Genomic DNA, 57671 nt, shown 5'->3' with positions numbered 1-57671 from the left:
GTGCACCTTCGCGTTCTGCTGGGTGACGACCTTCGCGCCGCGCTTGGCCAGACCGTTGACGACCGCGAACACGGAGTTCTCGTTGCCGGGGATCAGCGACGACGCGAGGACGACGAGGTCGTCGGCCCGGATGTTGATCTGCCGGTGCTCGCCGCGCGCCATCCGGGACAGCGCCGAGAGCGGTTCGCCCTGCGAACCGGTGGAGACCAGCACGACCCGGCCGTCGGGCAGGCTCGCGGCGGTGTCGATGTCGACCTCGAGGCCGTCGGGCACGTTGAGATAGCCCAGATCCTGCGCGATCTGCATGTTGCGGACCATCGACCGGCCGACGAACGCCACGCGCCGGTTGTAGCGCTCCGCGACGTCGACGATCTGCTGGATGCGGTGCACGTGGCTCGCGAAGGACGCGACGATCACCCGGTTGGTGGCCTTGCCGATGACGGTGTCGAGCACCCCGCCGATCTCGCGCTCGGGCGTGACGAAGCCGGGGACCTCGGCGTTCGTCGAGTCGACGAGGAACAGGTCGACACCCTCGTCGCCGAGGCGGGAGAAGCCCGCGAGGTCGGTGAGGCGGTTGTCGAGCGGCAGCTGGTCGAGCTTGATGTCGCCGGTGTGCAGCACGACCCCCGCGGCGGTGCGGATCGCGACGGCGATCGCGTCGGGGATGGAATGGTTGACCGCGAAGTACTCGCACTCGAACGGACCGTGCGAGGTGCTCTGCCCCTCGACGACCTCGACGAGCTTGGGACGCTGACGGTGCTCGCGGCACTTGGCCGCGACCAGCGCCAGGGTGAACTTGGACCCGACGACCGGGATGTCGGGGCGCAGACGCAGCAGGAACGGCACGGCACCGATGTGGTCCTCGTGGCCGTGGGTGAGGACGATCGCCTCGACGTCGTCCATCCGGTCCTCGATGTACCGGAAGTCGGGCAGGATCAGATCGACGCCGGGCTGCTGGTCCTCGGGGAAGAGAACACCGCAGTCGACGATCAGGAGCCGTCCCTGGTGTTCGAAGACCGTCATGTTGCGGCCGATCTCGCCGATACCGCCGAGCGCGACGACGCGCAGACCGTCGCGAGGAGCCTTGGGCGGCGTACCCAACCGTTCAGTGGGGTCGACGACGCGCGCGTCGGGTCGCTGGGCGGCCGCGGAGTTCTGCGGCACCCGGCGCGGGGCGCGGGAGGGCGGACCGGCGTTGCGGGTGGCGCGGCCACGGCCACGATCGGGGCGGCTCATCACAGCACCCCCGCAGCCTGGAGATCCGCCGCGAGAGCGTCGATCTGCGCTGTCACCGGGGCGACCTGCGGCAGACGGGGCTCTCCGACGTCGATACCGAGCAGTCGCAGCCCTGCTTTCGAGGCGCTCACACCTCCCAGTCGCGCGACGGCCCGGTAGATGGGCACCATCGACAGATTGATGCGACGGGCGAGTTCGAGATCGCCGGCCTCGAAGGCGGTGTGCAGCTCGCGGAGGCGACCGGGCACGAGATGGCCGATCACGCTGACGAATCCGACGGCGCCGACGGACAGCCACGGCAGGTTCAGCGGGTCGTCGCCCGAGTAGAACTTCAGGTCGGTGGTGCCGATCAGCTCGGCGCCCGCGTTCAGATCACCCTTGGCGTCCTTCACCGCGACGATCCGCGGGTGCTCGGCGAGCAGACGCAGCGTGTCGGTCTCGATCGGCACGACGGATCGAGGTGGGATGTCGTAGAGCATGACCGGCAGATCGGTCGCATCGGCCACCGCGACGAAGTGGGCGTAGAGACCCGCCTGCGGGGGCCGCGAGTAGTACGGGGTCACCACGAGCAGGCCGTGCGCACCGGCTCGCGCGGCGTCGCGGGCGAGCTCGACGCTGTGGGCGGTGTCGTTGCTGCCGGCACCGGCGATGATCTTGGCGCGGTCGCCGACGGATGCGAGCACGGCCCGCATCAGCTCCATCTTCTCGTTCTCGGTCGTCGTGGGCGATTCGCCGGTCGTACCGGCGAGAACCAGTGCGTCACAGCCACCCTCGACGAGGTAGTTCGCCAGACGCACGCCCGCATCCACGTCGAGCTTGCCATCGGCAGTGAACGGGGTCACCATCGCTGTGGCGACGGTGCCGAACGGAAGCTCGACAGCAGTTGCGGAATCACCGTTGGTCATGGTCAGAAGGCTACCGCGTGGCAGGGCCGCCTCGACACACGCCCGCCCCCCGAAGACGGATCACAGATCGGTGTAGCAGTCGATCGGAGATCGGTGTAGCAGTCGATCGGAGATCGGGGTACAGGTCGATCAGAGATCGGTCGCGAGCGTGGGAGCTGCGATCTCGCTGCCGTCGGCCAGCTTCGTGATCGCGAAGTCCGAGAACGCGTTCGGTGCGGCATCCGCGAGCTGACGCACACATTCGACGGCGAGACGCCGGATCTCGACGTCGGCATGTTCGGTCGCGCGCATGGCGACGAAGTGACGCCACGATCGGTAGTTGCCGGTGACGACGATGCGGGTCTCCGTGGCGTTGGGGAGCACCGCCCGGGCGGCCTCCCGGACCTGCTTGGCGCGCAACGGACCGGCGGGAAGATGCGAGAGCTTCTCGTCGAGCGCCGCCAACAGCGCCACATAGGCCTCGCGGCTGCGCTCCGCGGCCGCGAAGAACAACTCCTCGAGTTCGGCATCGCCCGCGATCGCGGGCGGAACCACCACGGGCACCTCACCGTCGGCGACGAAACGCTGGGACAGCTGGGAGAACGAGAAGTGCCGGTGCCGGATCAGCTCGTGCGTGCACGAACGGGAGATGCCGGTGATGTAGAAGGTCGCCGTGGCGTGTTCGAGAACGGACAGGTGCCCCACGGTGAGCAGGTGACGGAGATATCCGGCGTTCGTCGCGGTGCGCGGGTTCGGTTTGGACCAGCTCTGGTAGCAGGCGCGACCGGCGAACTCGACGAGCGCTTCCCCGCCCTCGGCGTCGGTGTCCCAGTCGACGTCGTCGGGGACGTGGAACTCCGTCGTGGCGATGAGCCGGACCTTCGGAACGGCGGCTTCGGGCGCCATCGTCTCCTCCTCGCCTGGGTCGTCGCGCATCCTCCGGACGCGCCGTCTCTTCCGTCCGAACACTAACGCGCCTCGGCCTGCGACGATCGATGACATCATGATGACACTTGCGTGACATCACTCGTGACGCCACACTGGCGTCATGGACATCGACAAGTACACGTCCGCCATCACGGACTCCGTGATCTCCGCGGCCGAACTCGGCGACGAGCAGACCCGACGCACCGCCGCCGCCCTCGCGACCGCCATCGCCGCACCCGTCCGACTCGCGGTCCTGGCAGCACTGTCCGACATGGCCAACGAGATCAGCGACGAACTCGGCGACCGCACCGTCACGGTGCGCCTCGACGGCACCGATGCCGTCCTCGCCGTCCACAGCGAACCCGCTCCCCCGCACGAGGTTCCGACGCCGTCCTTCGAAGAGATGACCGGCGACATCAGCCGGGTGACCCTGCGCCTCGTCGAACAGATCAAGACCAAGGCCGAGGAAGCGGCGCAGCAGAGCGGGCTGTCGCTCAATTCCTGGATGGCGCAGGCCGTGCAGGGCGCCCTGCGGGAGCAGATGCGCTATCAGCGCCGTGCCGACGAATGGCGCCGTCAGGGTGGCTGGGCGAAGCCCACCTCGCCCGAACCCACCGAGCAACCGCCGTCCGACCCGACCGACGCCGCAGGCCCGGACGACACTGCCGGCCGCAACGACGCTGCAGGTCCCGACGACACGAACCCGCGCAGCGACGCGTGAGGCACCTCACCGCACGATAGAGTGCCGACGCACACAATCGGGCGACGCGGAGGGCGCATGGCGGTCAGCAGCACCAGGAGTTTCGACATCGACGCAACCCCGGAGCAGGTGATGGCCGCGCTCGCCGCGGTCGAACGCCTGCCCGAGTGGTCGTCGACCCACAAGTCCGTCACCGTCGAGTCCACCCACCCCGACGGACGACCGCACCGCGTGCGGATGACCGTCTCCATCGTCGGCATCACCGACGAACAGGTCGTCGAGTACTCCTGGAACGGCGACGAGTCCATGTCGTGGACCCTGGTGGAGAGCAGCCAGCAACGCCAGCAGGACGGCGCCTACACCCTCACCGCCAAGGGATCCGGCACGACGGCCGAGTTCTCGCTGACCATCGATCCGAAGATCCCCGTCCCCGGATTCCTCGTGCGGCGCGCCGAGAAGATGGCCCTCGAAACCGCCGGCAAAGGCCTCACGTCGTTCACGGAGAAACACTTCCGCTGAAGTCAGATCTCGCCGGCCGCGGTCGCCGCGACGATGGCGCCGAGCTCGTAACACTGCTCGCGTACCTTCGCGTCGACCGGTCCGGTGATCTCGAGATCGGTAGCAGCCTGCACGAGACCCAACCCGGTGGTCAGGCGCCGAACCGAGGCCACAGCGCCGGCGGTGTCGTTGTTCCCGTGCACCCACAGACCGTAGGGACGACCGGCGACGGCATCGAGACACGGGTAGTAGACCGTGTCGAAGAAGTGCTTGAGCGCACCCGACATGTAGCCGAAATTGGCTGTCGTGCCGAACAGGAAGCCGTCGGCGGCCAGCACATCGGGAACCGTGGCGCCCAGCGCGGGGACCACCCGAACGGTGACACCCGTGATCTCCGGGTCCCGAGCTCCCGCCAGGACGGCTTCGAGGATCTCGCGGGTCGGCGGCGACGGGGTGTGGTGCACCACCAGCACCGTGCGGGATCCGTCCCCGCGCCCCGCCTCGTCCACCCCAGCCCGGTCTTCCACAGCCTCGTCCGTCACATCAGCAGGCTGCTGCACCACGTCGAGGTTGTCAAAGCCGCTCGCCGGTTCAGGAACCGGCGAGGCCGTCCCGTTCGAGCTTCTCGAGCGCGACCGCCCGGCGCATCGTCTCCCGCGCGCGACTGCGGTCGCCCGCGTAGTCGTAGGCGCGTGCCAGCCGGTAGGAGTTGCGCCAGTTGTCGGGGTCGGCTTCCCATTCCTGCTTCACGGTCGCGAACAGTTCGTCGGCGGCGTCCCGGTCGATCCGCCCAGACGGCATGCGGGGCAGGTCGTCGACGTCGAGTTCGAGGCCTTCGTCGTGGATCCGCCGCGCGAGGTGCTGATGCTGCAGCCCTGCGCGGAGGGTCGCGTAGACGATCCAGGCTCCCACGACCGGGAGGATGAGGATGCCGATCCCGAGACCGATCGCCGCGACCTCACCGGACCGGACCAGTTCCAGGCCGGTGGAGCCGAGCAGAACGAAGTAGAACCCCAGCGCCACCACGATGAACGCGATGGGCACGAGGACTTTGAGCGAGCCGGTTCTCACAGGTCGAGGAGGGGATCGATTCCGACGGTCAGACCCGGTCGCTTACCGATCTCCCGCACACCGAGCAGCACCCCGGGAGCGAAGGAGGAGCGGTCGATCGAGTCGTGCCGGATGGTGAGGGTCTCGCCCTGGGTGCCGAGCAGCACCTCCTGGTGGGCGACGAGTCCGGCGAGACGCACGGAGTGCACGCGGACACCGTCGACGTCGCCGCCGCGAGCACCGTCGAGTTCGGTGGTGGTGGCGTCCGGGCTCGGAGCCACACCGGCCTCGGCGCGGGCCTGCGCGATCAGACGGGCAGTGCGGTAGGCGGTGCCGGACGGGGCGTCGGCCTTGTTCGGGTGGTGCAGCTCGATCACCTCGACGGAGTCGAAGAACCGGGCGGCGGCCTGAGCGAAGCGCATCGACAGCACGGCACCGATCGCGAAGTTCGGCGCGATGAGCACGCCCACCTCGGGACGATCCGCGAGCCAGCTCCGCACCCGGTCGAGGCGCTCGTCGTCGAAGCCGGTGGTTCCGACCACGGCGTGGATGCCGTTCTCGACGAGGAAGTGCAGGTTGTCCATGACGACGTCGGGGTGGGTGAAGTCGACGACCACCTGGGTCTGCGAGTTCACGAAGGCGTCGAGGCTGTCGCCCTTGTCGACGGTGGCGACGAGCTCGAGATCGGACGCGGCGTCGACGGCGGCGCAGATCGCCTGGCCGACCTTGCCGGCAGCACCGAGTACACCCACCCGAACTTTTGTTGCATCCACTTGCGTCGTCACGCCCTTTCGTTGCCGTCTCCCCCGGAAATCCTACGCAACCACCCGTGGACGTCCCGAGCGGGTCGAACGCCACCTACTGCTGTGCGCAGAGCGCGTCGAGCCACCGACCGACGGTCGAGCTGATCTCGTCGACCCATGCCGTGTCCGAATCCGAGGACGTGTGGGCGCGAGCGCCGTGGGTGCGGTCGAACAGAACTCCTTCGAGCAGGGTCACCAGATCGCGCCCCGCCGTGTCGGGTTCCGGCGCACCGAGTTCCCGCACGAGATCGGTGGCCGCGGAGATCGAGAACATGCAGGCCGCGAGCGCCTCGGCAGACTCTCGTTCGAGGCGCGCGTCGGTCGCGAGCGCGTACCGGGCCAGCACATCGGTGCGACGCACAGTGAGCAGGCGTTCGAGATAGCGCGCGATCAGGTCGGCAGGAGGGCTCGGGTCGCCGGTCGTGTCGTCGAACAGCGCGGCGAAATCCGCGCGCGACCGTTCGGCGAGGCGGGTGATCGCAGCCGAGACGAGCGCGTGGCGGGTGCGGAAGTAGTAGGAGGTCGAGCCCTTCGGCAGGCCGAGGTGCACGTCGATGGCCGTGTGCGTCACCGCGTGGTTGCCGCCACGGGCGGCGAGTTCGAGGGCGGCATCGCTGATGGCCGTGCGCCGGGAGGGACGTTCGGGTGAAGTCGTCACTCTACGATGATAGAGTCTCGGCCGTGAGGGTGCGCCGACGCAGGAACCGCATGTCGCCGAACACCGCCATGCCGAACCCCGTCCCCCGCACCGTGTTCGACGAGGCCGCGCGCAGCCGGGGGTTCGTGCTCGATCCCGCGCAACACGACGCCGTCGAGCAGCTGTGTCATCCCGAGCGCCCGAACGTCTACCTGTGGGGCCCGCCCGGGCGCGGCAAGAGCTGGCTCGCCGACGTGTACTTCTCGGCCTATCCCGGACGGAACAAGCTGCGCGTCCACTTCCACGAGTTCTTCCGCGACCTGCACGTCGAGCTCCGACGGCACCGCTTCGATCTCGACGCCGCACTCGATCACCTGATCGGTCGCGCCGAGCTCGTGTGCTTCGACGAATTCCACGTCCACGATCCGGCGGACGGCACGTTCGTCGCCCGGCTGTTCCCCGCACTGCTCGGTCGCCGCACGCGTCTCGTCCTGACCTCGAACTATCCTCCCCGCCACCTGCTCCCCAACCCGCTCTTCCACGACGGCTTCGTCCCGACGATCGAGCTCGTCGAGCGGTGCGCGACGGTCGTCGCTCTGGACGGTCCGCGCGATCATCGGCTCGGCTCCGACCATGCGAAGGGATTCGCGTCGGGGATCTGGGCCGTCTCCCCGTCCGACCGGCAGCTACGACGGCTCGGTCTCGAACGGCCGGCGCCGGCCGAACATCGGGTCCTGCGCCCGGCGGAACGTCCGCTCCGCGCTCTACGGGCCGAGGAGGACTGTCTCTGGTTCGACTTCGGCGATCTCTGCGACCACACCACGGCGCCGGCCGACTATCTGGCGCTTGCGGCGGATCACCTGTTCTGGGTCGTCGACAAGATCCCGGATCTGACGACCGCGGGTCGCGAACCCGCGCAGCGGTTCGCCAATCTGGTGGACGTGCTCCACGACCGCGACGTGCGGGTCGTGTTCGTCTCGGAGGTCGCGGTATCGGAACTCGCTGCTCCGGCGGGACCCGTCGCGCACGACATCGGACGCCTGCGGAGCCGACTGGCCCAGCTGAGGACGATTCAGGACACGAGTTCGCGCACCGACGCCGGAACGTCACGAGTGCGCCGGTAGGGGCCGGCGACGGCGACCGCGAACGGCCGGTGCAGCAGGTCGGCGGCCACGCTGCGCACCTCCTCGGTGGACACCGACGAGATGCGTTCGAGGGTCTCGGTGATGCTCCAGTGCTGCCCGTAGCTCAGTTCGCTGCGGCCGATCCGGTGCATGCGCGCCCCGGTGTCCTCGAGTCCGAGCACGAGACCGCCGCGCAGCGACCCCTTGGCACGGGCGCATTCCGCGTCGGTGATGCCGTGTTCGGCCACGTCGGTGAGCACCTCCCGGACCACCGCGGCGACCTCACCGAGGTTGTCGGGCTGACAGCCCGCGTACACGGAGAAGGCGCCGGTGTCGGCGAAGGTGTCGGTGCCGGAGTACACCGAGTAGGCCAGACCCCGCTTCTCGCGTACCTCCTGGAACAGGCGCGAACTCAGACCACCACCGACGGCGGCGTTGAGCACCGACAACGCCCAGCGACGCCCGTCGTGCCGGCCGAAGGACCGCACGCCGAGGGTCAGGTGCGCCTGTTCGTTGTCGCGCTCGACGATGCTCATCGTCGGCGCGGTGCGCAGTTCGAGCCGTCCGTCGCGGCAGGGCGCGGGAGTGGCCGCGTCGTCCAGGTGACCGGCGAAGGCGCGGCGCACCAGTTCGACGGTGTGCGCGTGGTCGACGTTGCCGGCGACCGCGACGACCATCCGCGGCGGGGTGTAGCGGCGCACGTGGAACGAATGCAACTGGGTCCGGGTCATGGACTCGATCGACTCGACGGATCCGATGATCGGCCGGCCGAGGGGGTGATCGCCGTACAGCGCGGTGAGCAGCGAGTCGCCGAGCAGGTCCTCGGGATCGTCGTCGCGCATCGCGATCTCCTCGAGCACCACCTGACGCTCGACGTCGACGTCCGCGCTCAGGCACCGGCCGCGCAGGACGACGTCGGCGACGACCTCGACGGCGATCGGCAGGTCGTCGTCGAGGACGTGCGCGTAGAAGCAGGTGTGTTCCTTGCTGGTGAACGCGTTGAGCTCTCCCCCGATCCCGTCCATCGTCTCGGCGATGTCGAGAGCGGTGCGCGTCGGGGTCGCCTTGAACAGCAGGTGCTCGAGAAAGTGGGCGGCGCCTGCGACCGACGGTTGTTCGTCGCGGGATCCGACACCGACCCACACTCCGACGGCCGCCGAGCGCACTCCCGGGACGTGCTCGGTGACGACCCGCACTCCCCCGGGAAGGACCGAGCGGCGGACGCCGGTGGCCGCGACGGGTGCGGGGGTCGAAGCGTCGTTCTTCACGTGGGAACTGGAAGCCATGGGGATCTTCGGTGGTCCTGACAAGGTCGGGGGGCGCGGAACATTTCACAGTACACCGGGACTCTCCCCCACCATCGGTCGCGCTCACCACCCCCGTCGTTGCGGTTGCGAACCCACGAGCCGGCCGGGACGTGCCTCCTCGCGGCTGCGGTAGACGATGTACGGCCGGAACAGGTATCCGACGGGGGCACTGAAGGCGTGGACGAGGCGCGTGAACGGCCAGATGGCGAAGAGCGCGAGGCCGATCAGGGCGTGCAGCTGGAAGCTGAACGGCGCCTCCACCATCAGGTCGCCGCGGGGTTGCAGGACCCAGATCGACCGGAACCACGGCGAGACGGTCTCCCGGTAGTTGTGTTCCTCGCCCACGACACCCGACCCCATCAGCGTGGTGGCGAGACCCGCCACGATCGCGGCGACGAGCACGACATACATGACTTTGTCGTTGAGAGTGGTGGCGCTGAAGACGGGACCGCGGGTGCGACGGCGGTACACGAGCAGGGAGATGCCGACGAGCGTCGAGACACCGGCGATCGTGCCGAGCGTGATGGCCTGCACGTGATAGGCGTGCTGACTCAACCCGACGGCGTCGGTCCACGACTGCGGGATCACCAGGCCGATGATGTGGCCGACGATCACGACCAGGATCCCGAAGTGGAACATCGGGCTCGCGATGCGCAGTAACCGCGCCTCGTACAGCTGGGACGAACGGGTGGTCCATCCGAACTTGTCGTATCGATACCGCCACCAGGTCCCCACCGCGACGATCGCGAGCGTCACGTACGGCACCACGTCCCAGAAGATCTCTCCTGCACTCATGATTCCGGGACTCCTCGCCGGGGCGGCACCGTCAGGGTGAAGGGCTGCAATCCGATCGACTCGCGGGGCGGTCCCGCCTGCGCGAGGCGCCGGGCCCGTTCCTCGTCCCGGGCGGTGACCGGCGGGAGGGTCGCGCACACGGCCGCGACGACCTGCGCGTACGGCGAGCCGGCCTCACGCAGGGAGGTGTGCAGCACGTCGAGGGCCACCCGATACCGGGTGAGGAGTTCCTCGCCCGCGGCGGGATCCACGGTGGCCGCGAATTCGAGGACGACCGGCAGATGGTCGGGTGACTCGTGGGCGGGCGGCTCGGCCCCCGCGGCACGATACGCACTCGCGAAGGCGTGCATCTCCGCCCCTCGGTTCCGGGTGTCGCCTGCTGTCCAGTAGGTCAGGTACATCGTCGAACGCCGTCGCAGGTCGAAGGTATCCACGTACTGCTGGGCGACGGAGAGGAGGTTCGGTTCGCCCAGCGCTCGGGCGGCCGCCCTCAAGACGTCCTTCTCCGGACCGGTGACGTGCTCGAGGAGTTGTTCGACGGTGTCGAGCCGTCCGGCGTGCCCTTCGTCGGGATAGGCGAGCAGCAGCGACGCGGCCTGACGGACGAGGCGCCGCTGCAGAGCGCGATCGGACGCCGTGCGCCGTGAACGCAGCAACTTCATCGCGTGTCCCCGTTCCCGTCGCGTCCGTCGGGGAACATCCCGCTCGGCACGCCCTTACCGTCCCAGTTGAGGAGGTTGACCCGTGACGGGTTCGACGCGTTCGCCGCCATCCCTTCACTGGTCTGCCGTTGCGCGAGTGCGTGGAACGTCTCGACCGCCACCGGGACCGGGGCACCGCTGGCCTCACCGAAGGGACCCGATTCGTACATCCCGGGGCCGCCCTCGTAGGACAGCGCACAGTCGGTCGCGGTCTCCTCGAGCCGATGGCCTTCGGCCGCGTACGCGGTCGGGATGACGTACCGCTCGTCGTACTTGGCGAGTGCGAGGAGCCGGTACATCGCATAGATCTGCTCTTCGCTCATGCCGACGGATTCGGGGATCTCGGGACGGGTCTCGCGTCCCAGATTGATGTCACGCATGTACGAGCGCATCGCGGCGAGCCGGCGCAGCACGGCCTCGACGACACCGGTGTCTCCGGCCGTGAACAGTTCCGCGAGGTACGCGACGGGGATGCGCAGTGCGTCCAGGGCGCCGAAGAGATTGCCGATGTCCTCGCCGTCGTGCCCCTCGCGGCTCACGGCGTCGACGACGGGCGAGAGCGGTGGCACGTACCAGACCATGGGCATCGTCCGATATTCCGGATGCAGAGGCAGCGCCACCCGGTAGGTGCTGATCAGGTCGTAGACGGGTGAACGCTGGGCGGCCTCGATCCACTCGTCGGAGATCCCTTCGGCGCGGGCGCCGGCGATCACGTCGGGATCCTTGGGATCGAGCAGCACGTCACGTTGCGCCGCGTACAGGTCCTTCTCGTCCTCCACCGAGGCCGCCTCCAGCACGCGGTCGACGTCGTAGAGGACGAGCCCGATGTAACGCAGCCGTCCCACGCACGTCTCCGAGCACACGGTGGGCAGGCCCACCTCCACCCGGGGATAGCAGAAGGTGCACTTCTCGGCCTTGCCCGTCTTGTGGTTGAAGTACACCTTCTTGTACGGGCATCCGGACACACACATCCGCCAGCCGCGGCACCGGTCCTGGTCGACGAGGACGATGCCGTCCTCCGATCGCTTGTACATCGCGCCGGACGGACACGACGCCACACACGACGGGTTCAGGCAGTGCTCGCAGATCCTGGGCAGGTAGAACATGAAGGTCTGCTCGAACTCGAGCTTCACCTGCTCGCCGACCTTCTTCAGGATCGGATCGTCCGGGACGACCGACGGAGAGCCACCGAGGTTGTCGTCCCAATTCGCCGACCACTGCACCTTCATCGGCTCACCGGAGATCAGGCTGCGTGGCGTCGCCACCGGGATGTGCTCTCCGAGCGGAGCGTTGGTGAGGTTGTCGTAGTCGTAGGTCCACGGCTCGTAGTAATCCTGGATCGAGGGCATCTTCGGGTTCGCGAAGATGCGGGCGAGTTTGGCGAATCGGCCGCCGTCCCGGAGGCGTACGCGGCCCTTGGAGTCCCGGATCCATCCGCCGCGCCAGCGTTCCTGATCCTCGTAGGTTCGCGGATAACCTTGCCCCGGACGTGTTTCGACATTGTTGAACCACACGTACTCGGTACCCGACCGATTGGTCCATGCCTGCTTGCAGGTCACCGAGCAGGTGTGGCATCCGATGCACTTGTCGAGGTTCATCACCATCGCAAGTTGTGCCATGACCTTCATGTCCGCCTCGCTTCCTGCATCGCACTCCACCCGGCTGTTCGCTCGACGAACATCAGTAGACGACCTCCTGCGATCTGCGCCGCACGATCGTCACCTCGTCGCGCTGGTTGCCCGTGGGGCCGAGATAGTTGAACGCGTAGGCGGTCTGCGCGTATCCCCCGGCCAGGTGGCTGGGCTTGATGAGGATGCGCGTCAGGGAGTTGTGGATACCGCCGCGCGTACCGGTGGTCTCGGTCCGTGGCACGTCGATGACGCGATCCTGCGCGTGATAGACGAAGACGACGCCCTCGGGCATGCGGTGCGAGACGATCGCCCGGCACACGATGACACCGTTGCGGTTGACCGCCTCCACCCAGTCGTTGTCGCTCACCGAGATCTTCGCGGCATCGGCGGCCGACATCCACATCGTGGGCCCGCCCCGGGACAAGGAGAGCATGAACAGGTTGTCCTGGTATTCGGAGTGGATCGACCACTTCGAGTGCGGCGTCAGATACCGAACGGCCAGCCCGATTCCGTCACCCGTGCCGACGGCCGGTTCGTCGAACAGTCGCGACATGTCCAGTGGGGGCCGGTAGACGGGGAGCTGCTCACCGAGTTCCTCCAGCCAGTCGTGGTCGAGGTAGAAGTGCATCCGTCCCGTCAGGGTGTGGAAGGGTTTGAGTTCCTCGATGTTGACCGTGAAGGGCGCGTACCGCCGACCTCCGGTTTCGCTCCCCGACCATTCGGGGCTCGTGATGACGGGCACGGGACGGGCCTGGGTATCGGCGTAGGTGATGCGCCGCTCTTCGCTGCCCTCCGCCAGGTGCACGAGTCGGCGCCCGGTGCGCTTCTCGAGTTCGCGGAATCCCTCGACGGCGAGCCTGCCGTTGGACGTGCCCGACAGCGCGAGGATCGTGTCGGCCATCCGTTCGGCGGTGGTGATCGCCGGACGGCCCCGTCCGGCACCGGAATCCATGACGCCGAATCTCTGTGCCAGTTCGGCGACCTCACGGTCCGGCCGGGTCACGACGCCCTTGGTGTTCAACCCGAGGGTCTCGACGAGCGGACCGAGCGTCGCCCACTTCTCCGCGATCGCACCGTAGTCCCGTTCGACGACGGCGAGCGGACCCATCGTCCTGCCCGGAACCGGCACTTCGCCGGTCGAGCGCCAGTCCCGTTCGGTGCCGGACGGATACGCCATCGCTGCGGGTGTGTCGTGCTGCAGTGTCCCCATCACGATGTCGGTGCGGGTTCCCAGGTGAGTCCGGGCGAGGGTGCTGAAGGTCTGCGCGATGGCGCCGAAAGCGTCGTAGTCCGAACGGGTCTCCCAGGGCGGGTCGACCGCCGCGGTGAAAGCGTGGATGTAGGGGTGCATGTCGGTGCTCGACAGGTCGCCCTTCTCGTACCAGGTCGCGGCGGGCAGGACGATGTCGGAGAACAACGTCGTCGAGGTCATGCGGAAGTCGATCGACATGAGCAGGTCGAGTTTTCCTTCGGGCAGGTCGTCGGGCCACGCCACCTCACCGGGCCGCAGGCCGGGGGCCGTCGGCTCGGCCTGCACGTTGGAATCGGTGCCGAGCAGGTGCCGCAGGAAATACTCGTTGCCCTTGCTGGACGAGCCGAGCAGGTTCGACCGCCACACGCTGAGCACGCGCGGCCAGTTCCGCGGGTCGTCGGGGTCGGTCACCGACAGTTTCAGTTCGCCCGAGGCGAGTTGCTGCGCGACGTGCTGTGGGATCTCCCGTCCCGCCGCCCGTGCCTGTTCGGCAACCTCGTGGGTGTTGCGGTCGAACTGGGGATAGAAGGGTGTCCAGCCCATGGCGACCGCGGACGCCATGACGTCCATCGTGTGCTTGTCGCGGAAACGCCCGCGCCCCAGCGGACTGGCCAGCGCGTCGGCACGGTAACCGTCGTAGCGCCATTGGTCGGTGTGCACGTACCAGTAGGAAGTGCCGGCCATCTGGCGGGGCGGGCGAGACCAGTCCGTCCCCATCGCCATGGCCGCCCATCCCGTGACGGGACGGCACTTCTCCTGCCCGACGTAGTGCGCCCATCCACCCCCGTTGCGTCCCATGCAGCCGGTGAGCATGAGCAGCGCGAGCACCGCGCGATAGGTGGCGTCGCCGTGGAACCACTGGCAGATGCCGGCCCCCATGATGATCATCGAACGCCCGCCCGACTCCTCGGCGTTGCGGGCGAACTCCGTCGCGATCCGGATCGCCTGGGCCGCGGGCACCCCGGTGAGGGCCTCCTGCCAGGCCGGGGTGTACGGCGAGCCCGGGTCGTCGTACCCGCTCGGCCACTGCCCGGGCAGGTCGAGCTCCGGACGGTTCACCCCGTACTGCGCGAGCATCAGGTCGAAGACGGTGCACACGAGGTGATCCCCGATCCGACGGACCGGCACACCCCGTTCGATGCTCTCACCGTGCCCGTCGACGGTGTCGAAACTCGGCAGGTGCACCGCCGCGGTCTCGACCGCTCCCCCGCCGCCGGGCGCGACCGTCAGGGTCGGGACGAGGTCACCGAGTTCGAGATTCCACTTGCCGATGCCGTCGTCGCCGTAGCGGAAGCCGAGGGAGCCCGGGGGTACGACGACGGTGTCGGTCGCACCGTCGACGAAGACCGGCTTGAACGCCGCGTTCTCGACGCTGTGTCCGAGATCGACGGCGGTGAGGTTCTTGCCCGGCACGAGCCGTCCGCCGCGTTCCTCGAGCCGCACGAGGAACGGCAAATCGGTGTATCGGCGCACATAGTCGACGAAGAACGGAACGCGCTGCCGCACATAGAACTCAGTGAGGAGCACATGGCCCATCGCCATCGCCAGGGCACCGTCGGTACCGGCCGCGCACGCCATCCACTCGTCGGCGAACTTGGTGTTGTCGGCGTAGTCCGGACTCACCGAGACGACCTTGGTGCCGCGGTAGCGGACCTCCGTCATCCAGTGCGCGTCCGGGGTGCGCGTGACGGGCACGTTCGAACCCCACATCATCAGGTAGGAGGCGTCCCACCAGTCCCCGGACTCGGGCACGTCGGTCTGATCGCCGAAGACCTGCGGCGACGCCACCGGCAGGTCGGCGTACCAGTCGTAGAACGACGTCATCACGCCGCCGAGCAGTTCGACGAACCGGGAACCGGCGGCGAAGGAGACCATCGACATGGCGGGGATCGGCGAGAAGCCGGCCACCCGGTCGGGTCCGTACTCCTTGATGGTGTGGACGTGCGCGGCGGCGATCATCTCCGTGGCCTCGGCCCACGTGACGCGCACCAGCCCACCCTTGCCGCGGGCACGCTGGTAGCGGCGGCGCCGCTCGGGATCGTTCTGGATGTCGGCCCAGGCGAGCACCGGATCGCCGAGTCGCTGCCGCGCCTCCCGGTACATCTCGACGAGCAGTCCGCGCGCGTACGGATAGCGCACGCGCGTCGGCGAGTAGGTGTACCAGGAGAAGGCCGCGCCGCGCGGGCACCCACGCGGTTCGTACTCGGGACGGTCGGGGCCGACTGTCGGATAGTCGGTTTCCTGGGTCTCCCAGGTGATGATGCCGTCCTTGACGTAGATCTTCCACGAACACGAACCGGTGCAGTTCACCCCGTGTGTAGAGCGGACGACCTTGTCGTGGCTCCAGCGGTCCCGGTAGAAGATGTCGCCTTCTCGGCCACCGCGCCGCGTGACCGTGCGTGTGTCGTCGGACTGCTCGCCGGAGGTGAAGAACCGTCCGCTGCGCACGAGCAGTTCCTCGATCCGGTTCCCGATTCCGGCGGTGTCCGTCACGATTTCTCCTCACGTACGTCGCGGGCCCCGGATCCTGCTGCTGTCGGGGGCGGTTCGTGGGTGTGCAGGCGGAATGCGGTGTAGAGCAGGCACACCAGTGCCGTCGCCGCGAGCAGGAGCAGACCGACGGTGTAGTCGTTGCCCTCGGCGTCGTAGGTCGCGCCCATCACCAGGGGCGGGAAGTAACCGCCGAGCCCACCTGCTGCGGCGACGATGCCGGTGACACTGCCCACCGCGTGTGCCGGGGCGCGACGCGCCACCCACGCGAAGACACCACCGGTGCCGATGCCCAGGAAGATCGCCATCGTGATGAACGTCAGCGCCGACCACAGGTCGGGCGGGGGCTGGAAGGTCGCTATCACCGCCATCACCGCGGTACCGGCGAACGAGGCCAGGACCACGTACTTCGGCGGCACCCGGTCCGACAGCGCTCCGCCCACGGGCCGCGCGAGGACCGCGGCGAGCGCGAAACCCGCCGTGCGCGTACCGGCGTCGACGGCGGAGAAGCCGTAGATCGTCTTGATGTAGGTGGGCAGATAGTTGCTGAATGCCACGAACCCGCCGAACACGACGGCGTACAGGAACGACATCTCCCAGGTCACACCGAGTTTCGCCGCGGCGGTCAACTTGGGCAGGACCGGATCGGTGTTGGGACGGAATTCGGGAGCGTTGCGCATCACCAGGATGCACACCACGGCGGTCACGGCGAGCGCGGCCGCCACGACGATGTGGGTGGGCACCAGCCCGAACCAGTTCACGAAGCGCGGTGTGAAGAAGGCCGACAGGGCCGTGCCCACCATGCCCGCCCCGAACACGCCGGTCGCGAAGCCGCGGCGGGCAGGTTCGTACCAGTTGTTGGCGAACGGGATCCCGACCGCGAAGATCGTGCCCGCGATGCCGAGGAAGAACCCGCAGACCAGGAGCAGCGGGTAGGAGCCGGCCTCGGCGGCGAATCCGACCGCGACGACAGGAACGATCGACAGCAGCGAGACGACGATGAACATCGCCCGTCCGCCGTACCTGTCCGTCATCGCCCCGACCACGATGCGGCCGAGGGAGCCCACGAGGATCGGCGTGGCCACCAGCATCGACGCTTCCGTGCTGCTGAGCGACATGTCGGTGGCGTAGGTCGTCGACAGCGGCCCGATCATGTTCCAGGCCCAGAAGTTGATGGCGGACACCCACGTTGCCAGAGCCAGATTCGCTCCGCGCAACCTCCCGAGATCCGCCGGCGTGACCGTTCTCACATACTCAGGGAACCATTCCCGGGCGCGGTCCGGACCCGGTTCGGCGGAACCTCACCCGGATGACGTCCGGCCGTTGCACCCCGGTAACCATGGTCTGCCGGAAACGACGCACCCGTGGTGCCCGACCGGATGTCGGGCGCCACGGGTGCGGGGTTCACCCGCCCACCGGGAACCGGCAGGCGGGTGGGGTGATCAGGACTCGGCGTTCTCGCCGGTCGCAGCGGCCTCGGCCGACTCGTCCTCGACGGGGACGAGGCTGATCTTGCCGCGGTTGTCGATGTCGGCGATCTCGACGCGGATCTTCGAACCGACGTTCACGACGTCCTCGACCTTGGCGATGCGCTTGCCGTTGCCGAGCTTGCTGATGTGCACCAGGCCGTCGCGGCCGGGGAGCAGGGAGACGAACGCTCCGAACGCCGTGGTCTTGACCACGGTGCCGAGGAAGCGCTCGCCGACCTTCGGCAGCTGCGGGTTGGCGATGGCGTTGATCTTGTCGATCGCGGCCTGCGCGGACGGGCCGTCCGCTGCACCGACGTAGACGGTGCCGTCATCTTCGATGGAGATGTTGGCGCCGGTCTCCTCGGTGATCGAGTTGATCATCTTGCCCTTGGGGCCGATGACCTCACCGATCTTGTCCACCGGGACCTTGATGGTGGTGATACGCGGAGCGAACTCGCTCATCTCGTCGGGCGTGTCGATGGCCTCGGCCATGACTTCGAGGATCGTGGCGCGAGCATCGTGGGCCTGCGAGAGCGCACCGGCGAGGACCTGCGACGGGATACCGTCGAGCTTGGTGTCGAGCTGCAGGGCGGTCACGAAGTCCTTCGTGCCGGCGACCTTGAAGTCCATGTCGCCGAACGCGTCCTCCGCACCGAGGATGTCGGTGAGGGCGACGTAGCGGGTCTCGCGGGTGCCGTCCTCGAGTTCGACCTCGTCGGAGACCAGGCCCATGGCAATACCGGCGACCGGGGCCTTGAGCGGCACACCGGCGTTGAGCATCGACAGCGTCGAGGCGCAGACCGAACCCATGGACGTCGAGCCGTTGGAGCTCAGGGCCTCGGAGACCTGACGAATGGCGTAGGGAAACTCCTCCTGGCTCGGGAGCACCGGGATCAGGGCACGCTCGGCGAGCGCACCGTGACCGATCTCGCGACGCTTCGGGGAGCCCACACGACCGGTCTCACCGGTGGAGTACGGCGGGAAGTTGTAGTGGTGCATGTAGCGCTTGCTGGTCTCGGGACCGAGCGAGTCGACCTGCTGCGCCATCTTCACCATGTCGAGCGTGGTGACACCCATGATCTGGGTCTCGCCGCGCTCGAACAGCGCCGAACCGTGGGCGCGGGGAACGACCGCGACCTCGGCGGAGAGAGCACGGATGTCGGTGACACCGCGACCGTCGATGCGGAACTGGTCGCGCAGGATGCGCTGGCGCACGAGCTTCTTGGTCAGCGAGCGGAAGGCAGCGCCGATCTCCTTCTCGCGACCCTCGAAGTTCGGAGCGACCTGCTCGAGCACCTCGACCTTGATCTCGTCGGTGCGGTCGTCGCGCTCCTGCTTGCCGGCGATGGTGAGCGCCTCGGCGAGCTTCTCCGACGCAGCGGACTCGACCGCGGCGTAGACGTCGTCCTGGTAGGGCGGGAACAGCGGGAAATCGCCGGTGGGCTTCGCGGAGGCAGCGGCGAGCTGCTGCTGCGCGATGCACAGGCGGGCGATGAACGGCTTCGCTGCCTCGAGGCCCTCGGCCACGACGGTCTCGGTGGGCGCCTGGGCGCCACCGTCGACGAGGGCGATGACGTTCTCGGTCGCCTCGGCCTCGACCATCATGATCGCGACGTCGGCGGTGTCGGGGTTGTCTCCCCCACCGACGATGCGACCGGCGACGACCATGTCGAAGACGGCGTTCTCGAGCTGCTCGACGGTCGGGAACGCGACCCACTGGCCCGACTTGTTGTCGTCGGAGACGATGAGCGCGACACGCACGCCACCGACCGGGCCGGAGAACGGCAGGCCGGCGAGCTGGGTGGAGGCCGACGCGGCGTTGATCGCGACGACGTCGTAGAGGTCGTTCGGGTTCAGGCTCAGAACCGTGACGACGACCTGGATCTCGTTGCGCAGACCGTCGACGAAGGACGGGCGCAGCGGCCGGTCGATCAGACGGCAGGTCAGGATCGCGTCGGTGGAGGGGCGTCCCTCGCGACGGAAGAACGAGCCCGGGATGCGACCCGCGGCGTACATGCGCTCCTCGACGTCCACCGTCAGCGGGAAGAAGTCGAACTGGTCCTTGGGCTGCTTCGAGGCGCTGGTGGCCGAGAGCAGCATGGTCTCGTCGTCGAGATAGGCGACGACCGAACCGGCGGCCTGGCGTGCGAGGCGGCCGGTCTCGAAACGGATGGTGCGGGTGCCGTAGGCACCGTTGTCGAGCGTCGCGGTGGTCTCGTAGACCCCTTCGTCGATCTCGACTGCGGTAGTGCTTGTCATCTGTATGTCTTCTCTTCCCTCTTCGTCTTCGCCGTACCCGCGCGGGCGCCGCGACCCCCGTGGCCACGGCTGCGCACCGACTCACGGAGGCGGTCGTCGATCGAAACCCTCCGGCGGATTCGGGATACGACACCCGACGGGACCGGAAGGTCACTACCGAGGACCGACACCGTCGGTGCATACGGATCATCGCCGCTGGAGGCGATGGAAGTCGCCGGCCGAACCGGCACAAACACCGACAGCCAACGAGGCCCAGTGTAGTGGGTACCCCGTCGGCTGCCGGAAAAGATCAGCGAATGCAGATCAGGTCGTGTCGTGTCCGCGTCAGCGACGCAGACCCAGACGCTGGATGAGCGAGCGGTAACGCTCGACGTCGACCTTCTCGACGTACTTCAGCAGGCGGCGACGACGACCGACCAGCAGCAGCAGGCCGCGGCGGGAGTGGTGGTCGTGCTTGTGCTGCTTGAGGTGCTCGGTGAGGTCCACGATGCGCTTGGTGAGCAGTGCCACCTGCGCCTCGGGGGAACCGGTGTCGGTCTCGTGGAGGCCGTACTCGCCGAGGATCTGCTTCTTCTGTTCGGTGGTCAGAGCCACTGGGTCACTCCTGTACAACTGACGTCCGCGTGACGGTAGACGGACCGGAGTCCGCCCGGTACGGCCACCGCGAACCGCAGCGCGCACCGACGGTCCAGCCTATCAGAGCCGGCTTCCGCCGCCGAACCACGATCGGGGTTCAACGCCGGCCGGCACCCGCGCGGCCCACCGCGGCCGACACCTCGGCGAAACCCTGATCGAGCAGCTCGACGTACCGGTCGATGTCGCGGTTGGGACGGTTGTCGTCCCGTGCCGGGGCCAGGACGGTGACCGCGAACGCATCCCCCGCCCGCGCGAAGGTGTGCATGAAGTCGACACGCGGCACGAGGGCCTGCACACCGGCAATGAACTTCAGGTGCCCCCACGGCACCGACCACCGTACGTCCGCACCGCAGTTGACGCTGCTGAGCGCCGTCGCGACGCCGGGGACCGCTCCGGACGCGAGCGCGCGCGCCAGCGCGCGGGAGACACGCCGGAAGACCGGATAGGGCGCGGCGCCCGTGCGGTGCATCGCGTCGATGCTCTCCGCCGAGTCGACGCGGGCCCGTTCACGCGCGAGGGAGTCGGCAATCGTCGCCGCGCGCTGCGCAGGCTCGGGGATCTCGACGTGCAGGGGCACCAGACCGCCCGCGACGCGATTCACCCCGAGCCCGGCCGCCGACTCGCCGAGCGCCACGGGCACCGCCGCGTACTCCGAGGGCAGATCCTCCCCGCGCTCGCGGTAATAGCGCTCCATCGCGAGCGACACCGCCGTCAGCCCGAGGGCGGTCACCGTCCACGATCGTCCGGCCAGCGCCGACAGGTCGGGCCGCAGGATGCGGATGACCCGGCGGTTCGTCTGCACGACGGGAGTCCTGTCCGGGGCGGGATCCGCGCTTACCGTTCCGGGCAGCGGATCCTGACGGCGACGACGCGCCTCCAGATGTGCCCGCACGAGCCCGCCGAGCGCGACGACCGGCCAGATCGCGAGACGGGCGATGCCGTGCGTCGTGGCCGCGACGGGATGGGTCGTGCCGGCGGGCGGCGCGAGACCGTCGACCTCCAGCGGCCGGCCCTCCTCACCGAACAGGGCTTCGAGGAGCCCCCGGGCGGAGGAACCGACGAGCATGGCATGGCTCGCCTGGATCGCGGCGACGGTGACGGTCGCGCCGGGCTCGTCCGGATCGGGGACGCCCGGGAAGACGTGCACCTGCCACGGGCACCGGGCGGCGTCGACGCCGTCGGCGGACAGTCGCGCCACCGACCCGAGCCAGTCCTCGAAGGTGGAACTGCGCGCGTCGTGGACGGTGACCACGTCGTCGACGGCGAGGTCGGCCTTCACCCAGTAGGGATAGTCCAGTGAGCCCGGCGCGTCGGCGATCCGACGTGCCAGAGCGCTGACCAGGTGCATCCGGGAGTCGAAGAACGACAGAATCGACCCGCGGTCCGGGGTGTGTCCCCGGTCCTCCGAGAACACGGCGAACGACCACCAATCGGTGGGCCGTCCCGGGATCGACTGAAAGTAGTTACCCGCATCGACCCACGAAAGGCGCGCGGACCTCCACTCTCGAAAAAACATGTAGCCGATTGTGACGGCGGACAAGACCTTTTTCGTACCGAACTCGCAGTTTCGTTCGTTCGGACGACACCGGACGGTCGACGGACACCCACGTCACTGGGGAGTCGGTGTCACTGGGGAGTCGGTGTCACTGGGGAGTCTTCGTGAGAACCTCTCGCGCTCGTTCGGCGTCGCGGTGCATCGCGGAGATGAGCGCCTCGACCGAATCGAACTTCTCCATGCCCCGCAGCCGCTCGACGAAGTCGACCGCCACGTGCTGGCCGTAGAGATCGGCCTTCTCGTCGAGGACGAACGCCTCGACCGTGCGCTTGCGTCCGGAGAAGGTCGGATTGGTGCCCACCGACACGGCCGCAAGGTAACGTTGACCGGCCGTGAGTCCCTCGACGGGCGAACCGGAGTCGAGCACCGTGAACCAGGCCGCGTACACCCCGTCGGCGGGGATCGCCGCGTAGATCGGCGGTGCGACGTTGGCGGTCGGGAATCCGAGTCCGCGACCGCGGCCGTCGCCGTGCACGACCACGCCCTCGACCCGGTGCGGGCGCCCGAGTGCGTCCGCGGCCGCGACGACATCCCCGGCGTCGACGCACGAACGGATGTAGGTCGACGAGAACGTCACGGCGTGCTCGGCGACCAGCGTGAGCCCCTGCACCGCGAACCCGAAGCGCTCACCGATCGAGCGCAACATGTCGACGGTGCCGGCCGCCTTCTTCCCGAAGGTGAAGTTCTCCCCCACGACCACCTCGGCCACGTGCAGTCGCTCGACGAGGATCTCGTGGGCGTACCGCTCCGGTGAGAGCTTCATGAACTCCGGGGTGAACGGCATGACGCAGAAGACGTCGATACCGAGTTCCTCGGCGAGCTCGGCGCGTCGCGCGAGGGTGGTCAGCTGCGCCGGGTGGCTGCCCGGACGGACCACTTCCATGGGGTGGGGATCGAAGGTCATGAGCACGGCGGCCACCCCGCGTGCCCGCGCGGCCTCGACGGCACGCGCTATGAGCTGCTGATGGCCGCGGTGTACACCGTCGAACACGCCGATCGTGAGTACACACCGACCCCAGTCCGCAGGAATTTCGTCCAGACCTCGCCATCTCTGCACATCGGCAGCCTACGGCCCGTGAGCGGGTCGGGCACGCCCGGATGGCTCCCGGCGCGCCCCACATGACGGTGACGGCTCGGCGAATGCATAATTTCGGTGTGCCGAACTTTTCGCCGAGAGCCCGCAGAACACAGTCCGTACGTTCCCGTGGCGGTCGCATGATCGCCGCCCTCGCGGCCACGGCCTGTGCCGCCGCCCTCGCGGCGTGTTCGACCACCGGTTCCGCCGACGATCGGCCACTGGTCCTGACCACCTTCACCGTCCTTGCCGACATGGCACGCAACGTCGGCGGCGATCACGTGCGGGTCGAGTCCATCACCAAGCCCGGCGCCGAGGTCCACGGCTACGAGCCCACCCCGGGCGACCTGCGGTTCGCGACCGAGGCCGACCTCGTCCTCGACAACGGACTCGGTCTCGAACGGTGGTTCGAACAGTTCGTCGCCGACGTCGACGCCCAGCACGTGGTCGTGAGCGACGGTGTGGACCCACTGCCGATCGGTGAGGGCGCGATGACGGGCCCCTACAATCCCCACGCCTGGATGTCCCCACTCGCCGCCCGCGTCTACGTCGACAACATCGCCGCGGCACTGGCCGACCTCGCCCCCGAGCACGCGGACGACTTCGCGGCCCGCGCCGAGGCGTACAAGGCCGAACTCGACGCTCTCCACACCGAACTCGTCACCGCCCTCGACGGCATCCCTGCCAACCGGCGCGCACTCGTCACCTGTGAGGGCGCGTTCAGCTATCTCGCTCGGGATGCCGGGCTGCAGGAGGCCTATCTGTGGCCGGTGAACTCCGACCAGCAGGGCACCCCCCAGCAGATCGCCCGGACCGTCGACTTCGTGCGCACCAACGAGGTGCCGGCGGTGTTCTGTGAATCGACCGTCTCGGACAAGGCGCAACGGCAGGTCGCGGCCGATACCGGAACGGAGTTCGGCGGAATCCTCTACGTCGACTCGCTCTCCGAGGCGGACGGCCCCGTCCCCACCTACCTCGATCTGCTCCGACACGACATCGACGTCATCACGACGGGACTGAGGCCATGACTTCGACACTCGACACACCGGCACTGTTCGTCGACGACGTGACGGTGCGCTACGACACCGTCCTGGCCCTGCAGAACGTCACTCTGAAGCTCGCACCGGGCCGTGTCTGCGGACTCGTGGGAACCAACGGTTCGGGCAAGTCGACGCTGTTCAAGACGATCATGGGCCTCGTGCGACCCACCTCGGGTCGCGTCACCATCGGCGGGACGACCACCGCCGTGGCGCGTCGCCGGACGCAGGTCGCCTACGTGCCGCAGTCCGAGGCAGTCGACTGGAACTTCCCGATCGGCGTGCGCGACGTCGTCATGACGGGCCGCTACGGCCACCAGGGCTTCCTGCGCCGCCCGCGCGCCGCCGACCACGAGGCCGTCGACGCCGCGCTCGACCGGGTCGGCATGACCGCGCTGTCCGGCCGGCAGATCGGGCAGCTCTCGGGCGGCCAGCGCAAGCGTGTCTTCGTGGCACGGGCGATCGCGCAGGGCTCGCCATTGCTGCTGCTCGACGAGCCGTTCGCGGGGGTCGACACCACCACCGAGCACGCGCTGACCGCCGTCATCCGCGAACTGGCGGCGAGCGGTCACACGATCCTCGTCGCCACCCACGATCTCGCGGGTCTGGCGCAACTGTGCGACGAAGCGGTGCTGCTGCAGCGACGCGTGCTCGTGCACGGCTCCCCCGAGGAGATCCTCCTCCCGGAGAACCTCGCCCGCGCCTTCGGCGCTCCCCCACCGGCGAACGGTGGACGAGCCGAGGACGTCGCGCGGGAGACCTACGCACAGGAGGCCGGACGATGATCGACGTGCTGATCGAACCCCTGCAGTACGGCTTCATGCAGCGCGCGCTGCTCGTCGCGGTCGCCGCGACGATCGTGTGCGCGCTGCTCAGCTGCTGGCTCGTGCTCATCGGCTGGTCGCTGATGGGCGACGCGGTCTCGCACGCCGTACTGCCCGGTGTCGTCCTCGCCTATTTGGTGGGGGTGCCGTTCGCGCTCGGAGCCCTCGTCTTCGCCGGCATCGCCGTCGCGTTGATCTGGCTCGTCCGCGGCACGAGCCGCGTCAAGGAGGACGCCACCATCGGCATCGTCTTCACGACACTGTTCGCCTTGGGCGTGGTGCTGATCTCGAAGAACCCGAGCCAGATCGACCTGCACCACGTGCTGTTCGGAAACCTGCTCGGGCTCGCGACGGGCGACGTCTGGCAGGTGTCGATTCTGGCGGCCGTCGTGCTGGCCGTCCTCGTCGCGAAGCGCCGCGATCTGACGCTGTTCGCCTTCGACCGCGTCCAGGCGCACACCCTCGGCCTGTCCCCCGCCGCGCTGTCGGCGCTGCTGTTGTCGCTGCTCGCGGTGACGATCGTCAGCGCGCTGCAGGCGGTCGGCGTGATCCTGGTCGTCGCGATGCTCATCATCCCGGGCGCGACGGCCTATCTGCTCACCGACCGGATGGCCCGGATGCTGGTGATCGCACCGGTACTCGCGGTGATCGCGTCGGTGGTCGGTGTGTACACGAGCTATTACACCGACGCCGCGACCGGCGGGGTGGTGGTGCTCGCCCAGGCCGTGGTCTTCACTCTCGCGTACCTGTTCGCGCCGCGTCAGGGTGTCGTCACCCGGCTCGTGATGCGTCGCCGCGCGCCGGAGGGCGAAAGAACGAGCGAGACGACGGAGAGCGTGATTCCCGGGTGATGGTTACCTAAGCTGGACGCGTGCCTGAGAGTAACGAGACCACCGCGACCGAGATGCTGTCCTCGGTCGCACAGGACTATCTCAAGATCATGTGGACGGTCCAGGAGTGGTCCGGGGAGAAGATCTCCACCAAGCTGCTCGCCGAGAAGCTGGGCGTGTCGGCGTCCACCGTGTCCGAAGCGGTGCGCCGTCTCGCGGACCAGGGGCTCGTCGACCACGAGCGCTACGGCGCGATCTCCCTCACCGACGAGGGCCGGCAGGCCGCGGTGGCGATGGTCCGGCGCCACCGCCTCATCGAGACCTTCCTGGTCCGCGAGCTCGGCTACGGGTGGGACGAGGTGCACGACGAGGCCGAGATCCTCGAGCACGCCGTCTCCGAACGGATGGTCGCGGCGATCGACACCAAACTCGGTCATCCCGAACGCGACCCGCACGGCGACCCGATCCCGGCGCCCGACGGCACGATCCCGTCACCTCCGGCCCGCGCCCTGAGCGAGTTCAACGACGGCGACCACGGCCGCGTGGCCCGCATCTCCGACTCCGACCCCGCGATGCTGCGCTACTTCGACGAGGTGGGGATCGCCCTCGACACCGACATCACCGTGCTCGAACGTCGCGACTTCGCCGGAACCATCTCGGTCCGGCTGGGCCCGACCGAGGGCCGCACGATCGATCTCGGTCACCCGGCAGCGGAAGCGATCTGGCTCGTCTGAGCCGACTCACATGTTGGAGGGCCGCACGACGAACACCGCCGCGGCCCGCTTGCCCTTCTCCTGCAGCAGCGCCGCGGCCCGACCCTGTGCATCCACGGCACCGTAGACCCCGTGGATCCCGACGGGCTCGAGCCAGCGGCCGTTCGCGAGCAGTCCCGCCTCCTCGTCGCTGATGGTGCGGCACTCGAAGGCCGTGCGCACGGCCGCGTCGATGTCGAGGCTCGGCGTCGGATCGTCGGCGAGTTGTTCGAGCGTGCGGGCGTGCTCGAGGCCGAACGGGCCGACCTTCGTGCGACGCAGCGCCGTGAGATGACCGCCCACTCCGAGCGCCGCGCCGAGATCGCGTGCGAGCGCCCGGATGTAGGTGCCGGACGAGCAGTCCACGTCGACGTCGACGTCCACGAAGCCGCTCTCGGGCACATCGCGGCGGGCGAGGACGTCGAACCGCGAGACGGTGACCGGCCGGGCCTTCAACTCGACCGCCTCCCCCTCGCGCATGCGAGCATAGGCGCGCTTGCCGTCGATCTTGATGGCGCTGACGCTGGCGGGCACCTGCTGGATGTCGCCTGTCAACGCGGCCACGCCTTCGCCGATCTGCTCGTCGGTCACGTGCGTCGCATCGGTGGTCGCGACGGTCTCGCCCTCCGCGTCGTCGGTGACGGTGCTCTGCCCGAGACGGATCGTCGCGGTGTACGACTTGGTCGTCAGTGCGAGCAGCCCGAGCAGCTTCGTAGCGCGCTCGACGCCGAGAACGAGCACACCCGTCGCCATGGGGTCGAGGGTGCCCGCGTGCCCGACCTTGCGGGTGCCGAGCAGTCGGCGGCAGCGCGCCACCACGTCGTGGCTCGTCATGCCGGCGGGCTTGTCGACGACGAGCAGGCCCGCGCGGGCGAGTGCCGGATGTTCCTGCGGGGGTACGGTGTCGTTCATCAGCGCACCGTGATCGCGGTGAGGACGAGACCGTCGGCGACGAGCCACCGTCCGTCGAAGCCCGTCAACGGCTGTCCGTCGAGGGTGTCACCGGGGACGAGCAGTCGCGAATGGAAGGTGCCGGTGACCGCGTCCGAGGTGGTGTCGCGCGCGAAGGTGATGTGGGCGTCCTCGAAGCCCAGCCACCTCTTCGTCAGCGGGAACCACGCCTTGTAGGTGGCCTCCTTGGCGCAGAACAGCAGACGGTCCCAGTGCAGGTCGTCGCCGGCCGAGGCGAGCCACTCGCGTTCGGGTTCGAGGCTCACCGCGGGCAGCACCCCGTCGGGGAGCACGTCGTGCGGTTCGGCGTCGATGCCGAGCGAACGGATCTGCAGCGAATAACCCAGCACCGCACCGCGATAGCCGTCACAGTGGGTGAGGCTGCCGACGACGCCGCGCGGCCAGACGGGATCACCCTTCTCTCCGCGCAGTACCGGCGCGGGGTCGACGCCGAGGGTGCGCATGGCCTGGCGGGCGCAGTGACGGGCACCGGCGAACTCGCGGCGCCGCTTCTCCACGGCCCGCGCCACGAGCGGCTCCTCCTGGGGATGCGGCCGCAGTCCCGGTGGGTCCTCGAACAACTCGGCTGCAGCGACGCCGTCCGGCACGATGCGCCCGATCAGCGCGCCGCGCGTGTCCGTCTTCTGGCCGGTGTCCGGTTCGGTCACCGCAACTCCTTCTCTCGTTGAGCCCGCATCTTCTCGGCCTCGGCTTCCATCTCGGGGGTCACGGTGAAGTGACCGCCCCACTTGTTCAGGCTGCCCGGCGGATACTCCGGGACGGGGAGGATCTGCCGCAGGGGCTGCTCCGGCATGCCGCGTCGCTGCCATTCGCGCGGGTAGCCGACCGAGACCTCCTCGAAGCGCACCCCGTCGTAGTAGGTGGTCCGCGGGATGTGCAGGTGGCCGTAGACGCTGCACAGCGCCCGGTAGCGCAGGTGCCAGTCGGCCGTCTCGGTGGTGCCGCACCACAGCGCGAACTCGGGGTAGAACAGCATCCGCGTGGGTTCGCGCACCAGCGGGAAGTGGTTGATCAGCACGGTGGGCAGCGCGGGATCGAGCGCGTCGAGACGGGCTCGGGTCTGCTCCACACGTACCCGGCACCAGGTGTCGCGCGTGATGTACGGATCCGGCTTCAGCAGGAACTCATCGGTCGCGACGACGTTGCGTTCGCGCGCGAGAGCGAGACCGTCCGCCTTCGTCGTGGTGCCCTCCGGCAGGAACGAGTAGTCGTAGAGCAGGAACATCGGCACGAGCACCACGGGCCCGTCCTCGCCCTCCCAGATCGGATACGGATCCTCGGGGGTGAGCACGTCGAGTTCGCGGCACATCGTCACGAGGTAGTCGTAGCGCGCGACCCCGAACATCTGCACCGGATCCTTGGCGGTGGTCCACAGTTCGTGGTTGCCGGGCACCCAGATCACCTTCGCGAACCGGCTGCGGAGCAGCGACAGCGCCCACCGGATGTCGTCGGTCTTCTCCGACACGTCGCCCGCGACGATCAACCAGTCGTCGGGCGACTCGGGATACAGATCCTCGGTGACCGGCCGGTTGCCCCGATGGCCCACATGGATGTCGCTGATCGCCCACAGCTTCGCTGCCACGCACTAACCTCCCGACTCGTCCTGGACACGCACCTGCCGGTCCGCGCCCGTCACCGCCCATCGTCCCGAGAGCGTGCGCCATACGACGGCGATCATCCGGAACACGATGAACACCGTAAGCCCCGTCCAGATACCCGCCAGACCCCAGTCGTACGCGAGCGACAACCAGATCAACGGCAGAAAGCCGAACAACGCCGAGGCCAGCGTCGCGGTCCGCAGGAACGCCGCGTCCCCGGCACCGAGGAGAACACCGTCGAGTGCGAACACGATTCCTGCGAGCGGCATGATCGCGACGAAGAACCACCACGCCACGCCGATCTGATCGAGCACCTCGGTGTCGGTGGTGAACAGACCCGGGATCACGTCCTTCCCGACCACGAAGACCACCGCGAGGACGACGGCGAAGACCGCCGACCAGGCCGACAACCGCCACGCCAGGCGCGTCGCGCCCCGCCGATCGGCCGCACCGAGCGCTGCGCCGACGAGGGCCTGCGCGGCGATCGCCAGCGAGTCCAGGGTGAGGGTCACGAAGTTCCACAGTTGCAGCACGACCTGATGACCGGCCACCGCGGCCGCACCGAAGCGCGACGCCACCGCCGCCGCGGACAGGAAACAGGCCTGGAACGCGAGGCTGCGGGCGATCAGATCGCGTCCGAGCCGCAACTGCGCCCCGATCACGGCCGGTCGAGGCCGAAGCGGAACCCCGGACCGCAGCAGCGCCACGACGAACAGGACGGCCGTCACGGACTGCCCGATCACGTTGGCGACGGCGGAACCGACCAGCTCCCACCGGGGAGCACCCAGCAGACCGTGGACCAGAACCGGGCACAGCACTGCCGACAGGGCGAGACCGACAATGACGAATCGCAGCGGCCGGATCGTGTCCTGGACGCCGCGCATCCAGCCGTTCCCGGCCAGGCCGACGAGGATCAAGGGTGCCCCGAACAGCGCGACCCGCAGCCACGAGACGGCGGCGTCGGCGATCTCGGCATCGCCGGCGAGCAGCCGCGCGACGGGACCGGCCAGTGCCTGGCCGACGAGCAGGATCGCCAGTCCGACGATCATCGCGAGCCAGGTCGCCTGCACGCCCTCGCCGACGGCGTCGTCGTGCCGGTCCGCGCCGTGGAAACGCGCCGCGCGCGCGGTGGTGCCGTACGACAGGAAGGTGAGCTGGGTGCTCACCTGCGCGAGGATCAACCCTCCGATCGCGAGACCGGCCAGGGGCAGCGCCCCGAGCCGGCCGACGACAGCGATGTCGAACAGCAGGTAGAGCGGTTCCGCCGCGAGCACCCCGAGGGCGGGAAGGGCGAGCCCGAGGATCCGCCGTCCGGTGACGTCCGAGGCACGTGAGCCGCCGGGCGTCTCGGAGGCGCGTGAGCCGCCGGGCGTATCGGAGGCGGGCGACCCGCCGGACGCAGTCAACCGAGCACGCCGCGTAGGGCGGCGACTATCCGATCGGTGTCGCCGTGGGCGGTGTATCCCGCCGCCAGGCGGTGTCCTCCGCCGCCGAGTGCGGTGGCGACGGCGGACACGTCCACCGAGGTCTTCGCGCGCAGCGAGACGGTCCACTCCTCGGGAGCGACCTCCTTGAACACCGCGGCGACCTCGGCCTCGGCGGTGGTGCGCACGATGTCGATGACGCTCTCGACCTCCTCCGGACCGAGATGCGCGGAGTCGGCGCGCCGGACGAAGGCGTAGACCAGTCCCCTGCCCTGCGCAGCGTCGCGTTCGAGCGTGGCGGTCGCCAGCACCGACGACAGCATCGGCAACCATCCGAAGGGATGGGTGTCGAGCAGGGCCCGCGTGATCGACGTGCCGTCGATCCCGGTGGCGAGCAGTCGCTCGGCGAGTCCGTGGGCCTGCGGGCGACCCCACCGGAACGATCCGGTGTCGGTCACCAGTCCCGCGTACAGGCAGTGCGCGAGTGCGGCATCGATCTCGACACCCCACACGTCGAAGAGGTCGGCGAGCACCATCGCGGTGGCCTCGGACTCCGGGTCGACGAGGTTGTGGGTGCCGAACCGCGTGTTGGACAGATGGTGGTCGATCACCAGGACGTTCGGTGCGGTCTTCAGACGGTCGCGCAGGACACCGAGACGGCCCGCGGTACCGCAGTCGACGGTCACCACGAGATCGGCCTCGCGGCGCACCTCCGCGACCGGCGTGACCAGGTGGGCGCCCGGCAGCGACCGCATCGATTCCGGCATGTCCGCGGGCGAACCGAACGCGACCTGCACGGCGACACCGCGTCGCTCGAGCGCGAGCCCTAGGGCGAGCCCGCTGCCGAGGGTGTCGGCGTCGGGGTTGATGTGGCACAGCACCGTCACGGTGGCCGCCGCGTCGAGCAGTGCGGCGGCACCGTGCAGGTCGACGGATCCTGCCGGGCCGGACGGAACGCCGGCATCGTGGCGGTGTGACGGGACCATCGGAGGAGTCTGGTCGGGCACCGGTGCGTTATTCGTCGTCGTCACCGGCGTCGCGCTCACGGGGTTCCTTGTAGGGATCGGCATCGCCGGCCGGAACGGCACCCTCACGGGCGCGTGCGACCTCGTCGTCGGCCGCGCGAGCACGCGCGAGGAGTTCCTCCATGTGTCGTGCCGTGTCGGGCACGGTGTCGGTGACGAACGTCAGCGTCGGGGTGAACCGCACACCGGTGCCGGCGCCCACCTTCGAGCGGAGCACGCCCTTGGCCTTCTCGAGGCCGGCAGCAGCGGCCTCGTGATCGGGTTCGGTGTTCAGATCCGCGCCGCGGACCGTGTAGTAGACGGTGGCGTCGTGCAGATCCGCGGTGACCTTCGCGTCGGTGATCGTCACGAACTCGAGCCGCGGATCCTTGATCTCGAGGTCGATGGCGGTGGCCACGATGGTGGCGATGCGCTTCGCGAGTCGGCGGGCCCGTGCTGGATCGGCCATGTCGTTCGTTCCCTTCTGTGGCCGCCGGCAGGCGGCCCGTCGTGCGGCCGGGATCAGTCCTCGGGCCCGTACAGCCTGCGTCTGACCGACAGCAGGTCGAGTTCGGGCCGCTGGGCGACCAGCCGCTCACACTTGTCCAGTATCTCTCCGACGTGCGCGAGGTCGGGGGCGACGACCGCCACACCCACCTGCGCCCGGCGGTACAGATCGTGTTCCCCGGTTTCGGCGGCGGACACCCCGAGCCGGCGCAATTCTGCGACCACCGGACGGATCGCCGATCTCTTCTGTTTGAGCGAATGCACGTCGCCGAGCAGCAGGTCGAGTTCGAGTGCTCCCAGATACATCCGCTTCTCCCCTCGAGGACAGTCCGGTCGGCCGCCCGGTCGGCTCCGTGCCGGCAGGGTCGGGCGTCCCGACACACCCGTGGCGGCGAACGACGAATCGTTCACCGCCACGGGTGCGGGTGGATCAGTCGCGCGGCTTCTCGCGCAACTCGTACGCCTCGATCACGTCGCCGACCTTGATGTCGGAGTAGGTGATCGTCAAACCGCACTCGAAGCCCTCGCGGACCTCGGTGACGTCGTCCTTCTCGCGGCGCAGCGACGAGATGGTGACCGTCTCGGCCACGACGTTGCTGTCGCGGATGAGGCGGGCCTTCGCGTTGCGCTTGACGATGCCGGACTGCACGAGGCAACCCGCGATGTTGCCGACCTTCGACGACTTGAAGATCGCGCGGATCTCGGCGCGGCCGAGCTCGACCTCCTCGTAGATCGGCTTGAGCATGCCCTTGAGGGCCTTCTCCACCTCGTCGATCGCCTGGTAGATGACCGAGTAGTAGCGGATGTCGACGCCCTCGCGGTTCGCGAGCTCCGTGGCCTTGCCCTCGGCGCGGACGTTGAAGCCGATGATCACGGCGTTCGACGCGGCAGCGAGGTTGACGTTGGTCTCGGTGACGCCACCGACACCGCGGTCGATGACACGCAGACGCACCTCGTCGTCGATCTCGATACCCATGAGCGCCTCTTCGAGGGCCTCGACGGTACCCGAGTTGTCGCCCTTGAGGATGAGGTTGAGCTCGTTGTGCTCCTTGAGAGCGGCATCGAGGTCCTCGAGGCTGATGCGCTTGCGGCTGCGTGCTGCGAGCGCGTTGCGCTTGCGGGCATTACGCCGGTCGGCGATCTGACGCGCGATGCGGTCCTCTTCGACGACGACCAGGTTGTCGCCGGCGCCGGGCACCGACGTGAAGCCGACGACCTGGACCGGACGCGACGGCAGTGCCTCGAGCACGTCCTCGCCGTGCTCGTCGACCATGCGACGCACGCGGCCGTAGGCGTCGCCGGCGACGATCGAGTCGCCGACGCGCAGGGTGCCGCGCTGGATGAGCACCGTGGCCACCGGACCGCGACCGCGGTCGAGGTGCGCCTCGATGGCGACGCCCTGCGCCTCCATGTCCGGGTTGGCCCGCAGATCGAGCGCTGCGTCGGCGGTGAGCAGCACCGCTTCCAGCAGCTGGTCGATGTTGAGGTTCTGCTTCGCGGAGATGTCGACGAACATGGTGTCGCCGCCGTACTCCTCCGCGACCAGCCCGTACTCGGTGAGCTGCTGACGGATCTTCTGAGGGTTCGCACCCTCCTTGTCGATCTTGTTCACCGCGACCACGATCGGGACATCGGCGGCCTGCGCGTGGTTGATCGCCTCCACCGTCTGCGGCATGACGCCGTCGTCGGCTGCGACCACGAGGATCGCGATGTCCGTCGACTTCGCGCCGCGGGCACGCATGGCGGTGAACGCCTCATGACCCGGGGTGTCGATGAAGGTGATCAGGCGATCTTCACCGTTGAGGTGCGTCATCACCTGGTAGGCACCGATGTGCTGGGTGATGCCACCGGCCTCGCCCTCGCCGACGTTCTCCTTGCGGATCGTGTCGAGCAGGCGGGTCTTGCCGTGGTCGACGTGACCCATGACGGTGACCACCGGCGGACGCTGACGGAGGTCTTCCTCGCCGCCCTCGTCCTCGCCGTACTGGATGTCGAACGACTCGAGCAGCTCGCGGTCCTCGTCCTCAGGCGAGACGACCTGCACGACGTAGTTCATCTCCGAGCCGAGCAGCTCGAGGATGTCGTCGTTCACCGACTGAGTGGCCGTGACCATCTCACCGAGGTTGAACAGCGCCTGCACCAGGGCCGACGGGTTCGCGTCGATCTTCTCGGCGAAGTCGGACAGCGATGCGCCGCGAGCGAGACGGATGGTCTCGCCGTTGCCACGCGGCAACCGCACGCCGCCGACCGACGGCGCCTGCATCGAATCGTATTCCTGCCGCTTCTGCCGCTTCGACTTGCGACCACGACGCGGAGCGCCACCGGGACGACCGAACGCGCCGGCTGCACCGCCGCGACCGCGTCCACCGCCGCCGCCACCGGGGCGACCGCGGAAACCACCGGGAGCGCCTGCACCTGCGGGTGCGCCACCACCGGCGCCGCCACCGCGGTAACCGCCGCCGCCGCCACCGGGACGTCCACCGGGAGCTCCGCCCGGACGACCCGGACGACCGGATGCGGCCGGACGCGCAGCACGCTGCGGCATCGCACCGGGGTTGGGACGCGGGGGCATCGAACCCGGGGACGGACGGGGTCCGCCCTGACCGGGCGCCGGGCGGGGACCGCCCTGACCCGGCGCCGGACGCGGACCGGCCTGGCCGGGTCCGGGACGCGGGCCACCGGGGCCTGCTGCGGGACGTCCCTGTCCGGGCGTGGGGCGGGGGCCGCCCTGGCCGGGAGTCGGACGCGGTCCGCCCGGGCCGGGGCGCGGGGCACCCGGACGCGGAGCGGGACGCTCGGCCGGAGCCGAGGAGTACGGGTTGTTACCGACGCGCGGGGTCTTCGGACCCGGACGCGGACCGGCCGGCTTGGGGCCGGGCTTGGCCGCGGGGGCCTGCGGCGTCGCGCCGGGAGCCTGAGCAGCCGGGGCCTGCGGAGCCGCCTGGGCAGCAGGGGCGTGCGGCGCGGGAGCCGCGGGCTTCTCCGGTGCCGGAGCGGGCTTGGGAGCGGCCGGCTTCGGTGCGCCGGGCTTCGGACGTGCGGTCTCGGCCGCGGGGGCCGGGCTCGCAGGGGTGGGCCGGGGACCCGGCCGGGGAGCACCGGGCTTCGGTGCGGGGGTGGGTGCAGCCTTCGCGGCTGCATCGCCTTCGGTCTTACCGAACGATTCGCGCAGTCGACGCGCGACCGGCGGTTCGACGGTCGACGACGCGGACTTGACGAACTCGCCCTGTTCCTTCAGGCGTGCGAGTAGTTCCTTGCTGGTGACACCGAGTTCTTTCGCCAACTCGTGCACGCGGGCCTTGCCTGCCACTGCTCTCCTCACTGATGAGGTCGAGCGGCCGACTGCCCGCACGACCTCGGGTTATCTCCGATGGACGTTCATCGCTGGTGCTTCACGGTGTGCTCATGAGTGTTCGTGCCTGTTCTTCTCAGAGTGCGATGTCACTGTTGGTGTTCCTCGTCGTCGTTCCCACGTCCGTCTACCCGGCCGAAGCCGATTCGATGCGTCCGTGATCACTGTTCCGTGGACCCGACCAGCTGATCCAGCGCTGTGGTGTCCGGTTGTCCGGTCACGCGCAGTGCCCTGCCGAATGCTCGACGCCGAACCGCCAGGCCCAGACATTCCGAAGTGGGATGCAACCAAGCACCTCGCCCGGGAAGCCTGCGTCGGGGATCGGGAATCACGGCGAAACCTGACGGTTCCTTCTCGCGCGCCACCACCCGGAGCAGTTCGGCAGCCAGCGTTCGCTGCCGACATCCGACACAGGTCCGCACCGTAGTGGCGCGTTCCCCGCCGGTCGAGGACAGGTCATGCTGAACCATCGACCACTGTACCGCTGATTTGCCCGGAATCCCGCATCCCACTCCTACGCGCCTGTCGAGCCGCCGCGTGAATCGTCGTTCCCGGCCGGTGCCGCGTCGCTGCGGATGTCGATCCGCCAGCCGGTCAGCCGGGCCGCGAGCCGGGCGTTCTGCCCTTCCTTGCCGATCGCGAGGGACAACTGGAAGTCGGGAACGACCACCCGGGCGGCACGCGCGTCGGGGTCGACGACCGTGACCGAAACCACCTTCGACGGCGAGAGTGCGTTGCCCACGAACTTGGCGGGGTCCTCGTCGTAGTCGATGATGTCGATCTTCTCCTCGCCCAGCTCGCGCATGACGTTGCGCACCCGCTGCCCCATCGGGCCGATGCACGCACCCTTCGCGTTGAGGCCCGGGACGGTCGAGTGCACGGCGATCTTCGATCGGTGCCCGGCCTCGCGGGCGACGGCGACGATCTCCACCGACTCGTCGGCGATCTCGGGGACCTCGAGGGCGAACAGCTTGCGCACGAGGTTGGGGTGCGTCCGCGAGAGGGTGATCTGGGGGCCGCGCTGTCCGCGGGAGACGCCCACGACGTAGCACTTGATGCGGTCGCCGTGCTCGTAGGTCTCCCCCGGCACCTGCTCTGCCGGCGGGATCAGTCCCTCGGCGTTGTTGGTCTCGCCACCGATCTTCACGACGACCATGCCGCGGGCGTTGGCACGCGAGTCGCGCTGCACGACACCGCTGACGATCTCGCCCTCGTGGGTCGCGAACTCGCCGAAGCGCTGCTCGTGCTCGGCGTCGCGGATGCGCTGCATGATGACCTGACGCGCGGTGGTCGCCGCGATCCGGCCGAAGTCCTCGGGAGTGTCGTCCCACTCGGCGATCAGGTTGCCGTCGGCGTCGCGTTCCTCGGCGAGGACCTGGATGGCGCCGGTCTTCGTGTCGACCACGACCCGCGCGTGCGGCTGATGTCCGTCGACGTGCCGGTACGCCGTGAGCAGGGCCGTCTCGAGCGTCGCGATCAGCTCGTCGAACGGGATGTTCTTCTCCGCCTCGAGCATGCGCAGGGCGGCGATCTCGATATTCACTTGTCCACCTTCGTTTCGTTCGTCTCGTCGTGGTCGTCGCTGCCGGTCTCGTCGTCGGGTCCTTCGGCCAGCTCTCCGGCCGCGACCCGGCCGTCCGGAACCCCGCCCGCCAGCTCGAGTTCCCTCGGCGGCGGCGGGGAGAACTCCACCTCCACCACCGCTCTGCGCACCGCCGAGAGAGGGACCGAACGCACGACCGGCCCGGACCGATCGGGCAGGACGAGCCTGATCTCGTCGCCGACGAGCTCGCCGATGCGGGCGACGAGGATCTCGTCGGCCAGTTCCACCTTCGCCTTGCGACCCTGGGCGCGCCGCCAGTGGCGGGACTCGGTCAGGGGCCGGCCGATCCCGGGGCTGGTGACCTCGAGGACGTAGGGCGACTCACCGAAGTCCGAGACCCCGTCGAAGGCCTCGGAGACGATCCTGCTCAGGCGGGCCGCCTCGTCGAGACCGAGACCTGCGTCGCTGTCGACGAGGAGGCGCACCGTACTGTGCTTTCCGGCGGCCGTGACCACCACGTCCTCGAGGTCGTATCCCTCTCTGGCGAGCAGATCGGAGACGAGCTCGACGATCCTCTCCGGGGGCGGCACAGGCATGGCGGGCGGGCTCCTCGTTCAGTTGTGGTCGCAGCGGGCAGCGGGCCGGAACGGATGCGTACCGGCAGACATCAAGCCTAACCCGCGTTTCGTGCTGCCGTGACCAGGGCGGCGTCCTTCGTCGGACGACGGGACTGGCAGGATGGTCCGGTGCCGATGCCACTCGACCGTCCCACCGTCTCCCGACGAACCCTCCTGCGATGGTCGTCGGTCGCTGTCGGTGGGTTCGGAATCACGACGATCACCGCGTGCGGCGCATCCGACGAGGATGCCGCCGAACCGGATCCGCTGGCGAGCCAGGCGACCCGCGCCCGCACCGACGCCGCGACGGCCACCGCGGTGGTCGCGCGGGCGCCGGAGCTGTCCGCGGCGCTCACCACGATCGCGGCCGAGCGGACCTCCCACGCCGACGCTCTCGAGGCCGAGATCGCCCGCATGGAGGGTGCCACCACGAGTTTCACTCCCCCGTCGACCACGGTGACCACCCCCACCGGTGAGCTGCCGACCGTCGAGGAACTCCGTGAGCGGTTGAACCGGTCGCAGCGCGAAGCCGCCGACCTCGCACGCACGCTCTCGGGTTACCGCGCGGGTCTTCTCGCCTCGATCAGCGCGTCCTGCGCCGTGCAGACGACGGTGATGTTGCCGTGAGCTCACCCGAACTCGGTTCCGAACAGCAGGCCCTCGTCGACGCCCTCGAGGCCGAACACGCGGCGGTGTTCGGATACGGCGTGATCGCGGCCTTCGCGGATCCCACCCGCGCGGACGCTGTGGCAGAGGACACCGCCGCGCACCGCGCACGCCGTGATGCGACGGTCGAGGCGTTGCGCGCCGCGAGTGTCGAGCCGCCGGTCGCGGCACCCGGTTACACCGTGCCGTTCCCGGTGATCGACGCCGCGTCCGCCGCGCAGCTCGCCGAGCAGATCGAGAGCGACACCGCGGTCGCGTGGCGATCGGTCGTGGAGCGTGCTCGCAGCGAGGCCACCCGGGCCACGGCCGTGGGTGCACTCACCGAGGCGGCCCTGCGGGCGGCGCGGTGGCGGCAGAGCCGCGGAGTCGTGCCGTCGGTGGCCTTCCCCGGTCAACCCTGAGCCGGTCGGGCCGAAGCACGGGTCAGCCGGTCACGACGGCGAGCGCGAAGCCGTCCCAGCCCTTCGATCCGACGGTCTGCAACGCCGTTGCGTCGAGCCGTGGTTCCTGGGCGAGCAGTTCGAGCACGTCCCGTGAGGCGCGGACCCGTTCGTCGTCGCTGTCCTGATCGACGATGGCCCCGGCCCGCACCACGTTGTCGACGACGATGACGGTGCCGGGTCGCGACAACCCGAGCGCCGCGCGCACGTAGTTGCTGTTGTTCTCCTTGTCGGCGTCGATGAACACCAGGTCGAAGGGATCCTCGTCGACCAGGCCCGGCAGCGAGTCCAGGGCGGGGCCGACCCGGATGTCCACGCGGTCACCGACGCCGGCGCGGTCGAGATTGGCGCGGGCCACCTCGGCGTGCCTCGGCTCGTATTCGAGGGTGACCACCCGGCCGGACTCCCCCACGGCCCGGGCGAGCCAGATGGTCGAGTACCCGCCGAGGGTGCCGATCTCCAGGACCCGGCGCGCACCCCGGATCCGTGCGAGCAGGTGCAGGAACTTGCCCTGCGGCGCGGAGACGTCGATGGGCGGCAGTTCCGCTGCGGCGTTCGCCTCCAGCGCCGAGCTCAGCGCAGGGTCGTCGCCGATCAGCACGTCGGTGAGGTAGTTGTCGGTCGCACTCCAGTTGTCGGCCATGCACCTCATTGTGTCCCGGGGTGGGTCACTCCACCACTTCGTAAGCGGCGCCCACCTCGCGGGCGAGCAGGCGATCGGTCATCTCCTGCTTCAACACGGTGAGCCGCGCGTTCTCCGCGTCGGTGCGGCCGGGCTCGGCGCCGAGCGCGATGAACTCGTCGGTGACGAGTCCGTCGTCGCGGATCTGCAGCGTCACGCTGCGCTCGCGCCAGGTGAACTGCCAGACGTAGCGGGCGAGGGTGGCTCCGCGTTCGGTCGCGGCCAGTTCCGGGTCGACGACATAACGCCCGTCGGTGACGGCACGCAGCACCATCTCCACCGCGTCGCGTCCGCCGGGACCGGGGAAAGCGGTGCGCACCCGAACTTCCCGCCGCTCGACGTCGCCGAGGATCGAGAAGGCGTGCCGCATCACCGTGAAACCGTGAGCCACTCCCCCGGGAAACTCGGGACCGTGATATTTCATCAGGTCGGCGAAGGTGAATTCGATCGGGTGACCCGACTCGTAGACGGTGAGCACGCGTGTCCTATCCTCTCGTGGCCCAGTGCAGAGCCGAGTACAGCAATTGGGTGGCACCGGGCATGAAGCCCGAACCGTGGTGGTAGACCGGATCCATCGTGGTCACCAGCAGGCGGCCGCGATGGTTGGTCTCGTCGACGAACAGGATCGAACCGTCCCGTTCCCCGTCGGGGGTGTGCAGATCCGCCAGACTCACTGCGCCGGGCGGGGGCTCGAGCACCCCGTGGTAGTGCCAGATCACCGAGCGGTCGGAGAAGAATCCCCAGGCCGGATGATCCGGTGCCTGCAGCCGCACCCGGTGGTCCTCACCGGTACGCCACCACCAGAAGATGGTCGGCCGCGGCTGTTCGGGCACTCCCAGCCAGTCCTGGACGTGGTTCTCGCCGAAGACGACGACCGTTACGCCTCGTTCCAGGGCATCCTTCACCTCCGCTGCCCATCCGGACAGCAGGTCCGGCCGCAGCCGGTCGGCGACGACCACGACATCGGAGCCTGCGATGTCCTCGGGTACGCCGGTACGGACGTGCACCGCGCGCATCCGGTAGGGCGCGAGGGCGGGGTCGGCCAGTGTCGCCAGGTGACTGTGGCTGCCGCCGTGCAGGAAGGCGACCGCCGGCGCCGGATTCGTTCGGGTCGCTCGGCTCATCGGCCCTCCAGCCAGTCGCGGATCTGCGTACGAAGATGCGCGGTGCCCCTGTGCTCGCCAGCGAACTGCAGCAGGTCGTTGCCACCGTGCACGAGCACCCGTCCTTGTCCGAGCCGGTACTCGTAGTCGATCGGCGCGCGGGTACGTCCGAGGGTGTGCACCACCTGTGCGCCGTCGGGCATGTCGAGATAGCATCCCCGGCCGTAGAAACCGGCCACGCCGATACGTTCGAGTTCCTCGAAGGGCACCGGATCCCGGCGACCGCTGTTGTACAGCAAGGCCTTCGGATCGATCCCGGCCCAGACCGGATGCTCGTTCACCCGGCGCAGGGCGAGATCCGAGGGGTTGCGGAATTCGAGCTTGCGCCACCGTGTGAGGCCGGTGAGGAAGATCCGCTGGACGTGACCGTTGATCAGAACTCTGCCGCCTCGCGCGACGAACGCGTCGAGCACATCGCGGTTGTCGAACAGATACTCCTGATCGACGTCGCCGGTGAAGTAGATACCGGTGACCTCGGGCCCGCACACGGACGGCAGGTCGTAGACGTCGATCTCACGAAAGCCGTCGACCAGCGCACCGTCGCGCGGCGCCATCACCGCTTTCAGGACGCTCATGCGATCCCCCGTCCGAAGTCCGGAACCGTCAGCCGGCGCAGCGCACTGGGTGTCGCGACGTCGGCGGTGACGATCGGCACGCCGTACATCTCACTGAGCAACTCGTCGCCGAGCAGCTCCCGGGTGGCACCGACCCGTTGATCCTCTGCGGAGACCATGAGCATCGAACGCTCGGCGATGTGCAGGGCGTGATCGGGATGATGGGTCGTCATGACCACGGCCATCCCGTCGTCGGCCAGGCCGCGCAGAACCGTGAGCACACGTGCCTGGTTCCGCAGGTCGAGGGCGGAAGCCGGCTCGTCGAGCACGATCGTGTCGCAGCCGGACACCAGGGCCCGGGCGATGAGGACGAGCTGCCGTTCGCCCCCGCTCAGACCGCCGTAATCGCGAGTGGCCAGATGCAGGATGCCGACGCGACCGAGTGCGTCCAGAGCGGCGTCACGGTCGGCATTCGTGGGGCTGCTGTAGATGCGCACCTTGCGGGCGCGTCCCATGAGCACGATGTCGAGCACGGTGAACGAGAACGCCACCGCATGACTCTGCGGCACGTATCCGATGGTGCCCGAGGACGTGACGGTCCCGGTGACCGGTGTGAGCAGGCCGGACAGACACTTGAGCATCGTCGTCTTGCCGCGCGCGTTCGGCCCGAGCACAGCGAGAACCTCACCGGCACTCGCGGTGACCGTGACGTCCTCGAAGATCCACGGCCCCTTGGCCGAGTACCGAAACGAGATGGATTTCGCGTCAAGCATCGCTACCCCACAGTCGGGTTCGGTTGCGGATCAGCAGGGCGACGAAGAACGGCGCACCGATGATCGCGGTGAGGATGCCGATCGGGATCTCGGCCGTACTGAGCACGCGCGACAGGGTGTCGATGGCGGTGAGATAGGCGGCGCCGAGCAGCGCGCTGACGGGCAGCACCATCCGGTTGTCGGTGCCGATCATCATGCGCACCAGGTGCGGCACGACCAGGCCCACCCATCCGATGACACCCGAGACCGCCACCGCAGCGGCGGTGATCATCGCGACGCAGCCGAGCAGCAGCAGCCGCAGGCGTTGCGGGCGCAGGCCGAGCGCAACGGCGTCCTCGTCCCCCATCGACAGGATGTTCAAACGCCAGCGCAGCGCGAGTACCACGAGGGCGGGCAGGAGGATCGGCACCGCGGCGATCGCGAGTTTCCCGTAACTGGCAGTGGCAAGAGATCCCATGAGCCAGAAGACGATCGACGGCAGTTCACTGTAGGGATCGGCGATATAGGTGATGAACGAGACCATCGCCTGGAACATCGCGCCCACGACGGTCCCGCCGAGGATGATCATGAGCAGTGGTGCCCCCGGGACGGCCCGCGCGATCGTGAGGACCAGCAGCAGGGCGATCACCCCGCCGATGAAAGCGCCTCCGACGAGGGCGACTCCGCCGAGCCCCACGAGCAGCACCAGCACGCCTCCGAAGGAGGCACCGGAGGACACTCCCAGGATCTGTGCGCTCGCGAGGGGATTGCGGAAGACCCCCTGCATCACGGCGCCGGTGAGCGCCAGTCCGGCGCCGATCAGGATGGACAGCAGCACGCGAGGCAGGCGGACGTCGAGGACGACCGTGCTCTCCTGCTGCGTCCACGTCTCGCGGAGGGGAAGGATCTGGCCGGCGAGCAGGCGGACGATCTCGTTCGGCGGGACGAAGTAGCGTCCCACCGCCAGCGCGACGAGAGCGACCACCACGACCAGTGCGGTGAAACCCGCGATGATCAGGGGGTTACGGCCCCACCTCGCCTGCCGCGGCGTCGAGACCGACGCCGGGGAGGTCGAGCGGGCCGTCGCGTCAACGGGCGAACTGGTCATAGCTCGCGGCGTCCCGGTTCAGATCGAAGCGCAGCACCTGGTCGATCTCGTCCTCGGAGATCTCGTAGGCGAACAGGTCGTCGAAGGCGGCGCGGATGTCGTCGCGGAACTCACCGGTCTGCTCCTGCGGGTAGAGGATGCGGAACATCCACTCCCACATCAGGGGCGACTCGGCACTCGGGACCTGCCAGCGGTAACCGCCGAGCGGGGTCTTGTAGACGCGGCCGTTCTGCACCGCGCTCACACCGGCGAGGCGCGGGTCGGCGTAGATGTCGGCCGGGGTGCTCTGGTCGAAACCGCTGAGCATGATGACCTCGGGGTTCCAGGCGAGGATCTGCTCGGGGCTGACCTGGCCGGAATCCGAGACGAATCCTTCGGTGACGAGATCGGCCCCGACGAGATCGAACTGGAAACCGTCGTATCCGGTGGCGCTCGTCGTGCTGTAGGCGTCGCCGTTGCGCGAAAGGATCATCGCGCGCGGTCGCAGGGCGTCCTGTTCGGCGACCTTCTCGCGCATCTCTTCGATCTCGGCGCGCTGCCAGGCGACGAGTTCCTCACCGCGCTCGGGCTTACCTGCGATCTGCGCGAACAGGGTGATCCACGTCTCCAGGTCCTCCTGCGTGCCGTACTCGAGTCCGACCACGGGGAAACCGGCGGACTCGATGGGCTCGACGACGTCGGGACCACGATCGCCCCACTGCACGACGACATCGGGGTCGAGTTCGAGCAGCGTCTCGATATTGGGCACGAAGTCGCTTCCGGCCACGGTGGTCGACTCGGCCGACGCCGGGAACATGGTGGCGAACATGCCGCCCTGGTTCGCGACGAGGGTGGACTGGTTGATGCCGACGATGCGGTCGTAGCTCCGGTCGACCGCCGCGAAGATCGAGGGGGCGGGCATGACGGTGAAGGCCACCTTCTCGGCCGGACCGTCGAGTGTGATCGTCTCGCCTCGCTGGTCGACGATCGTGACGGCGTCACCGGTGGTCGATGCGTCGGCCTCCTGGGTGTCGCGGCTCGAGCATCCGGCCGTGAAGGCGAGGGCACCGATGAGTCCCGCCGCGACCCACCGGGACGACGACGCCACGCCCCGCCGCTTCTCCCGCCGCACCGTCGATCTCATTTCCACCATCCGTTTCTGTCGTGACAGACCACAAGAACGGAATGAGGTTAGCATTACCTATCCGACGTCGATATTGCCGCCTTCGCGCAGATACAGCGGTGCCCCCGCACAGCGAGTGCGAGGGCACCGGCAGACAAGGGGGTCAGCGCGAGACGATGCGCTGGACGACCTCACCGATCGGCAGTTCGTCGGCCTCGCCGGAGAAACGGTCGCGGACCTCGACCTTGCCGTCGGCGAAGCCGCGGCCGACCACGACGACGAGCGGCATGCCGAGCAGCTCGGAGTCCTTGAACTTCACGCCGGGCGACGCCTTGCGGTCGTCGAGGAGCACCTCGAGGCCGGCGTTCGAGAGTTCCTCGGCGAGGTTCTCGGCGCCTTCGCGGGCCTGCTCGTCCTTGTTGGCGATCACCAGGTGCACGTCGAACGGCGCGATCTCCGACGGCCAGCGCAGGCCCTTCTCGTCGTGCTGCTGTTCGGCGACCACCGCGACGAGACGCGACACGCCGACGCCGTAGGAGCCCATCGTGGGGCGGACGGGCTTGCCGTTCTCGCCGAGGACGTCCACCGCGAAGGCATCGGTGTACTTGCGGCCGAGCTGGAAGACGTGACCGATCTCGATGCCGCGGGCGGAGACGAGCGGGCCGGCTCCGTCGGGCGACGGATCGCCGTCGCGCACCTCGGCGGCCTCGATCGTCCCGTCCGGGGTGAAGTCGCGACCGGCGACCAGCCCGAAGACGTGCTTGCCCTGCTCGTCGGCACCGGTGATCCAGCTGGTGCCGTCGACCACGCGGGGGTCGACGAGATAGCGGACACCGTTGGCGAGCAGCGCCTTCGGGCCGATGTAGCCCTTGACGAGGAAGGGATTGGCCTCGAAGTCGGCGTCGGTGAGCAATTCCACCTCGGCGGGTTCGAGCGAGGCCTCGAGGCGCTTGTCGTCGACCTCGCGGTCGCCGGGGATGCCGATGCCGAGCAGTTCCCAGTCGCCACCGGGCTGCCGGACCTTGACCATGACGTTCTTGAGCGTCTCGGCCGCGGTGACCTCACGACCGAGGACCTCCGACGCCGAAGCGACGAGCGAGGCGATCGTCGGGGTGTCGGGGGTGTCGTGCACGACCGCCTCGGGCTGTCCGTCGATCGGCAGCGGTTCCGGCGCGAGGGTCTTCACCGCTTCGACGTTCGCCGCGTAGCCGGACTCGAGGCACCGCACGTAGGTGTCCTCGCCCGCGGGCGAGTCGGCCAGGAACTCCTCGGAGGCGCTGCCGCCCATCGCGCCGGAGGTGGCCGAGACGATCACGTACTTCACACCGAGGCGCGCGAAGATGCGCTCGTAGGCGTCGCGATGCGCCTTGTACGACTGGGACAGGCCCTCGTCGGTGAGGTCGAAGCTGTAGGAGTCCTTCATGACGAACTCGCGACCGCGGAGGATGCCGGCGCGGGGGCGCTCCTCGTCGCGGTACTTCGTCTGGATCTGGTAGAGCGTGACCGGGAAGTCCTTGTACGAGTTGTACTCACCCTTCACGGTGAGCGCGAAGAGCTCCTCGTGCGTGGGGCCGAGGAGGTAGTCGCCGCCCTTGCGGTCCTTCAACCGGAACAGGCTGTCGCCGTACTCCGTCCACCGGTTGGTGGCCTCGTAGGGCTCGCGCGGCAGCAGCGCGGGCAGAGCGATCTCCTGCGCACCGATGGAGTTCATCTCCTCGCGCACGACCCGCTCGATCTGTCGCAGCACCCGCAGACCCAGAGGCAGCCACGAGTACACACCCGGCGCGATACGTCGCACGTATCCGGCTCGGACCAGCAACTTGTGGCTCGCGACCTCGGCGTCGGCCGGGTCGTCTCGGAGGGTGCGGAGGAACAGGTGCGACATGCGGGTGATCACGACCCTGCAGCCTACCGTGGCCACCTCGGGCAGTGACGTCGGCGCCCGGCACCTCGGGCAGTGACGTCGGCGCCCGGTGGCGGGGTCGGTACGGTTACCGGTTGTGCTGGTGCTTCTCCCTCCATCCGAAACCAAGTCCGACGGCGGCGACGGCGGGCCGCTCGATCTCGCCGACCTGTCGATGCCGCAGTTGACGGAGACGCGGGAGATGCTCGTGCAGGCCCTCGTCGACCTCGCCGCCGACCCCGAGGAGTCGAGCCGCGCACTCGGACTGGGCACGAAGGGCACCGACGAGATCGAACGCAATGCGAAGCTGTGGGTCTCCCCCACCCGCCCGGCGCTCGAGCGGTACACCGGGGTGCTGTACGACGCGCTCGACGCGGGAGCGTTCACGAAGGCGCAACGGGACAAGGCCTATCGGCGCCTGGGCATCGGGTCGGCGCTGTTCGGCGCGGTCCGGGCTGCGGATCCGATTCCCGCCTACCGTCTCTCGGGAGGGTCGAAACTGCCCGGCTTCGGCACGTTGAAGTCCGTGTGGCGGAACGAGCTCACCGACGCGCTGATGGCCGAGGCCGGCGGCGACCTCGTGGTCGATCTCCGCTCCGGTGTCTACCAGCAGCTCGGTCCCGTGCCGGGTGCGGTGACCGCGACCGTGCTCACCGAGCAGCCCGATGGCACTCGCAAGGTCGTCAGCCACTTCAACAAACACCACAAGGGCCTGCTGGCCCGCGCGCTGGTCCTCACCCGCGCGGAGCCGAGCGATATCGGAGCGCTCGCCCGCGTGGCGTCGAAGGCGGGACTGAGGGTCGAGGTGGAGTCGCCGACCGAGCTGGTCGTGCTCACCTGACCTCGAGTCCCATCGCCGCGACGATCCGGCGGGCCGTGTGCAGGACGGCGCCGAGTCGCGCGGTCAGGACCAGGTCGTCCGATTCGGTGGCGAACCGCTCGAGTTCGGTGAGATTGCTGCGGCACGCCCCGTCGGGGTCGACTTCCCGGCCCGCCCCCACGGCATCGACCATCTCGGCGAGGGCGTCGAGCATCGCTGCGATCCCCGTCCGCAGGCGGTCGCGGTCGGCTTCGGCGATGTCGTCGCCGAGGACTGGGTCCAGAGCGTGCGCGAGTTCTTCGACGGCGCTGGACACCGACGAGAGGTCGTCGAGGGTCCGGTCCCAGCGGCGTGCCCATTCCCCGGCCCGTGCAGCGGCGGGGCGTGGGTTCATCCGGACACTCTCGTGTGCCCACCGTGATTCGTCGAAGGCACGCTGCACGAGGCTGTCGATGCCCCGCGCGCGCTGCACCCAGTCCCGTACCCCCGACGATCCCTCACGGCACCCGGACGCCATGTCCCGCAGCAGGTCGCGCAGCTCACCGGTGAGTTCGCGGGCCTCCTTGCCCGCCGAGTACACCGGCGGGAAGACCAGCGCCGTCACAGCGACGCCGATCGCGGCGCCGATCATCGTCTCCGCGAGTCGTTCACCGAGCAGGATCGGGCTGTCCGAGGCGCCCGTCGCGATCACCAGCAGCGCGGTGATCGCCACCCAGATGCCACTGGCCCCGAACCGCCGCCAGCGACCCGCGAAGTAGCCGACCGCCACGGCGATTCCGATCGCAGCGGTCGTCGACTCCACGAGCCGGGTCACCACGACCGCGACCAGCAGACCCGCAATCACTGCCCCGACCTGCACCACCGCCTGCTGGAGCGAGCGCACGAGTGTCGCCTCGACGAGGAAGACCGCGACGTAGGGCGCGAGGAAGGCCTGCTGGAAGTGGAAGACCTCGGTCACGACGAGCCACGCGACCACCGCGGCGAGCGTGGACCGGAACGCTTGGAGGGCGACGTACCGTTCGTGTCCGGCCTCGCGCACCGCGCGGACGATCCACGATCCGACGAATCTACCCCGTTCGAGAACACCGACCTGCATGAGTGTCGGGTACCCGGGGGTCCTGCGTGGCAGGCGTGAGCACACTCATCCGCCACAGCGGTCGAGCGGTCAGGAGGTCTGCGCGGCCTTCTCGGCCTCCTGTGCCTGCGCGACCTCTTCGGGCGTGAAGCGGATGAACAGCGCCGCGACGCCGGCGATCACCGCGCACACGGCGCATCCGACGAGCGCGAACATGTATCCCTCGCCCTGGGCGACGAGCTGGGCGTCGGTCATATCGGCGACGGTTCCGGAGACACCACCGAGCGACATCGTCCGCGAGGTGGCCATCGCCCCGATCACACCGAGGCCGACCGGACCTCCGAGAGTCTGGGCGACCTGCGCGATCGCCGAGAGCGGTCCGATCTCGTGCGGTCCCACCCCGGAGATCGCGCACAGCGGCAGCGGGACCACGGCCAGACCGACCCCGAACCCGACGACGAGCACCAGCACGAACAGGGTCGGGAAGTAGCGGACGTTGCCGTCCATGGTCGAGCCGTAGAGCAGGCTGACGGTCATGATCGCCGAGCCGGTGACCACGAGCCAGCGCGGTTCGATGCGCGCGACCATCTTCGACGACACTGCGGCGGCACCGCCGAGGCCGAAGGCGAACGGCACGAAGGCCAGACCCGCGGCGAGCGGGCTGTAGCCGAGGATGTCCTGCACGAACAGGGCGACGAAGGCCGCGAGGCTGAACATCACGGCGCCCGCGAAGAAGATCGCCACGAAGGTCGCGACGCGGTCCTTGTTGCGGAACAGCACGAACGGCAGCAGCGGGTTCTCGGCCCGCCGCTCGACGAGCAGGAACACTCCGAGCAGCACGAAGCCGACGACGATCGCGCCGATCACCGAGGGGCTCGACCAACCGACTTCGGGACCCTCGGTGAGACCGAAGACCAGGCCGGTGCATCCGAGCGTCGCGAGGATCGCGCCGGGCACGTCGAGCGCGAGCCGTTCGGAGGCGGTCTCGCGCAGCGCGATCGCGGCGAGCACGACGATGAGGACGCCGATGGGGACGTTGATGAGGAAGATCCAGCGCCACGACACCTGGGTGAGCGCACCACCGAGGATCAGTCCGGCGATGGACCCGACACCGGTCATGGCCGCGAAGACCGCGATGGCGCGGTTGCGTGCCGGACCTGCGGCGAAGGTCGTCGCGACGAGCGCGAGGGCGGTCGGGGACGCGACCGCGGCGCCGACGCCCTGCAGGGCGCGGGCGCCGATGAGCATCGCCTCGCCGGTCGCCAGACCGCACAGCAGGGACGCCAGGGTGAACAGGCCCACCCCGCCCATGAACATGCGTTTGCGCCCGTAGCTGTCGCCGAGACGACCGCCGAGGAGCATCAACCCGCCGAAAGCGAGAGCGTACGAGGTGAGGACCCAGTTGCGACCCGCATCCGACAGTCCCAGATCGCTCTGCAGCGGCGCGAGCGCGAGGTTCGCGACCGTTCCGTCGAGCACGACCATCAACTGGAGGCCGCTGAGGACCAGCATGGCCAGAGCGACCGCGCGGGTGGCCGACGGATGCGAGGTGGCTGACACGTGATCCAACGTTACCCACCGTCCGAGTCGGAGCCGCTCCGCGGATCGAGTCCGAATCCGGCCACCGGCCCGATCACGACGATCGCGGGCGGGCGCACCGCCTCGTCCCGGACACGCTGAGCGACGGTCGACAGGTCGGCACGCACCACACGCTGACTGCTCAGCGTGCCCTCCTGCACGACGACCACGGGGGTGTCGGTGGGACGTCCGCCGGCGATCAGGGCGTCGGCGAACTGCTCGATGCGTTCGACGGCCATGAGCAGGACCAGGGTGCCGCGCAGCTTGGCGAGCGCGTCCCAGTCGGTGAGCGAGTCGGGATGTCCGGGCGCGACGTGGCCGCTCACCACGACGAATTCGTGGGTGACCCCGCGGTGGGTGACGGGAATCCCGGCCGCGGACGGCACGGAGATCGCGCTGGTGATACCGGGGACGACGGTCACCGGGATGCCGGCCGCGGTGCAGGCCTCGAGTTCCTCGTAGCCGCGTCCGAAGACGTACGGGTCGCCGCCCTTGAGCCGGACGACGAACTTGCCGGCCTTCGCGCGGTCGATGAGGGTCTCGTTGATGACCTGCTGGGCCATGGCCCGTCCGTACGGGAGCTTCGCCGCGTCGATCACCTCGACGTGCGAGTCGAGTTCCGCGAGGAGCTCCTGCGGGGCGAGATGGTCGGCGACGACCACGTCGGCGCGAGCGAGGAGGCGGCGACCGCGCACAGTGATCAGATCGGGATCGCCCGGTCCGCCGCCGACGAGGGCGACGCCGACCGGCTTCGGTGCGGTCTCCGCGAACTCGGTGACGGCCGCTCCGGCAAGAGCGTCGCGGATCGAGGTGCGCACAGCGGCGGACCGGCGGTGGTCGCCACCGGCGAGGACGCCGACGGTCAGGCCCTCGTAGCGGGCCGTGGCGGGGGTGACGGCGCTGCCGTGACGGGCGTTGTCGGCGCGGACGCAGAAGATCCTGTTGCGTTCGGCTTCGGCGACGACCGCGGCGTTGGTCTCGGGTTCGTCGGTGCAGGCCATGGCGTACCACGCGCCGTCGAGGTCGCCGTCGCGGTATTCGCGCACGTCGAGGGAGATGCGGCCCTTCGTCGCCATGCTCTCGACCACGGGGGTCGCGGCCCGGGCGACGACGTGGACGTCGGCACCGGACGCGACGAGCAGACCGAGACGCCGCTGCGCGACGCTGCCTCCTCCGACGATCACGACGCGGCGTCCACGGAGATCGAGTCCGACCAGGTAACTGGTCTCGTCCTCAGCGGCAGCGGACACGGGCATCTCCCCATCTCTCGTGTCGAGGCGAATCCGATCGGACCCACCTTCAGGACACCTGTGGCCCGGGCATCGCGCCGGGCCACAGGTGCAGTGATCGGATCAGACCGCGGCGGCCTCTGCGGGCGCCTCGGCCACGGTGTCGGAGACGACGTCGAGCTGCAGCGACTTCGTGCTGTGGTCCCAGACCTGGCGGAACAGGTCGGGGTTGTCGGACAGCTTCAGGCCGAGCGACGGGACCATCTCGCGGAGCTTGGACTGCCAGCCCGCCCACTGCTGCGGGAAGCAGCGCTCGAGGACGTCGAGCATGGCCGGAACGGCCGTCGAGGCACCCGGCGACGCACCGAGCAGACCGGCGATCGAACCGTCGCCCGCGTTGACCACGGCGGTACCGAACTCGAGGACACCGCCCGCACCCTTGCGGCGGATGACCTGCACGCGCTGACCGGCGACGATGAGCTCCCAGTCCTCGAGGCGCGCCTCGGGCACGAACTCGGCGAGGGTGCCGATACGGTCGGCGGGCGACTGCATGAGTTCACCGACGAGGTACTTGACCAGGCCGAGCTCGGTGACGCCGACGCCGAGCATCGACATCAGGTTGCCGGGCTTGACGGACTTGGGCAGGTCCATGATGCCGCCCTGCTTGAGGAACTTGGGCGACCAGCCGGCGTAGGGACCGAAGAGCAGACCCTGCTTGCCGCCGATGACGCGGGTGTCGAGATGCGGCACCGACATCGGAGGGGCGCCGACCGCGGCCTTGCCGTAGACCTTGGCGCTGTGCTGCGCGATGACCTCGGGGTTGGTGCAGCGCAGGAAGGCACCGGAGACGGGGAAGCCACCGAAGCCCTTGATCTCCTTGATGCCCGACTTCTGCAGCAGGTGCAGCGCGCCACCGCCGGCGCCGACGAAGACGAACTTCGCCTGGACCTTGCGCGACTCGCCGGTGCGGCGGTTGCGGACCTTCACGATCCAGCTGCCGTCGGACTGCTTGGACACGTCGGTGACCTCGTGGCCGAAGAAGACGGTGCCGCCGGAGGCCGCGACGTGGTTGATGAGCTGCTTGGTGAGGGCGCCGAAGTCGACGTCGGTGCCGGTCTGCGTCCAGTTCAGGGCGACCGGGTCGGAGAAGTCGCGACCCTTGCCCATGAGCGGCAGGCGCTCGGTGAAGACCTCGGGGCTCTCGGTGTACTCCATGCCCTCGAAGAGGGGATGTCCGGCGAGGGCGTCGTAGCGGGCACGCAGGTACTTCACGTTCTCGGCACCGTGCACGAAGCTGACGTGCGGGACCGGGTTGATGAAGTTCTTCGGGTCGGACACGATGCCGTTGTCGACGGCGTACGCCCAGAACTGGCGCGAGACCTGGAACTGCTCGTTGACGTTGACGGCCTTCGCGATGTCGACCGAACCGTCCGGCTTCCCGGGGGTGTAGTTGAGCTCACACAGCGCGGAGTGGCCCGTACCGGCGTTGTTCCAGGGGTCGCTGCTCTCGGCGGCCGCGGCGTCGAGGCGCTCGAACGCGGTGATCGACCAGTCGGGCTGCACCTGACGCAACAACGCACCGAGGGTTGCGCTCATGATGCCCGCGCCCACGAGCACTACGTCGGTCTTCGCTACTACGTTCTCTGACACTGGGAAATCGACTTCCTTGTCTGGTTCGCACGCGCCGCCGAAGTACGGAGGTACCGTCTCGCGTGGGTGTCCCGTCAACGCGGCGCGCGAATGCGACAGACAGGTTACCCGCGCGTGGTCCGGCGTTTCATTTCACCTCATTGTGTACCCATGAGCGGTGGTCGGCGAACACACCTAGGGTGTGATAGTGACTACTTGGCGTCCTGACGTCCTCGGAGACGGCTACGAGCAGCTCGAACTGCCGCTGGGCACCGACCCCGACGGCGAAGGCGAGATCTCGGCGACCCTGGTGCGCTACCAGCCGCCGTCCACCGATCTCCCCGATCGCGCGGTGCTCTACGTCCACGGCTTCACCGACTACTTCTTCCAGCAGCACCTCGCCGAGCACTTCGCGGCGCGCGGCTACCGCTTCTTCGCACTGGACCTGCGCAAGTGCGGCCGCTCGCGGGCACCCGGGCACACTCCTCACTTCGTCACCGATCTCTCCCACTACGACGCCGAGCTCGACGAGGCGCTGCGCGTGGTGCGCGAGGAGGTCGGTGGCGGTGTGCTGCTCGCGGCCCACTCGACGGGCGGGCTCGTCCTGCCGTTGTGGCTCGACCGGCTCCGTCGCCGGCCCGGTGGGGTTGCCGCGGCGGGCATCGTGGGTCTCGTCCTGAACAGCCCGTGGTTCGACCTGCAGGGACCGTCCTACCTGCGCAATGTCGGCACGGCGGCCATCGACGTCGTCGGCCGCCTCCGGCCCCGCGCGCTCATCCCGCTGCCGAAGACCGAGGCCTACGGCCGCAGCCTGCAGAGCGACGGTTGGCGCTACGACCTCGACTGGAAGCCGTTGACCGGCTTCCCCATCCGGTTCGGCTGGTTGCGTGCCGTGCGGCGCGGCCAGGCCGTCCTGCACCGCGGGCTCGACATCGGGGTGCCGTCGCTGATCCTGCGGTCCGGTGCCTCCCGCTCCGCTCCGCGGTACGACGCGAGCGTCGACACCGTCGACGCGGTCCTCGACGTCCGCCAGATAGCCCGATGGGCGGGATGCCTCGGCAACCGCACGACGATCGTGCCGATCGACGGTGCCCGTCACGACGTGTTCCTGTCCACACCCGGTCCCCTGGCGGAGGCCTTCCGGGAATTGGACCTGTGGCTGGAATGGTTGGACGGAGCGGACGAGGCGGACACCTCCGGTTCCCGAACCGAGGCCGACGACTCCGCCACCGTTTCCGTACTGCACCGACCCATGGGAGAGCACGCGTGACCCACTACGACCTCGCGATCATCGGCACAGGATCGGGGAATTCGATCCTCGACGAGCGGTACGACGGGAAGCGCGTCGCTCTCCTCGAAGAAGGCACCTTCGGGGGCACCTGCCTCAACGTGGGCTGCATCCCCACGAAGATGTACGTCTACGCTGCCGAGGTCGCCCACACGGTCCGCACCGCGGCGAAGTACGGCGTCGACGCGTCGATCGACGGCGTGCGGTGGAACGACATCGTCGACCGGGTCTTCGGTCGCATCGATCCCATCGCTGCGGGCGGGGAGCGCTACCGCCGCGAGGACTGCGCGAACGTCACCGTCTACGACGGTCACGCGCGGTTCGTCGGCGAGCGCCGCATCGACACCGGAACCGGTGAGGTGATCACTGCGGATCAGGTGGTCGTCGCGGCCGGTTCGCGGCCCGCGATCCCGCAGGAGGTACTCGATTCCGGTGTGAGATATCACACGAGCGACGACGTCATGCGGCTGCCGAAACTGCCCGAGTCCCTCGTGATCCTCGGGACGGGCTTCATCGCGATGGAGTTCGCCCACGTCTTCTCGGCGCTCGGCACGCGGGTGTCGGTGATCGCGCGGACCGACCGTCTGCTGCGGCACCTCGACGCCGACGTCTCCGAGCGGTTCACGGCACTCGCCGCGGCCAAGTGGGACGTCCACCTCGCCGATCCGGCCCGGGCGTTCCGTCCGGTCGGCGACGGCGTGGAGGTCGAACTCGCCGACGGCACCGTCGTGAGCGGCGACGCCCTGCTCGTCGCGACGGGTCGGCAGCCCAACGGGGACCTGCTCGACGCCGCGGCGGCCGGCATCGAACTCGATGCGAAGGGCCGGATCGTGGTCGACGAGTTCCAGCGCACGTCCGCTGCGGGTGTGTTCGCCCTCGGCGACGTGTCGTCGCCCTACCAGCTCAAGCACGTGGCCAACCACGAGGCGCGGGTCGTCCAGCACAACCTGCTGCACGACGCGTGGAGCGACGACACCACGGGTCTGCAGCGGACGGACCACCGCTACGTCCCCTCCGCGGTGTTCACCGATCCGCAGATCGCGTCGGTCGGTCTCACCGAGGCCGAGGCCCGGGAGGCGGGATACGACATCTCGGTCAAGATCCAGGACTACGGGAATGTCGCCTACGGCTGGGCCATGGAGGACACCGAGGGCTTCTGCAAGCTGATCGCCGACCGGTCGACGGGTCTGCTGCTCGGCGCCCACATCATCGGGGCGCAGGCGTCGACGGTCATCCAGCCGCTCATCCAGGCGATGTCGTTCGGTCTGCCCGCGCGGGAGATGGCGACCGGCCAGTACTGGATCCACCCTGCGTTGCCCGAGCTCGTCGAGAACGCCCTCCTGGGTCTCTGAACTTCGGGGTCTCTGAACTTCGGGGTCTCTGAACTTCGGGGTCTCCGAACTTCGGGGTCTCTGAGCACTTCCATCAGCGCCGTGTGGCCTGCTGCCCTCCCCGGGCCGCAGGCCACACCCGTCTCACCAGCTTCCGGTGCGCAGCGCGATCGCGGACGCGAAGTCGGTGGGCGCCTCGGCGGGCACGTTGGCGACACCGGCGAGTTCGACCACCCGGAACTCTCCCGTCACGTAGCGCATCGATGCGTCCGCTTCGGGTCGACGCGACGCATCGCCCACGACGATCGTGGTGGGCACCTCCGCGGGCGGCGCCGATGCGTCGCGCACCGTGCCGTCACGATCCGCGACCGCGGGATGGCCGCGGTCGGCGACCACCAGGCTCGCGAAGCGTCCGAAGCGCCCTGCGGCGACGGCCCATGCCAGTTCGGCTCCCGCGCCGCTGCCCGCCAGATGAACCCAGGGCAGGGCGAGGGCGTCCAGTAGGGCGAACACGTCGGCGGGCGCGAGTCCGTCGATCTTCTCGACCACGATCGTCCGCAGGTCGGACGTGTGCAGCCGCTCGCACACGACGTCGTACACACCCGCGTCCTCCCCCGCGTCGGGGAAGAGCAGCACCGTGTAACGACTTTCGGGGCCGCCGATCCGAACCTGCACGTCCCCACCGGGCGTGGTCACCGTCCTCGATTCCATGGGCAAACGCTACATGGCCGCAGTCCATGCTCCGTCTCTTGCCGTATCGACGACGAGGTCCTATGGTTCATTACATGAGTAATGAACCGATGCACCCGCCTGCGGGCCCCGGGGCGTCGTGCTGAACGACGAGGGCAAGCCCCTCTTCCAACAGATCGCCGAGCTCATCGAGAACTCGATCGTCGACGGCAGCCTCGCGGAGGAATCGCAGGTTCCCTCGACGAACGAGCTCGCAGCCTTCCACCGCATCAACCCGGCCACGGCCGCGAAAGGCCTCAACGCCCTGGTCGCCGACGGGATCCTCTACAAGAAACGAGGAATCGGCATGTTCGTCACCACCGGTGCCCGCGACAAACTGATCGCCCGCCGACGGGATCGGTTCGCCCAGCAGTACGTCGTCCCGCTCGTCCTCGAGGCCGAGAAACTCGGAATCGGCATCGACGAGCTCAAGTCCATGCTCGACACACGGGAGCACGTATGACCATCACTCCGCCCGTCGTCCGCGCACGTCACCTCGGCATGCGGTTCGGGGACGTCGCCGCCCTCACCGACGCCGACTTCACACTCCACCGGAACACGATCTACGGCCTGCTCGGCCGCAACGGCGCCGGCAAGACCACCCTCATGCAGCTGCTCGCGGGCCACATGCGTCCCACGACCGGCAGCGTCGAGGTGTTCGACGCCGATCCGTACGAGAACACCGCGGTGCTCCAGCAGTTGTGCTTCGTCGCCGACACCCAGCGCTATCCCGACGACATGCGCGTCGGGCACGTGCTCGCCTCGGCGGAACTTCTTCTGCCGCTGTGGGATCGGGAGTACGCACAGCGGCTGGCCGACAGGTTCGCGCTGCCCTGCGGACGCAAGGTCAAGAAACTCTCCCGCGGCATGAGTTCCGCACTGGGCATCGTGGTGGGTCTCGCGTCGCGCGCACCGGTGACGGTCTTCGACGAACCGTATCTCGGTCTCGACGCCGTGGCCCGGCAGATGTTCTACGACGAACTGCTGCTCGACTACGCGGAGCGGCCGCGCACGATCGTGTTGTCGACCCATCTGATCGACGAGGCCGCCGACCTGCTCGAACACATCCTCGTGCTCGACCGCGGACATCTCGTCGTCGACGAGGACACCGACACGCTGCGCACCCGCGCCGCACAGGCGACCGGCCCGGCGGACGAGGTGGCGCGGATCGTCGGCGACAGCACCGTCCTGCACACGGAGAGCCTCGGCGGTGTCGCCCGCACGGCCTTCCTCCGCAACGACGCGGACGAACTCCCCCATGCCTCCGGACGTGTGGACGTGCAACCGATCTCGCTCCAGGACCTCGTGGTCCACCTCCACCGGACACCCGAGACCGTCACCACGAACGAGGAGGCATCGCTGTGACCACCGCGATCCCGTTGCCCGCCCCGGTCACCACCGGGTCGGCGCGTGTCCTGTCCGTCGCCCGCCTGCAACTCGTCTCGTGGCCGCTGTTCGTCGCGTGGCCCGTCGGACTGCTGATCACCTCGGCCCTCATCCCATGGGTGATCTTCTCCCTCGTCGACACGGGTGCGGAGTACAACGTCACCGGCAGCATACTGTCGGTCTACGGCTTCATCGTCGCCTTCTACATCCTGGCGATGACCCAGATGTTCTCGTTCGCACTGCGTCTCGGTTCCACGCGATCGCACTACATGCAGTCGATGGTGGCGATCGCGGTGGCCCAGTCGGCGGTGTTCGCGATCGCCTTCCAGCTCCTCTCGGTGCTCGAAGCCGCGACCGGGGGCTGGGGAGTGGACATGCGGATGTTCGGAATCCTGCGTTTCGTCACCGACAGTTCCGTGGTGCAGTTCCTGGGCTTCTTCGCCACGATGCTCCTGATCGTCGCGCTGTCGATGCTCACCGGGGCGATCCAGCACCGTTGGCGCGCAACGGGTCTGCTCACGGCTGCCGCGTCCGTCGTCGTGATCGGTGGTCTCGCCGCGATCCTCGTCACGTGGACCCGGTCGTGGTCGTCGCTGTGGTCGTGGATCGTCGACACGTCGCCGACGACGACCCTGGTGGTCCTTCCTCTGCTGGTCGCTGCGGTGTGCGTGGGTGCGACCTGGCAGGTCGTCCGCAACGCGGCACCCTAGGCCGGCCGCCTTCCGGAACAGGTTCGGCCCCGACCCT

At 68.9% G+C, this 57671-nt stretch carries 56 protein-coding genes (1 of these 56 running past the window's edge); 15 read left to right on the top strand and 41 right to left on the bottom strand.

The window, feature by feature from the left end; all coding sequences use genetic code 11:
• From ACNJ7K_RS21720 to thyX, 3 genes are all read right to left on the bottom strand, one after another.
• Positions 1-1236 carry the 5' portion of a ribonuclease J gene (locus ACNJ7K_RS21720; RefSeq protein WP_225623774.1) on the bottom strand. 570 nt of this gene lie to the left of the window's left edge, so only the first 1236 of its 1806 coding nucleotides appear in the window; the start codon lies at positions 1234-1236; the stop codon falls past the left edge of the window.
• Positions 1236-2141, bottom strand: a complete 906-nt coding sequence (dapA, locus tag ACNJ7K_RS21715) for a 4-hydroxy-tetrahydrodipicolinate synthase (RefSeq protein ID WP_120282311.1) — start codon at positions 2139-2141, stop codon at positions 1236-1238. The genes ACNJ7K_RS21720 and dapA overlap by 1 nt, the downstream gene beginning before the upstream one ends.
• 129 nt (positions 2142-2270) lie before the next feature.
• On the bottom strand, positions 2271-3026 hold the full coding sequence (thyX, locus tag ACNJ7K_RS21710; protein WP_174247050.1) for an FAD-dependent thymidylate synthase: 756 nt from the start codon (positions 3024-3026) through the stop codon (positions 2271-2273).
• 142 nt (positions 3027-3168) lie between these two features.
• Between thyX and ACNJ7K_RS21705 the strand changes: the two genes are divergently transcribed.
• Both ACNJ7K_RS21705 and ACNJ7K_RS21700 read left to right on the top strand, forming a co-directional pair.
• On the top strand, positions 3169-3768 hold the full coding sequence (locus ACNJ7K_RS21705) for a hypothetical protein (RefSeq protein ID WP_487042175.1): 600 nt from the start codon (positions 3169-3171) through the stop codon (positions 3766-3768).
• 57 nt (positions 3769-3825) lie between these two features.
• A complete protein-coding gene (locus tag ACNJ7K_RS21700) occupies positions 3826-4266 on the top strand; it encodes an SRPBCC family protein (protein ID WP_487042174.1) in 441 nt (146 codons plus the stop codon).
• Between the two features lie 2 nt (positions 4267-4268).
• On the opposite strand, the gene ACNJ7K_RS21695 is transcribed toward ACNJ7K_RS21700, so the two are convergent.
• The 4 genes from ACNJ7K_RS21695 to ACNJ7K_RS21680 form a co-directional block, all read right to left on the bottom strand.
• Positions 4269-4772, bottom strand: a complete 504-nt coding sequence (locus ACNJ7K_RS21695) for a flavodoxin family protein (RefSeq protein ID WP_268655747.1) — start codon at positions 4770-4772, stop codon at positions 4269-4271.
• Positions 4773-4836: 64 nt separating this feature from the next.
• Positions 4837-5316, bottom strand: a complete 480-nt coding sequence (locus ACNJ7K_RS21690; protein WP_268655586.1) for a hypothetical protein — start codon at positions 5314-5316, stop codon at positions 4837-4839.
• Entirely contained in the window at positions 5313-6068 is a 756-nt protein-coding gene (gene dapB, locus ACNJ7K_RS21685) for a 4-hydroxy-tetrahydrodipicolinate reductase (protein ID WP_170318494.1), read from the bottom strand. Before dapB ends, ACNJ7K_RS21690 begins: the two co-directional genes overlap by 4 nt.
• Before the next feature lie 85 nt (positions 6069-6153).
• A complete protein-coding gene (locus tag ACNJ7K_RS21680) occupies positions 6154-6756 on the bottom strand; it encodes a TetR/AcrR family transcriptional regulator (RefSeq protein WP_268655585.1) in 603 nt (200 codons plus the stop codon).
• A gap of 50 nt (positions 6757-6806) precedes the next feature.
• Between ACNJ7K_RS21680 and zapE the strand changes: the two genes are divergently transcribed.
• Entirely contained in the window at positions 6807-7859 is a 1053-nt protein-coding gene (gene zapE, locus ACNJ7K_RS21675; RefSeq protein WP_487042173.1) for a cell division protein ZapE, read from the top strand.
• Here zapE and ACNJ7K_RS21670 read toward each other — a convergent pair.
• From ACNJ7K_RS21670 to ACNJ7K_RS21625, 10 genes are all read right to left on the bottom strand, one after another.
• Positions 7808-9145 carry a M16 family metallopeptidase gene (locus ACNJ7K_RS21670; RefSeq protein WP_120282303.1) on the bottom strand — a complete coding sequence of 446 codons (1338 nt, stop codon included), beginning with the start codon at positions 9143-9145 and terminating at the stop codon, positions 7808-7810. The genes zapE and ACNJ7K_RS21670 overlap by 52 nt on opposite strands.
• Before the next feature lie 84 nt (positions 9146-9229).
• Positions 9230-9961, bottom strand: coding sequence for a respiratory nitrate reductase subunit gamma (narI, locus tag ACNJ7K_RS21665; protein ID WP_487042172.1), 732 nt, complete (start codon positions 9959-9961; stop codon positions 9230-9232).
• Positions 9958-10623 (bottom strand): nitrate reductase molybdenum cofactor assembly chaperone, encoded by a 666-nt coding sequence (gene narJ, locus ACNJ7K_RS21660; RefSeq protein WP_487042171.1) that lies wholly within the window; start codon positions 10621-10623, stop codon positions 9958-9960. The genes narI and narJ overlap by 4 nt, the downstream gene beginning before the upstream one ends.
• Positions 10620-12290 (bottom strand): nitrate reductase subunit beta, encoded by a 1671-nt coding sequence (gene narH, locus ACNJ7K_RS21655; protein ID WP_487042170.1) that lies wholly within the window; start codon positions 12288-12290, stop codon positions 10620-10622. Before narH ends, narJ begins: the two co-directional genes overlap by 4 nt.
• 52 nt (positions 12291-12342) lie before the next feature.
• Entirely contained in the window at positions 12343-16038 is a 3696-nt protein-coding gene (locus tag ACNJ7K_RS21650; RefSeq protein ID WP_487042169.1) for a nitrate reductase subunit alpha, read from the bottom strand.
• Positions 16035-17285 (bottom strand): nitrate/nitrite transporter, encoded by a 1251-nt coding sequence (locus ACNJ7K_RS21645; RefSeq protein ID WP_487042168.1) that lies wholly within the window; start codon positions 17283-17285, stop codon positions 16035-16037. The genes ACNJ7K_RS21650 and ACNJ7K_RS21645 overlap by 4 nt, the downstream gene beginning before the upstream one ends.
• 192 nt (positions 17286-17477) lie before the next feature.
• Positions 17478-19763: a polyribonucleotide nucleotidyltransferase gene (locus ACNJ7K_RS21640; RefSeq protein ID WP_487042167.1), complete on the bottom strand. Its 2286-nt coding sequence runs from the start codon at positions 19761-19763 to the stop codon at positions 17478-17480.
• A 324-nt stretch (positions 19764-20087) separates the two neighbouring features.
• Positions 20088-20357 carry a 30S ribosomal protein S15 gene (gene rpsO / locus ACNJ7K_RS21635; protein WP_006551263.1) on the bottom strand — a complete coding sequence of 90 codons (270 nt, stop codon included), beginning with the start codon at positions 20355-20357 and terminating at the stop codon, positions 20088-20090.
• A 139-nt stretch (positions 20358-20496) separates the two neighbouring features.
• Positions 20497-21813, bottom strand: a complete 1317-nt coding sequence (locus tag ACNJ7K_RS21630; RefSeq protein ID WP_487042166.1) for a DUF1298 domain-containing protein — start codon at positions 21811-21813, stop codon at positions 20497-20499.
• A 229-nt stretch (positions 21814-22042) separates the two neighbouring features.
• Positions 22043-23011 (bottom strand): bifunctional riboflavin kinase/FAD synthetase, encoded by a 969-nt coding sequence (locus tag ACNJ7K_RS21625; RefSeq protein ID WP_006551264.1) that lies wholly within the window; start codon positions 23009-23011, stop codon positions 22043-22045.
• A gap of 158 nt (positions 23012-23169) precedes the next feature.
• On the opposite strand from ACNJ7K_RS21625, the gene ACNJ7K_RS21620 reads away from it, so the two are divergent.
• From ACNJ7K_RS21620 to ACNJ7K_RS21605, 4 genes are read left to right on the top strand one after another with little or no spacing between them, the layout of a single operon-like run.
• Positions 23170-24057, top strand: coding sequence for a metal ABC transporter substrate-binding protein (locus ACNJ7K_RS21620; RefSeq protein WP_268655580.1), 888 nt, complete (start codon positions 23170-23172; stop codon positions 24055-24057).
• A complete protein-coding gene (locus ACNJ7K_RS21615; RefSeq protein WP_120282295.1) occupies positions 24054-24851 on the top strand; it encodes a metal ABC transporter ATP-binding protein in 798 nt (265 codons plus the stop codon). Before ACNJ7K_RS21620 ends, ACNJ7K_RS21615 begins: the two co-directional genes overlap by 4 nt.
• Positions 24848-25741 carry a metal ABC transporter permease gene (locus ACNJ7K_RS21610; RefSeq protein WP_120282294.1) on the top strand — a complete coding sequence of 298 codons (894 nt, stop codon included), beginning with the start codon at positions 24848-24850 and terminating at the stop codon, positions 25739-25741. Before ACNJ7K_RS21615 ends, ACNJ7K_RS21610 begins: the two co-directional genes overlap by 4 nt.
• Before the next feature lie 20 nt (positions 25742-25761).
• A complete protein-coding gene (locus tag ACNJ7K_RS21605) occupies positions 25762-26454 on the top strand; it encodes a metal-dependent transcriptional regulator (RefSeq protein ID WP_120282293.1) in 693 nt (230 codons plus the stop codon).
• Positions 26455-26460: 6 nt separating this feature from the next.
• Here the strand turns inward: ACNJ7K_RS21605 and truB are convergent, their stop codons facing one another.
• The 11 genes from truB to rimP all read right to left on the bottom strand — a co-directional run bounded on the left by truB (position 26461) and on the right by rimP (position 37468).
• Entirely contained in the window at positions 26461-27384 is a 924-nt protein-coding gene (gene truB, locus ACNJ7K_RS21600; protein ID WP_120282292.1) for a tRNA pseudouridine(55) synthase TruB, read from the bottom strand.
• Complete coding sequence (gene npt, locus ACNJ7K_RS21595) at positions 27384-28046, bottom strand: 4'-phosphopantetheinyl transferase Npt (RefSeq protein ID WP_487042287.1); 663 nt, start codon at positions 28044-28046, stop codon at positions 27384-27386. Before npt ends, truB begins: the two co-directional genes overlap by 1 nt.
• Before the next feature lie 41 nt (positions 28047-28087).
• On the bottom strand, positions 28088-29026 hold the full coding sequence (locus tag ACNJ7K_RS21590) for a metallophosphoesterase family protein (protein WP_088898241.1): 939 nt from the start codon (positions 29024-29026) through the stop codon (positions 28088-28090).
• Between the two features lie 3 nt (positions 29027-29029).
• A complete protein-coding gene (locus tag ACNJ7K_RS21585) occupies positions 29030-30346 on the bottom strand; it encodes an MATE family efflux transporter (RefSeq protein ID WP_159419257.1) in 1317 nt (438 codons plus the stop codon).
• A gap of 98 nt (positions 30347-30444) precedes the next feature.
• On the bottom strand, positions 30445-31452 hold the full coding sequence (locus ACNJ7K_RS21580) for a DHH family phosphoesterase (protein WP_487042165.1): 1008 nt from the start codon (positions 31450-31452) through the stop codon (positions 30445-30447).
• A gap of 28 nt (positions 31453-31480) precedes the next feature.
• Positions 31481-31939, bottom strand: a complete 459-nt coding sequence (gene rbfA, locus ACNJ7K_RS21575; RefSeq protein ID WP_016693580.1) for a 30S ribosome-binding factor RbfA — start codon at positions 31937-31939, stop codon at positions 31481-31483.
• Positions 31940-31992: 53 nt separating this feature from the next.
• On the bottom strand, positions 31993-32283 hold the full coding sequence (locus ACNJ7K_RS21570; RefSeq protein ID WP_006551275.1) for a DUF503 domain-containing protein: 291 nt from the start codon (positions 32281-32283) through the stop codon (positions 31993-31995).
• 124 nt (positions 32284-32407) lie between these two features.
• Complete coding sequence (gene infB, locus ACNJ7K_RS21565) at positions 32408-35287, bottom strand: translation initiation factor IF-2 (RefSeq protein WP_159418562.1); 2880 nt, start codon at positions 35285-35287, stop codon at positions 32408-32410.
• A gap of 203 nt (positions 35288-35490) precedes the next feature.
• On the bottom strand, positions 35491-35799 hold the full coding sequence (locus ACNJ7K_RS21560) for a YlxR family protein (RefSeq protein WP_081314385.1): 309 nt from the start codon (positions 35797-35799) through the stop codon (positions 35491-35493).
• A 44-nt stretch (positions 35800-35843) separates the two neighbouring features.
• Complete coding sequence (gene nusA, locus ACNJ7K_RS21555; RefSeq protein ID WP_230787453.1) at positions 35844-36872, bottom strand: transcription termination factor NusA; 1029 nt, start codon at positions 36870-36872, stop codon at positions 35844-35846.
• A complete protein-coding gene (rimP, locus tag ACNJ7K_RS21550; RefSeq protein WP_487042164.1) occupies positions 36869-37468 on the bottom strand; it encodes a ribosome maturation factor RimP in 600 nt (199 codons plus the stop codon). Before rimP ends, nusA begins: the two co-directional genes overlap by 4 nt.
• Before the next feature lie 156 nt (positions 37469-37624).
• Between rimP and ACNJ7K_RS21545 the strand changes: the two genes are divergently transcribed.
• Positions 37625-38116, top strand: a complete 492-nt coding sequence (locus tag ACNJ7K_RS21545; protein ID WP_487042286.1) for a hypothetical protein — start codon at positions 37625-37627, stop codon at positions 38114-38116.
• Complete coding sequence (locus tag ACNJ7K_RS21540) at positions 38113-38556, top strand: ferritin-like domain-containing protein (RefSeq protein ID WP_487042163.1); 444 nt, start codon at positions 38113-38115, stop codon at positions 38554-38556. Before ACNJ7K_RS21545 ends, ACNJ7K_RS21540 begins: the two co-directional genes overlap by 4 nt.
• Before the next feature lie 22 nt (positions 38557-38578).
• On the opposite strand, the gene ACNJ7K_RS21535 is transcribed toward ACNJ7K_RS21540, so the two are convergent.
• The 8 genes from ACNJ7K_RS21535 to ACNJ7K_RS21500 all read right to left on the bottom strand — a co-directional run bounded on the left by ACNJ7K_RS21535 (position 38579) and on the right by ACNJ7K_RS21500 (position 45853).
• A complete protein-coding gene (locus ACNJ7K_RS21535; RefSeq protein ID WP_487042162.1) occupies positions 38579-39238 on the bottom strand; it encodes an O-methyltransferase in 660 nt (219 codons plus the stop codon).
• 25 nt (positions 39239-39263) lie between these two features.
• Positions 39264-39755: a hypothetical protein gene (locus tag ACNJ7K_RS21530; RefSeq protein ID WP_487042161.1), complete on the bottom strand. Its 492-nt coding sequence runs from the start codon at positions 39753-39755 to the stop codon at positions 39264-39266.
• Positions 39756-39762: 7 nt separating this feature from the next.
• The gene (locus tag ACNJ7K_RS21525; protein ID WP_268655576.1) at positions 39763-40401 is read right to left on the bottom strand and encodes a hypothetical protein; all 639 of its coding nucleotides are present in this window, start codon (positions 40399-40401) and stop codon (positions 39763-39765) included.
• On the bottom strand, positions 40398-41015 hold the full coding sequence (locus tag ACNJ7K_RS21520; protein WP_268655575.1) for a hypothetical protein: 618 nt from the start codon (positions 41013-41015) through the stop codon (positions 40398-40400). The genes ACNJ7K_RS21525 and ACNJ7K_RS21520 overlap by 4 nt, the downstream gene beginning before the upstream one ends.
• Positions 41012-41767 carry an ABC transporter ATP-binding protein gene (locus ACNJ7K_RS21515; protein WP_487042160.1) on the bottom strand — a complete coding sequence of 252 codons (756 nt, stop codon included), beginning with the start codon at positions 41765-41767 and terminating at the stop codon, positions 41012-41014. Before ACNJ7K_RS21515 ends, ACNJ7K_RS21520 begins: the two co-directional genes overlap by 4 nt.
• Positions 41760-42854 carry a FecCD family ABC transporter permease gene (locus ACNJ7K_RS21510; protein WP_229580099.1) on the bottom strand — a complete coding sequence of 365 codons (1095 nt, stop codon included), beginning with the start codon at positions 42852-42854 and terminating at the stop codon, positions 41760-41762. Before ACNJ7K_RS21510 ends, ACNJ7K_RS21515 begins: the two co-directional genes overlap by 8 nt.
• Positions 42835-43977, bottom strand: coding sequence for an ABC transporter substrate-binding protein (locus ACNJ7K_RS21505; RefSeq protein ID WP_455408896.1), 1143 nt, complete (start codon positions 43975-43977; stop codon positions 42835-42837). Before ACNJ7K_RS21505 ends, ACNJ7K_RS21510 begins: the two co-directional genes overlap by 20 nt.
• A gap of 142 nt (positions 43978-44119) precedes the next feature.
• A complete protein-coding gene (locus ACNJ7K_RS21500; RefSeq protein WP_455408897.1) occupies positions 44120-45853 on the bottom strand; it encodes a proline--tRNA ligase in 1734 nt (577 codons plus the stop codon).
• Positions 45854-45956: 103 nt separating this feature from the next.
• Here ACNJ7K_RS21500 and yaaA point away from each other — a divergent pair, with 103 nt between their 5' ends.
• On the top strand, positions 45957-46700 hold the full coding sequence (yaaA, locus tag ACNJ7K_RS21495; protein ID WP_455408898.1) for a peroxide stress protein YaaA: 744 nt from the start codon (positions 45957-45959) through the stop codon (positions 46698-46700).
• Here yaaA and ACNJ7K_RS21490 read toward each other — a convergent pair.
• From ACNJ7K_RS21490 to mqo, 4 genes are all read right to left on the bottom strand, one after another.
• Complete coding sequence (locus tag ACNJ7K_RS21490; RefSeq protein WP_455408899.1) at positions 46693-47775, bottom strand: FUSC family protein; 1083 nt, start codon at positions 47773-47775, stop codon at positions 46693-46695. The two genes, yaaA and ACNJ7K_RS21490, sit on opposite strands and share 8 nt — an antisense overlap.
• Positions 47776-47844: 69 nt before the next feature.
• Positions 47845-49266, bottom strand: a complete 1422-nt coding sequence (locus tag ACNJ7K_RS21485) for an MFS transporter (protein WP_455408910.1) — start codon at positions 49264-49266, stop codon at positions 47845-47847.
• 59 nt (positions 49267-49325) lie between these two features.
• Positions 49326-50588: a uroporphyrinogen-III C-methyltransferase gene (gene cobA / locus ACNJ7K_RS21480; protein WP_487042159.1), complete on the bottom strand. Its 1263-nt coding sequence runs from the start codon at positions 50586-50588 to the stop codon at positions 49326-49328.
• A gap of 96 nt (positions 50589-50684) precedes the next feature.
• On the bottom strand, positions 50685-52211 hold the full coding sequence (gene mqo / locus ACNJ7K_RS21475; RefSeq protein WP_487042158.1) for a malate dehydrogenase (quinone): 1527 nt from the start codon (positions 52209-52211) through the stop codon (positions 50685-50687).
• Between the two features lie 187 nt (positions 52212-52398).
• Here mqo and ACNJ7K_RS21470 point away from each other — a divergent pair, with 187 nt between their 5' ends.
• A complete protein-coding gene (locus ACNJ7K_RS21470) occupies positions 52399-53460 on the top strand; it encodes an alpha/beta hydrolase (RefSeq protein WP_060650975.1) in 1062 nt (353 codons plus the stop codon).
• Positions 53457-54830 (top strand): mycothione reductase, encoded by a 1374-nt coding sequence (gene mtr, locus ACNJ7K_RS21465; protein ID WP_487042157.1) that lies wholly within the window; start codon positions 53457-53459, stop codon positions 54828-54830. The genes ACNJ7K_RS21470 and mtr overlap by 4 nt, the downstream gene beginning before the upstream one ends.
• A gap of 123 nt (positions 54831-54953) precedes the next feature.
• On the opposite strand, the gene ACNJ7K_RS21460 is transcribed toward mtr, so the two are convergent.
• Positions 54954-55520: an alpha/beta fold hydrolase gene (locus ACNJ7K_RS21460; protein ID WP_024100650.1), complete on the bottom strand. Its 567-nt coding sequence runs from the start codon at positions 55518-55520 to the stop codon at positions 54954-54956.
• 121 nt (positions 55521-55641) lie between these two features.
• On the opposite strand from ACNJ7K_RS21460, the gene ACNJ7K_RS21455 reads away from it, so the two are divergent.
• The 3 genes from ACNJ7K_RS21455 to ACNJ7K_RS21445 are packed head-to-tail and all read left to right on the top strand — an operon-like array spanning position 55642 to position 57634.
• Positions 55642-56001, top strand: a complete 360-nt coding sequence (locus tag ACNJ7K_RS21455; protein ID WP_026060947.1) for a GntR family transcriptional regulator — start codon at positions 55642-55644, stop codon at positions 55999-56001.
• Complete coding sequence (locus ACNJ7K_RS21450; RefSeq protein ID WP_120282276.1) at positions 55998-56903, top strand: ABC transporter ATP-binding protein; 906 nt, start codon at positions 55998-56000, stop codon at positions 56901-56903. Before ACNJ7K_RS21455 ends, ACNJ7K_RS21450 begins: the two co-directional genes overlap by 4 nt.
• Positions 56900-57634 (top strand): hypothetical protein, encoded by a 735-nt coding sequence (locus tag ACNJ7K_RS21445; RefSeq protein ID WP_277371479.1) that lies wholly within the window; start codon positions 56900-56902, stop codon positions 57632-57634. Before ACNJ7K_RS21450 ends, ACNJ7K_RS21445 begins: the two co-directional genes overlap by 4 nt.
• Positions 57635-57671 lie beyond the last annotated feature (37 nt).

The sequence above is a fragment of the Rhodococcus shunpengi genome, assembly GCF_048381395.1.
Classification (GTDB): Bacteria; Actinomycetota; Actinomycetes; order Mycobacteriales; family Mycobacteriaceae; genus Rhodococcus.
Note: the sequence above shows the minus strand (reverse complement) of the source record. Positions and strands in the feature narration are given on the sequence as shown.

What these genes read in the sequence shown, in the direction of transcription:
- dapA (WP_120282311.1), bottom strand. Translation starts at nt 2,141, where the DNA reads ATGACCAACGGTGATTCCGCAACTGCTGTCGAGCTTCCGTTCGGCACC.
- thyX (WP_174247050.1), bottom strand. Translation starts at nt 3,026, where the DNA reads ATGGCGCCCGAAGCCGCCGTTCCGAAGGTCCGGCTCATCGCCACGACG.
- ACNJ7K_RS21705 (WP_487042175.1), top strand. Translation starts at nt 3,169, where the DNA reads ATGGACATCGACAAGTACACGTCCGCCATCACGGACTCCGTGATCTCC.
- ACNJ7K_RS21700 (WP_487042174.1), top strand. Translation starts at nt 3,826, where the DNA reads ATGGCGGTCAGCAGCACCAGGAGTTTCGACATCGACGCAACCCCGGAG.
- zapE (WP_487042173.1), top strand. Translation starts at nt 6,807, where the DNA reads ATGTCGCCGAACACCGCCATGCCGAACCCCGTCCCCCGCACCGTGTTC.
- ACNJ7K_RS21670 (WP_120282303.1), bottom strand. Translation starts at nt 9,145, where the DNA reads ATGGCTTCCAGTTCCCACGTGAAGAACGACGCTTCGACCCCCGCACCC.
- narI (WP_487042172.1), bottom strand. Translation starts at nt 9,961, where the DNA reads ATGAGTGCAGGAGAGATCTTCTGGGACGTGGTGCCGTACGTGACGCTC.
- narJ (WP_487042171.1), bottom strand. Translation starts at nt 10,623, where the DNA reads ATGAAGTTGCTGCGTTCACGGCGCACGGCGTCCGATCGCGCTCTGCAG.
- narH (WP_487042170.1), bottom strand. Translation starts at nt 12,290, where the DNA reads ATGAAGGTCATGGCACAACTTGCGATGGTGATGAACCTCGACAAGTGC.
- ACNJ7K_RS21640 (WP_487042167.1), bottom strand. Translation starts at nt 19,763, where the DNA reads ATGACAAGCACTACCGCAGTCGAGATCGACGAAGGGGTCTACGAGACC.
- ACNJ7K_RS21620 (WP_268655580.1), top strand. Translation starts at nt 23,170, where the DNA reads ATGATCGCCGCCCTCGCGGCCACGGCCTGTGCCGCCGCCCTCGCGGCG.
- ACNJ7K_RS21615 (WP_120282295.1), top strand. Translation starts at nt 24,054, where the DNA reads ATGACTTCGACACTCGACACACCGGCACTGTTCGTCGACGACGTGACG.
- ACNJ7K_RS21610 (WP_120282294.1), top strand. Translation starts at nt 24,848, where the DNA reads ATGATCGACGTGCTGATCGAACCCCTGCAGTACGGCTTCATGCAGCGC.
- truB (WP_120282292.1), bottom strand. Translation starts at nt 27,384, where the DNA reads ATGAACGACACCGTACCCCCGCAGGAACATCCGGCACTCGCCCGCGCG.
- ACNJ7K_RS21580 (WP_487042165.1), bottom strand. Translation starts at nt 31,452, where the DNA reads ATGGTCCCGTCACACCGCCACGATGCCGGCGTTCCGTCCGGCCCGGCA.
- rbfA (WP_016693580.1), bottom strand. Translation starts at nt 31,939, where the DNA reads ATGGCCGATCCAGCACGGGCCCGCCGACTCGCGAAGCGCATCGCCACC.
- ACNJ7K_RS21570 (WP_006551275.1), bottom strand. Translation starts at nt 32,283, where the DNA reads ATGTATCTGGGAGCACTCGAACTCGACCTGCTGCTCGGCGACGTGCAT.
- ACNJ7K_RS21560 (WP_081314385.1), bottom strand. Translation starts at nt 35,799, where the DNA reads ATGGTTCAGCATGACCTGTCCTCGACCGGCGGGGAACGCGCCACTACG.
- rimP (WP_487042164.1), bottom strand. Translation starts at nt 37,468, where the DNA reads ATGCCTGTGCCGCCCCCGGAGAGGATCGTCGAGCTCGTCTCCGATCTG.
- ACNJ7K_RS21545 (WP_487042286.1), top strand. Translation starts at nt 37,625, where the DNA reads ATGCCACTCGACCGTCCCACCGTCTCCCGACGAACCCTCCTGCGATGG.
- ACNJ7K_RS21535 (WP_487042162.1), bottom strand. Translation starts at nt 39,238, where the DNA reads ATGGCCGACAACTGGAGTGCGACCGACAACTACCTCACCGACGTGCTG.
- ACNJ7K_RS21525 (WP_268655576.1), bottom strand. Translation starts at nt 40,401, where the DNA reads ATGAGCCGAGCGACCCGAACGAATCCGGCGCCGGCGGTCGCCTTCCTG.
- ACNJ7K_RS21520 (WP_268655575.1), bottom strand. Translation starts at nt 41,015, where the DNA reads ATGAGCGTCCTGAAAGCGGTGATGGCGCCGCGCGACGGTGCGCTGGTC.
- ACNJ7K_RS21515 (WP_487042160.1), bottom strand. Translation starts at nt 41,767, where the DNA reads ATGCTTGACGCGAAATCCATCTCGTTTCGGTACTCGGCCAAGGGGCCG.
- ACNJ7K_RS21510 (WP_229580099.1), bottom strand. Translation starts at nt 42,854, where the DNA reads ATGACCAGTTCGCCCGTTGACGCGACGGCCCGCTCGACCTCCCCGGCG.
- ACNJ7K_RS21505 (WP_455408896.1), bottom strand. Translation starts at nt 43,977, where the DNA reads ATGAGATCGACGGTGCGGCGGGAGAAGCGGCGGGGCGTGGCGTCGTCG.
- ACNJ7K_RS21490 (WP_455408899.1), bottom strand. Translation starts at nt 47,775, where the DNA reads ATGCAGGTCGGTGTTCTCGAACGGGGTAGATTCGTCGGATCGTGGATC.
- ACNJ7K_RS21485 (WP_455408910.1), bottom strand. Translation starts at nt 49,266, where the DNA reads ATGCTGGTCCTCAGCGGCCTCCAGTTGATGGTCGTGCTCGACGGAACG.
- cobA (WP_487042159.1), bottom strand. Translation starts at nt 50,588, where the DNA reads ATGCCCGTGTCCGCTGCCGCTGAGGACGAGACCAGTTACCTGGTCGGA.
- ACNJ7K_RS21460 (WP_024100650.1), bottom strand. Translation starts at nt 55,520, where the DNA reads ATGGAATCGAGGACGGTGACCACGCCCGGTGGGGACGTGCAGGTTCGG.
- ACNJ7K_RS21450 (WP_120282276.1), top strand. Translation starts at nt 55,998, where the DNA reads ATGACCATCACTCCGCCCGTCGTCCGCGCACGTCACCTCGGCATGCGG.